This window comes from Sphingomonas sp. CFBP 13720 (genome assembly GCF_014842075.1).
GTDB lineage: Bacteria > Pseudomonadota > Alphaproteobacteria > Sphingomonadales > Sphingomonadaceae > Sphingomonas.
In genome coordinates, this window is the sequence record NZ_JACYVA010000006.1 from 57,672 (window position 1) to 114,751 (window position 57,080).

Consider the following 57,080-nt stretch of genomic DNA (forward strand, 5'->3'; position numbering starts at 1 on the left):
CACGCGCGTCTTCGCTTCCCCACCAAGGTTCGAAAGGTTGTCTAGGCGATGCGCGGGACGGAGACAAACGAAGACGCTGCGACGCTGGCACTGGGCGCGCTGGCATGGGTCGTCGGCGATCCGACGCGCGCCGAACGTTTCCTTGCGCTGACCGGGATCGATCCGGGGGAGTTGCGCGCGCGGGCGGCCGACCCGGCGTTTCTGGCGCAATTGCTGGGATATCTGGAGGCGCACGAACCCGATCTGATCGCCTGCGCCGACGCGCTGGGCGTCGCCCCGACCGCGCTGGTCGGTGCCCGCATGACACTGGAGTCCTGAATGAAGCCGCTGCTCATCACCGATTGCGACGAAGTGCTGCTGCACATGGTGCGTCATTTCGGCACATGGCTGGACGAGGCGCACGCGATCGATTTCCGCATGTCGGGCGGCGATTTCGCGTCGTCGATGGCCCGCGCCGATGGCACCGTGCTGGAACGCGACGAGATGTGGGCGCTGCTCGACGGATTCTTTCCGGCGCAGATGGGGCGGCAGACGCTGGTGCCGCATGCGCGGACGGCGCTGGCGACGCTGGCGGAACAGGCCGACATCGTCGTGCTGACCAATTTGCAGGATCATTGTCGGTCGCACCGCATCGAACAGCTCGCGGCGCATGGCATTGTGCACCGTGTCGAATGCAATCAGGGCGGCAAGGGGACGCCGGTCGCGCGGCTGGTCGCCGAATATGGCGCGTCGGTCGCGGTGTTCGTCGACGATCTGGCGGTGCATCATCAATCGGTCGCCGACGAGGCACCGGGCGTCCACCGGCTGCACATGGTGTCCGAACCGACCCTGGCCCCGCACGTCCCGCCCGCGCCCGCCGCGCATGCCCGGATCGACGACTGGACGGAGGCGCAGCGCTGGATCGAGGCACGCTTCGCCGAGCGTGCACCGGCACGGACTTGACGGCGCGGGCGCGTCGGTCGAGGAACACGACCATGGCATATGACATCCCCGCAAAGCTGGCCGAACTCGGCCTGACCCTTCCCGCCGCCGCCGCGCCGGTCGCCGCTTATGTCGCGGCGGTCGAGGGCGGTGGCCTGCTCCATCTGTCCGGGCAGTTGCCGTTCGACGACGGCGAACTGATGACCGGCCGGGCGGGCGAGGACCGCGACCTCGCCTTCGCCACCACCGCCGCGCAGAAATGCGGGCTGATGATCGTGGCGCAGGCCGAAAAGGCGCTGGGCAGCCTCGACCGGATCGAACGGGTCGTGAAGCTGGGCGTGTTCGTCAATTCGGCGGCGACGTTCACCGACCAGCCGAAGGTCGCGAACGGCGCGTCGGAACTGATGGTTGCGTTGTTCGGCGATGCCGGGCGTCACGCCCGCAGCGCGGTTGGCGTACCGGTGCTGCCGCTGGGCGCGGTGGTGGAGATCGACGCGATCCTCGCGATCCGCGACTGACCCGGCGAACGGGGCGGCGGCATCGCCGTCGTCCCGGTGTGTTGCGATGGCGCAACAGCATGCGCGTCATCGCAATCGTTTCGGCAATTTTCATTGTGCGGCGCGGAACGGTTGGGCAATAGCATGTCTCGACGGTCAGACCGCACGGGTCCTTTGAGGATCACGTAAACAGCGGCAACCGACGACGCAGGAGAATCATCCCGTAACCACAGAAAGGGTTTACGATGCGATTCTCGAAACTGATCCCGGCCGCGTTCCTCGCTTCCGCATTCGCCATGCCGGCCATGGCGCAGGACACCGCTCCCCCCGAACCGATCACGATCAGCGGCAGCGCAAGCGTCGCGTCCGACTATCGTTTCCGCGGCGTGTCGCAGACCGACAAGAACGTCGCGGTACAGGGCGGCATCACCATCGCGCACGAAAGCGGCGTCTATATCGGCACCTGGGGTTCGAACCTTGCCGGATGGGGCACGTTCGGCGGCGCCAATCTCGAACTCGACCTGATCGCTGGATACAAGAAGACGTTCGACACCGCGACGGTGGACGTCGGTGTGACGTGGTACACCTATCCGGGCGGCTTCGACGAAACCGACGTCGTCGAATTCTATGGCAAGCTGACGGGTACGGCCGGTCCCGCCACGCTGACCGCAGGCGTCTTCTATGCGCCCAAGCAGACTTCGCTCAGCTATGTCACCGCATCGGCCACGCCGTTCATCGCGGGTGACGGCGGCAAGGAAGATAATATCTACCTGTCGGGCGATGCCGCTGCGGGCGTGCCGAATACACCGGTGACCTTGAAGGCGCATATCGGATATTCGGACGGCAATCCGGGTCTCGGCCCCAACGGCACCAGCCTTGCCCCGACTGGAAAATACTGGGACTGGTCGCTGGGTGCGGACTTCACGTACAAGAACCTGACGCTGGGTGTCGCCTATGTCGACACCGACATTTCCAACAGCGAGGCGTTCTACCTGACGCCGAACTTCAGCAAGACCACGAACGGCAGCCCGATCGCGGCCGGCACCGGACTGGTTTCGCTGACCGCCGCATTCTAATCGTTCGATCGAGTTGCGGGGGCCGGAGCGACGGATGTCGTTCCGGCCTTCTGCGTTTCAAGAGCGGCGGTTCGATCGGCGGCGGACCGTCTGGTCGTAGGTGAGCCGGTCAGTCGCGGCATGCGCTACGGCATACGGGTCGTAGGTCGGGCAACCGGCTGCCGTCGATCGGCGATGCCGGGGTTGGTTGACCTGTTCTGGCATGACACCCGGAGCAGAGTGGAAGCCGGTTTTGCGGAGTGTCGGTCGACTCCGTCAGGGTCGGCGGGCGTGGGGGATGCCATAGTGCTTCCGCGACGACCGATGGGCATACCCGCACAGACCATTCCTTGACCCGCACGCCCTGCTGTCCGCCTTCGGGAGCGGCCTGCGGCGTCGCCTATCCGTTCCGCTGATCTATCAGCGTCCCGTCCCGAGTAGCAGCGCGGTGAGGACCGGATCGCCGCTGCGGCGCGGGTCGGCGCGGATTGCCGCTTCCTCGCGCCCGATCGCGCGGAAGATGGCGGCACCCGCTTGATCGGCGGCGGAACGGGCGATCGCGGTGTAGTCGATGCCGGTCTGCGCCGTGACGATCGCCGACAGGATTTCGGCGGCGTCGGATTGCAGGCCGCTGGCGAATTCCGGGAACAGCGCTTCCACCACCGCGCCGCGCGTCGATCGGGCGAGCAGATCGGTGGCTGCCGTCGGACCGCCGCGCAGGACCGCCAGCGCATCGTTCAGCGTCAGCCCCCGAATCGCGTCGAGCACGATCGGGGTCGCACGATCGGCGGCGTCGACCGCGACGTCGTTCATCGCCATCGCGATCCGCCCGCGTACGGCATTGGTGCGCAGCACCGCCGCCAGCACCCCGTTCTGCCCACCGGTCTCCGGCAGTGTCAGCCGGGTCAGCTGGTCGTCGTAAAAGCCGCCCGGTCGGATCAGCCGTTCGAACGCGCGCTGGCTCGACAGGGTCAACAGCCGGCGAACGCCTTCGTCGATCCCGTAGCTGCCAAGCGGCGTGGCGCAGCCGGCCAGCCCGGCAAGCGGCAGCAGCGAGGCCCAGCCGAGAATGCGGCGGCGGGAACAGGTTATGATCATTTGCACTCTTTCGATTGGGCGTCCGGGGTGACCGATGCCGTTCCGGGCGTGAACGATCGTTGAACCGGGGTTGGGGATGGCATCGTTTTGGGGCATCGGCGCGCGCAGGACCATTGCCGTTCCGCGCGGCTGGCCCTAGCTACGCGACATGGCAGACCCTTATGCAGTTCTGGGCGTCGCGCGCGACGCGAGCGAAGCGGATATCAAGAAAGCGTATCGCACGCTGGCCAAGGAACTGCATCCCGACCGCAACAAGGACAACAAGGCCGCGTCCGATCGTTTTTCGAAGGTGACGCAGGCGTATGACCTGCTGACCGACAAAGCGAAGCGCGCGCGTTTCGATCGTGGCGAGATTGACGGCGACGGCAATCCCGCCTCTCCGTTCGGCTATGGTCAGGCACCCGGCGGCTTCCGCCCCGGACCGGGCGGGCGCGGCGGGTTCGAACCGGGCCCGGATGGCGGGGCCGGTGACTTTTCGGATATATTCGAAGGGCTGTTCGGCGGTCGCGGCACCGCCGGCGGCGGTTTCTCCAGCGGTTTCGGCAAGCGGCAGCAGCAGCAGGTGAAGGGTGGCAACGTCGCCTATCGCCTGAAGGTGCCGTTCGAGGATGCGGCGACGCTGAGTCCGCAGCGTATCACGCTGGCCGACGGCAAGACGATCGACCTCAAGCTGCCGCCCGGCGTCGAGACGGGAACGCAGATGCGGCTGTCGGGCAAGGGCGATCCGGGACCAGGCGGCGCGGGCGATGCGATCGTGACAATCGAGGTGCAGCCGCATCGCTTCCTGACCCGCGACGGCGACGATGTGCGCATCGACCTGCCGGTCGGGCTGGCCGAGGCGGTACTCGGCGCGAAAGTGCGCGTGCCGACGGTCGAGGGCCCGGTGATGCTGAGCGTGCCCGCAGGATCGACGTCGGGCAAGACGCTGCGGCTCAAAGGGCGCGGGTTTCACCGAAAGGACGGTGCGCGCGGCGATCAACTGGTGACGTTGCTGGTCGACCTGCCCGCCGACGACGCCGCGCTGGCCGAATTCGTCGCGGGCTGGGAAGGGCGGACGATGGACCCGCGCGGGAAGTTCGGGGTTTGACCGGTTCCTGAACCGGCCGGAGCCGCGCGACCGTGAACCAGCCGTCCCCCGAAAGCCCCGAAGTCCGCCGCCGCGAAGGTCGGCCGGCGCTGTCGCGGCTGCATCTGCCCGCGCGGACGATCGAGGTCGTCAAGCGCGTCGCGATCGGCACGTATAACGACGGGTTCACCCATGCGGGCAACCTTGCCTATCTATCGCTGCTGACGCTGTTCCCGTTCTTCATCGTCGCGGCGGCGATCGCGCGGGCGTTCGGGCGGGGGCAGGACAGCATCCATGCGGTGACGGCGTTCCTGCAGACCGTGCCGCCCGAAGTCGCCACCGTGTTGCAGCAACCGATTCTGGACGTGTTGCAGGCGCGGTCGGGGTCGCTGCTATGGCTGGGTGCGCTGGTCGGGTTGTGGACGACGACCGGCTTCATCGAAACAGTGCGGTCGATCCTGCGACAGGCCTATGGCGTGCCGTTTTTCCGTCCGTTCTGGGAATATCGATTGGGATCGATCGGCCTGATCGTCGGGTCGGTAGTACTGTTGATGCTGGCATTCAGTTTCCAGGTGGTGCTGGTCGGCGTCGAACAGCTGATCTATCGCGCGCTGCCGTTCCTGGCGCCCTATGCTGGCTATCTCTCGGTCGCGAAGATCGCGCCCGCACTGGCGCTGTTCGGCGCGCTGTACATCCTGTTCTATTCGCTGGCGCCGAAGAAATATCGCTATTCGAAATGTCCGAAATGGCCCGGCGCGGCGTTGACCGCCGGGGTGTGGATCGGCACGACGCAGCTCTTGCCGCTCGCGATCGACGCGTTGGGCGGGTATGATCGCACCTATGGCAGTCTGGCCGGCGTGATGATCGCGCTGTTCTTCTTCTTCATCGTCGGTCTTGGCGTCGTGATCGGTGGAGAGTTGAACGCGGCGCTGGCGGAAACCCCCGGCCCCGCGCTAGAGGGTTCGGTGAACGACGAAAAAGGGATAGTTGCGTGAGCGGACTGATGCAGGGCAAGCGTGGGGTTATCATGGGCCTCGCCAATGATCGATCGCTGGCATGGGGCATCGCCAAGCAACTGGCCGCGCAGGGGGCCGAACTGGCCTTCACCTATCAGGGCGAGGCGCTGGAACGGCGGGTCCGTCCGCTGGCGGCGGAACTCGGCGCGGATTTCCTGATCGAATGCGACGTTGCCGACATGGGCGCGCTGGATACCGCGTTCGATACGGTCGCGGCGCGGTGGCCGACGATCGACTTCGTCGTCCATGCGATCGGATTTTCGGACAAGAACGAGCTGCGCGGACATTATTACGATACCAGCCTCGACAATTTTCTGATGACGATGAACATCAGCGTCTATTCGTTCACCGCGGTGGCGAAGCGGGCGCGGGCGTTGATGCCGAACGGCGGCAGCCTGTTGACGCTGACCTATTACGGGTCGGAAAAGGTCGTGCCGCATTACAACGTGATGGGCGTGGCGAAGGCCGCGCTGGACATGTCGGTCAAGTATCTGGCGATGGACATGGGGCCGGAAAACATCCGGGTGAACGCCATTTCGGCTGGGCCGATCAAGACGCTGGCCGCCAGCGGCATCGGCGATTTCCGCTATATCCTGAAATGGAACGAGCTGAACTCGCCGCTGCGCCGCAACGTCACGATCGACGATGTCGGCGGCGCGGGATTGTACCTGCTGTCCGATCTGGCGAGCGGCGTCACCGGCGAGATCCATCATGTCGATGCGGGCTACAACGTCATCGGCATGAAGGCCGAGGACGCACCCGACATCGCGCTGGCCTGAACCCGATGAGCATCATCCGTTCAGCGACCGCCGCCGATGCCCCGGCGGTCGATGCGGTGCTGCGCGCGTGTTTTCCGCGTGATGCGGAGGCGCAGCTGGTCCAGCGGCTGGCGATCGACGGCGATCTGGTGCTGGTGCTGGTCGCCGAGGATGCAGGCGCGGTGGTCGGGATGATCGCCGCCAGCCGCATGCACGTCACGGCGGACACGCGCGAAGTGCGCGGCGTCGCCATCGCGCCGCTGGCGGTGATGCGCGAGGCGCGCGGGGACGGCGTAGGCGAGGCGCTGCTGGCCGCCGCCATCGCGCATCTGCGCAGTGCGGGCGTCGAACTGGGCTTCGTGCTGGGCGATCCCGGCTATTATGGCCGGTTCGGGTTCGATGCGGCGACGGCGCGCGGGTTCGACAGTCCCTATGCCGGCGACCATCTGATGGGCATCCGGCTGAACGACGGCCCGTGCGTCCATGCGCCCGGCGTGGCGACGCACGCGCCCGCCTTTGCGGCATTGGGGGAGGGCGCATGAGCCACAACAGTTTCGGTCATCTGTTCCGTTTCACGACATGGGGCGAAAGCCATGGCCCGGCGCTGGGCGCGGTGGTCGACGGGTGTCCGCCTGGACTGACACTGAGCGAAGCGGATATCCAGCCATTCCTCGACGCACGACGGCCGGGGACGAGCCGGTTCACCACGCAGCGGCGTGAGCCGGACGCGGTGCGTATCCTGTCGGGCGTGTTCGACGGGCGGACCACGGGCACGCCGATCAGCCTGATGATCGAGAATGTCGATCAGCGGTCGAAGGACTATTCGGACGTGGCCAAGGCGTATCGTCCCGGTCATGCCGATTACGCCTACGACGCCAAATACGGCTTCCGCGACTATCGCGGCGGCGGGCGATCGTCGGCGCGTGAGACGGCGGCGCGGGTCGCGGCGGGTGGGGTGGCGCGACTGGTCATTCCCGAAGTGACGATCACCGCATGGGTCGAATCGATCGGCGGCGATGCGATCGATCCGGCGCGGTTCGATGCGGCGGAGATCGGTCGCAACCCGTTCTTCTGTCCCGACCCGGCGGCGGCGGCACGGTGGGAAGCGCTGGTCGATGGTGCGCGCAAGGCGGGGTCTTCGCTGGGCGCGGTCGTCGCCTGCCGTGCGGAGGGCGTTCCGGCGGGCTGGGGTGCGCCGCTCTATGCCAAGCTGGACGCCGAGCTGGCGAGCGCCGCCATGTCGATCAACGCGGTCAAGGGCGTCGAGATCGGCGATGGCTTCGCGGCGGCCGCACTGTCGGGCGAGGCGAATGCCGATCCGATGCGGCCGGGCGAAGGCGGACCGCAATTCATGGCGAACCATGCGGGCGGGATCGCGGGCGGCATTTCGACCGGACAGCCTGTGACGCTACGCGTTGCCTTCAAACCGACCAGTTCGATCCTGACGCCCGTCGACACGATCGGTCCCGATGGACAGGCGACGACGATCGCGACGAAGGGGCGCCACGACCCGTGCGTCGGTATCCGCGGGGTGCCGGTGGTCGAGGCGATGGTCGCACTGGTGCTGGCCGACCAGAAATTGCGTCATCGCGGGCAGATCGGATAAAGTTACCGCTGATCGGTCACGGTCTGCCGTGAAAATGAGTGAAACACAGGATAAGACGAGTAGGGGTTTCGGACCCTTTCGGCGTTTCGAGGCTTGTGTCTCCTGCTTGATGCAAGGAGAATTTCGATGCGCAAGACTATTTTCACGAGCCTGTTGATCCTTGGCGGAGCGACCGCCGCCGTTGCACAGGTGCCGACGACCCAGGGCCAGACCCCGCCGACCACCACGCAGGGAACGGTCGATCCGTCGCGGCCGACCCAGCCGCTGCCATCGACGACCGGCCCGACGAACCCCGTGCCGTCGGACCCGAGCCGTCCGAGCGAATCGACGGCGCCGACCGACGACACGACGACGTCGACGACCACCACAACGACGGACGATACGACGCCGCCGACCACCACTGGTGATGCGCCGACGACCACGACCGGGAATCCGTCCGGCACGACCACGCCGGGTACGACCGGCACGCCGCGCTGATCGATTGATAGCCGGCATGAAAAGGGCCCGCCCGGAGCGATCCGGGCGGGCCTTTCTTATGCGTCGATCTCGTCATGCCAGCGCCGGGTGGCGTCGTTCGTGGCTGTCGGTGCGCTCCGCCGCGGGCGACCCTAGCCTGCGCTGGAGCGACGTCAGTTCTGATCGGCCGATTCGATCAGTCGGCGAACGGATCGCGCACGAGGATCGTGTCGTCGCGCTCGGGGCTGGTCGATACCAGCGTCACCGGGCACTGGATCAGTTCCTCGATACGGCGGATGTACTTGATCGCCTGTGCCGGCAGTTCGGCCCAGCTACGTGCGCCCGCCGTGGATTCGGACCAGCCGGGAATGGTTTCGTACATTGGTTCGACCGCCATCTGGTCGGCGGCATGGGCGGGGAAATAATCGAGCGTCTCGCCGCGCAATTGGTAGCCGGTGCAGATGCGGATTTCGTCGAACCCGTCGAGCACGTCCAGCTTCGTCAGTGCGATGCCGGTGATGCCCGATACCGCCGCCGCCTGTCGCACCAGCACGCTGTCGAACCAGCCGCACCGACGCTTGCGCCCGGTCACCGTCCCGAATTCGTGACCGCGTTCGCCCAGCCGCTGGCCGGTGGCGTCCTCCAGTTCGGTCGGGAACGGACCCGATCCGACGCGCGTGGTATAGGCCTTGGCGATCCCCAGCACGAAACCGACCGCGCCCGGACCCATGCCCGACCCGCCGGCAGCGGTGCCTGCGATGGTGTTGGACGAGGTGACGAACGGATAGGTGCCGTGGTCGATGTCGAGCAGCACGCCCTGCGCGCCTTCGAACAGGATGCGCTTGCCGCGTGCGCGGGCGTCGGCCAGCACGCGCCACACCGGCTGGGCATAGGGCAGGACGAAGCCCGCGATCTCGCGCAGTTCCGCGACCAGCGCCGCACGGTCGATGGCGGGTTCGCCGAAGCCGGCGCGCAGCGCATCGTGATGCGCGGTCAGCCGGTCGAGTTGCGGTTCGAGCTGGTCGAGATGCGCGAGGTCGCACACACGGATCGCCCGGCGGCCGACCTTGTCCTCATAGGCCGGGCCGATGCCGCGCCGGGTGGTGCCGATCTTGCCCGCGCCGCTGGCGTCTTCGCGCAGCCCGTCGAGGTCGCGATGGAACGGCAGGATCAGGGCGCAGGTCTCCGCGATCATCAGCAGGTCGGGCGTGACCGAAACGCCCTGTTCACGCAGCCGTTCGATCTCCGCCTTCAGCGCCCATGGGTCGAGCACCACGCCGTTGCCGACGACCGACGGCGTGCCGCGCACGATGCCGGAGGGAAGCAGCGAAAGCTTGTACACATTGCCGCCGACGACCAGCGTGTGGCCGGCATTGTGCCCGCCCTGGAACCGGACGACCATGTCGGCCCGTTCGGCCAGCCAGTCGACGATCTTGCCCTTGCCCTCGTCGCCCCACTGGGCACCGACCACCGCTACGTTCGCCACGTCACCTATTCCCTATGCCTGCGCGTATCGCCGACGCACTAGGCCGGTCGCGCGCGCGCGTCCACACCGGCATGGGATGGATTGCAGGATTGTGACGACGGGACCGGCTCGACTTCGCGTAAACGGGCGCGCACAACGGGGGCCAACGATCGCGATCAGGAGAGCGCACCCATGAAACTCGCCAGCCTCAAGCAGGGCCGCGACGGCCGTCTGGTCGTCGTGTCGACCGATCTGGCATGGTATGCCGATGCCGGTTCGATCGTGCCGACGTTGCAGGCGGCGCTGGACGATTGGGACCGGGTGGAAGGCGACCTGCGCAACCTTGCCACCGATCTGGACCATGACGTCATTCCCAAGGAACGGTTCCACGAACGCGACGCCGCTGCGCCGTTGCCGCGTGCGTATCAATGGGCGGACGGATCGGCCTATGTGAACCATGTCGCGCTGGTGCGGCAGTCGCGCGGGGCGGAGATGCCCGACAGCTTCTGGCACGATCCGTTGATGTATCAGGGCGGGTCGGACGGGTTCCTGGGGCCGCGCGATCCGATCCCGGCGGGCGATCCGGCATGGGGATGCGATTTCGAAGGCGAGGTGGTCGTCGTGACCGGCGATGTGGCGGCAGGCGCGGACCGTGCGGAGGCGCTGGCGGCGGTGCGGCTGGTCGGGTTGACCAACGACGTTTCGCTGCGTGGGCTGATCCCCGGCGAACTGGCCAAGGGATTCGGTTTCTTCCAGTCCAAGCCGGCATCGGCATTCTCGCCGGTGTTCGTGACGCCCGACGCGCTGGGCGAATGGTGGAGCGACGGCAAGCTGCACCGGCGGCTGTGCGTCGACCTGAACGGCCAGCCGTTCGGGCGGGCGCAGGCGGGCGTGGACATGACGTTCGACTTCGGCACGCTGATCGCCCACGCCGCGAAGACGCGGGCATTGGGCGCGGGGACGATCATCGGATCGGGCACCGTGTCGAACCGCGACGCGGACGGTGGTCCCGGCACGCCGGTGGGCGAGGGCGGCGTCGGCTATTCCTGCCTTGCCGAAGTGCGTACGATCGAAACGATCCGGGGCGGGGCGGCGGTCACCCCGTTTCTGAAAGCCGGCGATACCGTGCGGATCTGGGCGGAGGACGATCGGCATCATCCGATCTTCGGGACGATCGAACAGTCGGTAATATAAGGACCGGGCGGTCGGTCGGAGCGCCAAAGGTCACGAAAGTCACACTCGTGCGCAGTTTCGCGCGGCGTCGTTCATGCTTCGCGATGCGCGTCCGGGCCGCCTTCTTCCAGCCGTCATTTCCGCCTGCGCGGGAAGACGGCTGCGGGCGGATAACGGCTGCAGTCGGTGCTAGCGCGCGATGATATCAGGTGGCGAAATAGCGTATCGAAGGACTGCCACGGTTGCTGCGATCCGCGCCTTCGACTGCGCTCGGTCGCTACTGAGCACGAACGGGCGACCCTAAACGCATCATGCTATGAGCCCGGCGATGCGAAAGAACGTGCGCCACCATGCCGGGCCGGGTGCGTGTAGGAAAGCGGGAACCACGTCCCGTCAGGCCAGCCACGCCGCCATGTCGTCCTGCTGCCCGATCAGTGCGAGGCCGTGCGCGACCGACGTCAGTTCGTTGCCGGATGCCAGCCGCGTCTCGCCGAAGCGTGCGGCGAACGCATTGCGGATCGCCGGGGTGAGCGAGGTGCCGCCGGTCAGGAACACGCGGTCGATCGCGTGCGCGTCGATCGCGGCGACTTCCAGCGCGCGGTCGACCGTGGCCATGATGCGCGCTAGGTCGTCGGCGATCCAGTGTTCGAACTGGGCGCGGGTCACGGGTGCCTCGATCGCGATCCCGCCGCCTTCGAAGCGGAATATCGTGTCGTCCTGTACGGACAGCGCCCGCTTCACCTGTCCGACGGCGTCGTAGAGCGGATAGCCCTGTTCGCCCTCGATCACGGCGATCATCCGTTCGATCGCGTCGGGATCGGTCGCGGCGCGGCGCAGCTTGTCCAGTTCGGCCATGGTCTTGCGGTTGCGCATCAGCGCAAGGCGTGACCAGTCGGAGAAATCGGTGAAGTGGCCGGCGGGAATCTCCAGCACCTTGTCGAACGATCGATAGGTGCCGCCCTTGCCCAGCAGCGGCAGGACCAGCCGGTCGAGGATACGGCGATCGAACTGGTCGCCCGCGATGCCGATGCCGGCATGGCCCAACGGGCGTGCGCGCCGGTCCGCGCCGGGCGATTCGAGCCGGACGACCGAGAAATCGCTGGTGCCGCCGCCGAAATCGGCGACGAGGATCGTGGCGGCGTGATCGAGCGCGGCGGCATGGCTGAACGCCGCGCCGAGCGGTTCGTAGACATAGGCGATCTGTGCACCCAACCCGGCGAACATCGCGTCATAGCGGGTGCGGGCCAGCGCCTCGTCGGGGCGATGGCCGGCATAGGTCACCGGTCGGCCCACGACGATCCGTTCGGCATCATCGAGCGCACCATGCGACCGCGCACGCATCCGTTCGAGGAAGCGCGCGCCCAGATCCTCGAACCGGTAGCGTTTGGTGAAGATGGGCGCAGTGTCGAAACTGGGGCTGGCCGCGACCGATTTGAACGACTGGAGGAAGCGGCATCCTTCGGGATAATGGAGATATTCGTCGATCGCCCATGGCCCCGCCTCGACCGCGATGCCGCCGGGCACCTCGTCCTGCCAGAAGCACAGCGCCGAGCGGAAGACGGCGTCCGTTCCCGAAGGCGCGTCGAGCGGAACCAGCGTCGCGCCGTCGCCGTCGGCGCGGGCAAGGACCGAGTTGGTCGTGCCGAAATCGAGACCGAGGATGGACATGCGCACGTGCTCCGGGGCGGGCGGCCGGCTTAGCCGGGATCGCGCGGGTGTGCCACCATGTGTTGGTGCACGCGATAGCGCGAAGAAGGAGGTTCTCGCGGAGGCTCGGGGGGTTGTGTCCGGTGGAGCGGTCGGGTCCGGGTTGTTCGTAATCCAGAGACTAAAGAATCAGAGGCGTGACGTTCTATCTTGAGTGCCATTGGACCTGTCGAAATAACGTATCGAAGGAGCCGGAGCAGTGCTTCGATACGCGCCTTCGACTTTGCTCAGTCGCTACTCTGCATGAACGGGCATACTGGGAATCCTCATGCTCTGGACAGCCTGCGCCAGTGGTGCGGCAAGTCTTTTAACTTCACTCGACAAGAAGGGGGCAGGCGATTAACTGGATCATGACAATCGTCGCCGCCGCAACGTCTTTGCGCCTCCGCGCCTTCGCGTAGAAAACCTTCGTCAATTCATGCGTCGATCATGCCAGCGTGCGGCGGACCGTTTCGTAGCAGTCGTCGATATGCGCATTGCCGACCAGCTTCATCGCACCGAAACTGATCCCCGCCGCCGCCACCTGTCCGGCGAAAGGGACGTAGCGGAGGAGGGATTTGGTGGCGTATCGTGCGCCTATACGCCGGATCAGCATCGTGACGATGCGGCGCGTGACCGAACGGCCGATGACGCCGTTGCCGAGATTGGCAGCGATCAGCAGGACTTGTTTGCCGCGCGCGGGTTCGAGCGCGGCGACCTGTGCCGCGTCCAGTCCGAACCGATGGTTGATGTCCGGCAGCAGTTTGGTGAGGATATTGGCATCGACGATCAGATCGGCACCCGGAATCGGCACCGCCGCTGCCCCGGCGGAAACGAGCGAGCGTTTGGTGACGAGGCGGCGCGCTTCGTCGCGGACGCGGTCGAGTTCGGCAAGGGTGGTGATCTGCATGTTGCCCCGTGATCGTTTCGTTCGCGCACCAACGCGCAACTTGCCAAGCGGCTCCCGATGGCTAGGCTCCGCACCATTCGACATTGAGAGAGTATTTCATGATCGCACGTATCGGCGCGCTGCTTGCCACCAGTGCCCTTGCCCTGCCTGCCGTTGGAGCCGCCATGCCGCAAGCGCCTGTCCCTGCTGCCCCCGCCGCCGCCCCGGCCCCTGCTCCTGCCGCCATCGACGCCACCCCGCTGACCGCGAAATGGACCGGACCCTATGAAGGGGTGCCGCCATGGGACAAGGTGACGGCGGCGATGTTCCCGGTCGCGTTCCCGGTGGCGATGGCGGACATGCGGCGCGAGATCCATGCGATCCGCGACGACCGCCGCCCCGCGACCTTCGCGACGGTGATCGAGCCGATGCAGCTGGCCGGGGACATGATGGACCGGGTCGGTTCGATGTGGGGCGTCTATACCAGCAATCTGGCGGACAAGGACGTGCAGGCGATCGATCGCGAATGGTCGCCGAAACTGTCGAAGTTCAACGACGAGCTGTTCCTCGACCCGAAGCTGTTCCAGCGTGTGAAGGCGGCGTACGACACCCGTGCCACGCAGCGGTTGAATGCGCAGCAGATGCGGTTGCTGGAGCGGACCTATCGCAGTTTCGTGCGGCGCGGCGCTTTGCTGAACGATGCGCAGCGGACGCAGGTGAGCGCGATCAACCAGCAATTGTCGGGCGTGTACAACGACTTCAGCCGCAAGGTACTGGCCGATGAGGAAACGTGGATCGTCGTCGACGATGCCCGGCAACTGGCGGGACTGCCCGAAAGCTTCGTCGCGTCGCTGAAGTCCGCCGCCGACGAGCGCGGGCTGGCCGGCAAATGGGCGATCGTCAACACGCGCTCGTCGGTCGCGCCGGTGCTGACCTATGCCGCCGATCGCAGTCTGCGGGAAAAGGTGTGGCGCGCCTTCACGATGCGTGGCGACAACGGCAACGCCAACGATACCAAGGCGACGATCGCGACGATCCTGAAGTTGCGGCAGGAGCGCGCGAAGCTGCTCGGCTTCCGCAACCATGCGTATCTGCGGATGGACGATACGATGGCGGAGACGCCGGCCAATGCGAAGGCGCTGATGATGCGCGTCTGGCCCGCCGCAGTGGCGCGGGTGCGCGAGGAAGTGGCGGACATGCAGGCGATCGCCGGGACGGGCATCACCATCGCGCCATGGGACTATCGGTTCTATGCCGAAAAGGTGCGCAAGGCGAAATACGACCTCGATGAAAGCGAGGTGAAGCCATATCTGCAACTCGACAATATCGTGCAGGCTGCGTTCTATGCGGCGGGACGGTTGTACGACCTGAAGTTCACGGAGAATACCGGGCAGATCCCGGTGTTCGAAAAGAACGTGCGGACGTTCGTCGTCACCGATGCGCGCGACGGGTCGAATGTCGGGGTATTCTATCTCGACAATTTCGCGCGGTCGGGCAAGCGGTCGGGGGCATGGGCGACGCGTTATCGCGGGCAGCAGAAGCTGGGCGGCGATACCAACGTGCTGGCGTCGAACAACAACAACTTCCTGAAGGGCGGGGCGGGCCAGCCGACGCTTATCAGCCTCGACGATGCGACCACGCTGTTCCACGAATTCGGCCATGCGATCCATTCGCTGGTGCAGGACGTGACCTATCCCGGATTGAGCGGCACGCCGCGCGACTTCGTCGAATATCCCAGCCAGGTGAACGAGAACTGGTTGCTGACGCGCGACGTGCTCGACCGGTTCGCGAAGCATTACCAGACCGGACAGGCGATGCCGCAGGCGCTGGTCGACAAGATCGACAAGTCGTCGACGTTCAACCAGGGGTTCGCGACGGTCGAATATCTGTCGTCGGCGATCGTCGATATGGAATTGCACGACCGCGCCGAACCGGTGGCCGACGTGGCGGCGTTCGAACGCGACACGCTGGCACGGATCGGGATGCCGAAGGAAATGGTGATGCGGCACCGGTTGCCGCAGTTCAATCACCTGTTTGCGTCGGATGCCTATTCGGCCGGCTATTACTCCTATCTGTGGTCGGAAACGATGGACGCCGATACCTGGGCCGCGTTCGAAGCGACCGGCAACGTGTGGGACAAGGCGACGGCGGACCGGTTCCGCACGACGCTGCTGGCGACCGGGAACGAGACCGACCGGAAGGAAGCGTATCGCGCGTTTCGCGGACGCGACCCCGACGTGACCGCATTGTTCCGGCGTCGGGGGTTTCCGGTGGAGTAACGTCCGCAGCCTGTCCGGTGCGGGAAGGAGCTACAGGCTTTCCGGCCAGTGGTCGGCTGCGATGGGCGGCAGGGCGCGGATGGCTTCGGCCTCCAGCGTTGTCGTCACGCCGTCCGCGCCGAACACCAGTTCCCGTGGCGACATGGCGTGCAACGTTTCGCCGACGCCGCCGATGCCGCCGGTGCTGATGACGACATAGGCGATGGCGTTGTCGGCACATCCCAGCATCGCATCGACGATCGTGCCGATCGTCGCGCCATCGGGGCCGGTCACGTTGCGGCCGACGATGCCGCCGGCGGGATAGAGCGTCGGCACGTCGCGACGGGCGCTGGCGGTGGCGGCGCGGGTGCTGCCCTTGTCATAGGTCGCCTGCCGCCCCAGCCAGCGCCAGATTCCGACGAGGTTCACCAGCGTCAGGAAAGCGTTGGACAAGACGAGGTTGGTCTGTCCGCTCGACAGGCCGACCGTGGTCCACGCGACCGAACCTACGGTAAACACGACGAAACCCCAGCCGGTCACGCGCGCGCCGAGATTGGCGGCGGTCATCATCGCCGCAATCATCGTCGCGGCGGGCGCGATCCATCCAGCCAGTTCCGCCACTTTAATCTCCCTTGTTTTGCAGTAGCATACGGGTCAGCTGGTCGCGGGTTCCGTTGAAACGGGCGGGAATGCGGCAACAGCCTCTCGCCAAGCGCGTTGAAATTATAGTACAAGCCTTTGTAACGAGTCTGCGCGACCGGTTCCTGGCGATGCGGACGAAATGGAGAGTGCATGACCGGCGACAGCCGCACCAATCTGCCGCGCCTTGCGCTGCATGTGCCCGAACCGAAATTCCGCCCCGGCGACACGGCGGACTTCGCAGCGGTGACCGTGCCGCCTGCCGGCGCGCAGTCCCGGCCCGATACCGCCGCCAGTCCGCACGACTTTCACGACCTATCCTATACGCTGATCCGCGTGCTGGCCGACGACGGCCGCGCGGTCGGTCCGTGGGACCCGCGCCTGTCGCCCGACACGCTGCGCCGGATGCTGCGCAACATGGCGCTGGTGCGCGCGTTCGACGAGCGGATGTTCCGCGCGCAGCGGCAGGGCAAGACCAGCTTCTATATGAAGTGCACCGGCGAGGAAGCGATCGCGGTGGCGGGCACGATGGCGCTCGACCGCGACGACATGACGTTCCCCAGTTACCGGCAGCAGGGCATCCTGATCGCGCGCGACTATCCGCTGGTCGAAATGATGAACCAGATCTATTCGAACCGTGGCGACAAGTTGCAGGGCAAGCAGTTGCCGATCATGTATTCGGCGAAGGATCACGGATTCTTCTCGATCTCCGGCAACCTGACCACCCAATATCCGCAGGCGGTCGGCTGGGCGATGGCGAGTGCGTCGAAGGGTGACACGCGGATCGCGGCGACGTGGTGCGGCGAAGGCAGCACGGCGGAGGGGGATTTCCATTCGGCGCTGACCTTCGCCACCGTCTATCGCGCGCCGGTGATCTTCAACGTCGTGAACAACCAGTGGGCGATCAGCAGCTTTTCGGGGTTTGCGGGGGCGGAGGCCACGACCTTTGCCGCGCGGGCGATCGGATATGGCATCGCCGGGCTGCGCGTCGACGGCAACGACGCGCTGGCAGTGTTCGCCGCGACGCAATGGGCGGCGGAGCGCGCGCGGACCAACCAGGGGCCGACGCTGATCGAACATTTCACCTATCGCGCCGAAGGCCATTCGACGTCCGACGATCCGACGCAATATCGGTCCGCTGGCGAGCCGACGGCATGGCCGCTGGGCGATCCGGTCGCACGGCTGAAGGCGCATCTGGTGGCGATCGGCGAATGGGACGACGACGCGCACACGACGATGGACCGCGAGGTCGCCGAACAGGTGCGCGCGGCGCAGAAGGCGGCGGAGGCGAACGGCATTCTGGGTCACGGACTGCACCAGCCGCTCGACACGCTGTTCGATGGGGTGTTCGAGGAGATGCCGTGGCATTTGCGCGAACAGCAGGCGCAGATGATGGCCGAGGAAACCGCATCGGGCCGCCCATGGGCGCGCAAGGACGATGCCGGCATGGACGGGGGCCACTGATATGGCGCGGATGAACATGATCCAGGCGATCAATTCCGCGATGGACGTGATGATGGCGCGCGACGACGCGGTCATCGTGATGGGCGAGGATGTCGGCTATTTCGGCGGCGTGTTCCGCGCGACGGCAGGGTTGCAGTCGAAATACGGCAAGACGCGCGTGTTCGACACGCCGATCACCGAATGCGGCATCATCGGCGTCGCGGTGGGGATGGGGGCTTACGGCCTGCGTCCCGTGCCGGAAATCCAGTTCGCGGATTACATCTATCCCGCGCTCGACCAGTTGGTCAGCGAGGCGGCGCGGCTGCGCTATCGCTCCGCCGGGGACTTCACCGCGCCGATCACGGTGCGATCGCCGTTCGGCGGCGGGATTTTCGGGGGGCAGACGCATTCGCAGTCGCCCGAAGGCATCTTCACGCATGTCAGCGGTATCAAGACCGTGATCCCGTCGACGCCGTACGATGCCAAGGGGCTGTTGATCGCGGCGATCGAGGATAACGATCCGGTTCTCTTCTTCGAACCCAAGCGGATCTATAACGGCCCGTTCGACGGCAATTGGGACAAGCCGGCACAGAACTGGTCGAAACATCCGGCGGGCGAAGTGCCTGAGGAATACTACCGGATCGAACTGGGCAAGGCCAATCTGGTGCGGGAGGGGAACGACCTGACCGTGCTGGCCTATGGCACGATGGTGCATGTCGCGCTGGCGACGGTCGAGGCGATGGGCATCGATGCCGACATCCTCGACCTGCGCACGCTGGTGCCGCTGGATATCGAGGCGATCGAGGCGTCGGTGAAGAAGACCGGGCGGTGCATGATCGTTCACGAAGCCACGCGCACCGGCGGGTTCGGCGCGGAACTGTCGGCGCAGGTGCAGGAGCGGTGCTTTCACCATCTGGAGGCACCGGTCGAACGCGTCACCGGGTTCGACACGCCATATCCCCACAGCCTCGAATGGGCGTATTTCCCGGGGCCGGTCCGCATCGGACAGGCGCTCAAGAAGATCATGCAGGACTAGATCGCCATGGCATTGTTTTCGTTTCGCCTGCCCGACATCGGCGAGGGTATTTCCGAGGCCGAGATCGTCAATTGGCATGTCGCGGTCGGCGACCGGGTCGAGGAAGACGGCCGGCTGGCCGACATGATGACCGACAAGGCGACGGTCGAGATGGAAAGCCCGGTCGCGGGGACGGTCGTCAAGCTGGCCGGGGAACCGGGCGATCAGGTCGCGATCGGCGCGACGCTGGTGGTGATCGAAACGGCGGAAGAGGTCGTGCAGCCGGTCGAGCCGGCGCGGGTGGCGGCCGAGAATCCGGGCGTGGACGAGGTTGAAGAAACCGCCGTGACGCCCCAGGATCGTCCGGCGCATGGGGAGCCTGACCGGCCCGTGGTGGCGGAACGGAATGTCTCCACGCCGGAGGCCGTTGCGGCGGAAGAGGTTCCGAAGGACCATCCCGCCGCGACCGACGCGGCATCGGCCCGCGAACGGAGTGGCGTACTGGCATCCCCGGCGGTCCGTGCCCGCGCGAAAGACCTTGGCATCGACCTGTCACAGGTGCGGCATGACGGCCCGCACGTCCGCCATGCCGATCTGGACGCGTTCCTGCGCTATGGCAGCGCGCAGGGCTATCACGCCCCGAACGTTTCCCGCGCCCGACCGGACGAGGCGGTGCGCGTGATCGGCATGCGGCGGCGGATCGCCGAGAATATGGCGGCGGCGAAGCGGCATATCCCGCACTTCACCTATGTCGACGAGATCGACGTGACCGCGCTGGATGCGATGCGCGCCGATCTGAACGGTGCGCGTGGCGCGCGGCCCAAGCTGACGCTGCTGCCGCTGCTGATCGTGGCGATCTGTCGCACGCTGCCCGATTTTCCGATGATGAACGCGCGCTACGACGACGAGGCCGGCGTGGTGACGCGGCATGGCAGCGTGCATATGGGCATGGCGACGCAGACCGATGCCGGGCTGATGGTGCCGGTGATCCGCGACGCGCAGGACATGAACGTCTGGCAATTGTCGACCGAGATCGCGCGGCTGGCGGATGCTGCGCGGACCGGCAAGGCGACGTCGGCCGAACTGTCGGGTGGCACGATCACCGTGACCTCGCTGGGGCCGCTGGGCGGGATCACGACGACTCCGGTCATCAACCGGCCGGAAGTCGCGATCATCGGCCCGAACCGGATCGTCGAGCGGCCGGTGTTCCGGGGCGACGACATCGTCCGTGCCAAGCTGATGAACCTGTCGATCAGTTGCGACCACCGCGTCGTCGACGGCTTCGATGCCGCGAGCTATGTCCAGGCGGTCAAGCGGTTGCTGGAAACGCCGGTGCTGCTGTTCGCCGACTGACGCACGGTCAGGTTTTGTACAGCCGCGCGGGGGCATGGCGGGCGGCGAGGGAGACGTGGGCGATGCGGATGCTGGTGATGCTCGGATCTTTGATCGCAGCGGCTCCGGTGGCGGGCGCGCAGACCGGACCGGGCTCGGCGGACTATGACTTCGCCTATCGTTATCCGGCGGAGGCGGGGCGGATCGCGCCGCTGCGGGCTTGGCTGGAGGCGGACAAGGCGAAACTACGCGCGATGATCGCGCGCGATGCGGCGGCGGCGAAGCGCGAAGCGACGCGCGACGGCTATCCATACCGGAAGTACGAGGCCCAGAAACAGTGGCAGCGCGTCGCCGATACGCCGCGGTTCCTGAGCCTGTCGGTCACCGACTACAGCTATAGCGGCGGGGCGCATGGCGGGACCGCATCGGGTGGCCTGTTGTGGGACCGGCGCGCGGGTCGGCGGGTGGCACCCAAGGCGGTGTTCGCATCGGCGGCGGCGTTGCAGGCGGCGGTGATGCCCGATTGGTGCCGATGGATGCGTGCCGAACGTGCGCGACGTATCGGCGAGGTGTCAGGAAACGACCCGGTGTTCGGAAAATGTCCGCCGATCAAGGATGTGACGGTACTGCTCGGATCGTCCAGCGGGCGTGCGATCGACCGGATCGGCATCATCGCGGACCAGTATCTGGTCGGTTCCTATGCCGAGGGGCCGTATGAATACACGCTGCCGGTGACGGCCGCCGTGCTGCGGACGGTGAAGCCCGAATATCGCGGGGCGTTCGCGGTCGGGAAATAGCGTGGGGCGGCTGGTTAGAACGGCCGGCCGGGTAGCGCGGCGTCCGTACGCGATAGCGTCTCTCTCTCTCTCTCTCTCTCTCTCTCTGCGCCTTCGTGGCTTCGCGTGAAAACCTGCTTTCTTTTGGGGCGGGAAGTGGACTGCGGCATTCTGGATGAGCGTGGTGCCTTCCCCATGGAGACCCCAGCCTTCGCTGGGGTGACGGAGCGCGGGGATACGGGGGACGTCTGGCGGCCTGTGCGTCAGGCGATCGGTTCCCCGAACATCAGCGCGCGGACGTAGCGGGTCGGGGGCGAGCCGTGCGACAGGACCGCGTCGTGATAGCGCATCAGGTCGAACTTCGTGCCGTCGCGGCGCTGGGCATCGCGGCGCAGGTCGGTATGTTCGCTGTACCCGACGAAATAGCTGGGCAACTGCGTCGATCCCAGCCGGGCACGGGTCCATTTGCCCGCCGCCTCGCGCTCCTGCTGGAACGCGCCCTGCATCATCATCTCCATCGCCTTCGCTTCGGTCAGCCCTTCGGTATGGATGCCGATGTCGAGCAGCGCGTTGGTGATCGACCGCATCCGCATCTTGAGCACGGTCAGCTTGAACAGCGGGTCGCCGTCGAGATAGTCGGCGTCGGCCATGACCCCTTCGGCGTAGACCGCCCAGCCTTCGACGAACGGCCCGGACGACAATACCGCGCGCAGGACCGAGCGGTTCTCGTTCGAATGCGCGATCTGGAGGTAATGGCCGGGCATCGCTTCGTGGATCGACAGGTCGTGGATCATATAGTCGTTATATTCGCGCAGGAACGACGTCGCCTGCGCGTCGGTCCAGTCGGCGGGGATCGGCGACACGGCGTAGAAGGTGCCGAGGTTCTTTTCGAGCGGGCCGGGGCTGTCGCAATAGGCGACGGCGACGCCCTGCTGGAATTTCGGCATCTCGATGATTTCGACCGGGGTCGCGGGCACGCGGACCAGCCGCTTTTCACGGACGAAGGCGGTGGCGTGCTGTAGCGTCGCGCGCGCCTTCGCCATCACCTGCGACCGTTGCGGGCGGCGGGCGTAGCTGAGTTCCAGCGCGGCCTCGATCGCCGCCTGTTGCTGCGCACGGCTGGGGGAGGCGGGGGTGGCAGGCGCGCCGGGGCGGCCGCGCAGGACCGTGCGGGCCAGCGCGTACATCGCCGTACGGGTCTCGGTCGCGGCGCGGGTGGCGCGGGCCTTGATCTCCGCGCGCGACAGCGGCGAGACGAGCGCATAGGCCAGCTTGGTATCGTACAGGTCCGCGCCGAGGCGGAAATCGCCCTTCGCCGCCGGGACCAGCACCGTGTCGAGCCAGCGTTGCTGATCGGCAACCGCTTTTTTCAGCGTCGCGACGGCACGGTCGAAGCGGGTTCGGTCGGCGCGGGGCAGGGTCGCCTTGTGCGGCGCGAGCATGGTCTCCACGATCTGGAGGATGCCGCCATTCTGTTTGGCGACGGTGGTCGCGTAGACGGGAGGCACGCGGGCGGGGACGATGCTGGCGCGCATCTGGGCGTACATCGCGGGCACCTGTTCGATCCGTCGGGTCGCGGCGCGCAGCCGGGTGCGCCACGGCGCGAAGTCGCGTGCCGCCAGCGCGTACAGCCCGCCCGAAATCGTGCCGCCGGCCCCCTGCGGGTCCCATTCGAACGGCTTGAGCACTTCCAGCGTCCACAATTGGTAGCGCAGGTCGTTGTCGAGCAGCGTGGCATCGACCTGATCGTCGCGTGACAGCGCGCCACGATCGATCGCTGTCAGTTCGGCCAGCGTCTGGCGCAGGAACGCCGCGTCGCGCGCCCGTCCGGCGTCGGACAGGTCCTCGACCTCGGCATCGTGCAGATGGTTGCCGAGCGCCGTCGCGCTGGCGGGGTGAAGCCGGGCGAACCCCGCCAGATACCGTTGCGACAGCCGCGCGAAATCGCCCGCCGCGCCGGGTTGCGCCAGCGCGGGCAGCGCATGGGCGAGCGGCGCGAGCGCCATCAGCGCGACGAAATGGCGGCGGTACATGGTATTCCCCCTTACTAACTGCTCCCCACGCTATCGCCGTGTGCGCCGCGTACAAGCGGATTCGGTGGTGTCGCGCGCCGTCGCACGATAGGCGCGGGCCGATGGACAGCTATGCGATCGCGATCGGATCGAACCGGCCGGGGCGCCACGGCGCGCCCGCCGACGAAGTGCGTGCGGCAATCGCCGCACTGGACGGCGTGTCCGCGGTCGCGCCGATCGTCGGCAGCGCGCCGTTGGGCCCGTCGCTGCGTCGCTATGCCAACAGCGTCGTGCTGGTCGACAGCGGTCTGTCGCCGCCCGGGATGCTGGCGCGATTGAAGGCGATCGAGCGGGCGTTCGGTCGGCGTCGCGGGCGGCGCTGGGGCAGCAGGGTGATCGATCTGGACATCGTGCTGTGGTCCGGGGGATGCTGGCACGACGCACGGCTGACCGTGCCGCATGTCGCGTTTCGCGAACGGGCGTTCGTGCTGGGGCCGCTGGCGCAGGTCGCGCCCGGCTGGCGCGATCCGGTGAGCGGACGCAGCGTGCGACAGTTGCGGCATTTGGTTGACCGCGCCCGTCCGCGTCCCTAGTGCGAGGCGCTTCGATGACCGGTGCGCCGGAATCGGGTGTGGGCCCGTAGCTCAGTTGGTAGAGCAACGGACTTTTAATCTGTAGGTCTCGGGTTCGAATCCCGACGGGCTCACCAAATACGCAAATCGTCGTCGTCATCGTAACCGGCAACGCCGGCGCCGTATCGCGCGCCGTACGTACGGTCATGGCGTTCGGGGCGCGAACCCTCCGCTTTGGAGGTTCGGCGCATCCGAAGCGGAGTTTGTTGCGCTGTCCGTTCGCGCCCCCGTCCGGCATCACCATCCCAGTGGGTGGAACGGGGCGGTCGGACATGTCGGGATTGGTGGATTCGGCGACTGCGGTAATGCGTATGGCGCAGATGCGGCTGGACGTCACTGCGCACAACGTCGCCAACATCGCGACCCCCGGATATAAACGGCGGATCGGCTTCGACGAGACCATCGCGGCGCGCACCGCCCCGGTCGGGGAACCGGTCGCGCTGTCGATCCATGTCGATCGGGCGCAGGCACCGCTGTCGCAGACCGGCAATCCATTCGACCTGGCGATCAGCGGCGACGGATATTTCCGGGTGCGCGACGGCGATCGCACGCTCTACACGCGGCAGGGACAGTTTCGGCGCGATGGCGAGGGGCTGCTGGTGACCCCGCAGGGCTATGTCCTGCAACAGGTGGGCGGCGGCGACGTGACGATCGACGGCGCGACGGCGACGATCATGGCCGACGGAACGATCGTCGATGCCGGGCGACCGGTCGGGCGCGTCGCGGTCGATCGCGGCGGCGATCCGGCGCGGATGACGGCCGTCGGCGAAAGCTTCTTCGCGAGCACCGATGCGGACATGGCGGAGGCGACCGACGCCGTGGTGCGACAGGGCATGCTGGAAGCATCCAACGTATCGCTGGGCGACGAGATGACGCACACGATGGTCGCGGTACGCCAGGCGGAAAGCGGCGCAAAGCTGATCCAGCTGTACGACGAGTTGATGGGCCGCGCGGCGAGCGTCTTCGGAGGCGGTCGGTGAGCGACGCGTATCAGATCGGCGCGATCGGACTGCGGACGCAGCAACAGGCGCTGGACGCCATCGCGAACAACATCGCCAACATCAACACGTCGGGTTTCAAACGGTCGGAGGTGCGCTTCGCCGATGTCGTCGCCAGCCGGCCGGACGCCGCGCTGTCGCCCGCCGACCTGCAATCCACCGCGCCGACCTTGTCGGGCGTCGCCATCGACCTGCAATTCATGCTGAACGATCAGGGGGAGTTGCAGCGCACCGGGGTCACGATGGACGTCGCGGTCGACGGTCCGGGCTTCATCGAACTGATGGGGCCGGATGGGCGGACGCTGTTGTGGCGCGGCGGGCGGCTGGCGATCGGGGACGACGGCGTGCTGGGCAGCGCGGCCGGGTTCGCGCTGAAGGCGAACATCACCGTCCCCGACGACACTACCAGCCTGTCGATCGGAACCGACGGCATGGTCCGGGCGCAGGGTGCGGACGGCACCGCGCCGATCGATCTGGGCCAGATCCGGCTGGTCCGGGTCGCCGATCCGGCGGGGATCGTGCGGCTGGACGGCGGACTGTACCAATTGGCCGACGATGCGCCGCCGGACGAACAGGCGCCGGGCGAGGATGGCGCGGGCCAATTGGTGCAGGGCGCGGTCGAGCGATCGAACGTGCAGCTGACCGAGGAAATGGTGCGCATGATGCTGATCCAGCGCGCCTATGCGGCGAATGCGCAGATCGTTCAGGCGGCCGACCAACTGATGGGGATCGCGAACACGCTGCGGCGCTGACACGTGATCGGGATGGGGAACAGGCAATGATGATGGCTTTGGCGGCCGGGCTGACGCTCGCGTCGACGGCGGTGGTGCATGTGCGCGAGGTGACGCTCGGCGATCTGCTGCGCGATACGCGGGACCGGCGGTTCACCGGGGCGCAGGCGCAGCGCGTGGTGTTGCGGATGCCCGCACGGCAACGGCGCGTGACCCTGACCGGACCGGCGGTCGCGGCGCTGGTGCGGCGTGCCACGGGGTTCGACGTGGCAGGCAACGGCGGCGTCACCATCGCGTTCGATCCGCCCGTATCCCAGCCCCCGCCATGCTGGCGCAGCACGAAGCCATTGGCGGCGGGCGCCGTGATATCGATCCGCGACGTCGCCATTGCGCCCTGTGCATCCGACCCGGCGCGGATCGCGATGCGCGGCGGCCTGCCGGTCGTGCGGTCGGCAGTGACGGCGGGCGCGATGCTGGGTCGCCTGACGCCCGCCACCGCCGACCGGGTGGCGGCGGGCACGACGCTGACGCTGCGTTCGGTGGCCGGTCCGGTCGCGATCGAACGTCCCGTGACGACGCTGCAACCCAGCCAGGCGGGGCGTTCGGTGTTCGTGACCGATGCGCAGGGGCAGGTGTTCGCCGTACCCGTCGCGGCGGGGATCGGGGCATGATGCCGCTGCTCGCACTGGCCGCCGCATTGCTGCCGGGCCCGGCGGACGACCTGTACCGGCCCGGCGGCTGGGGCGCCCTTGTCACCGACCAGCGCGCCACGCAGGCGGGCGATACGCTGACCATCATCGTCCAGCAGACGGCGGATGCCAGTCATTCGGCGCAGAACGATACGCGCAAGGCCACGGATCTTTCGACGGGGATCGATGTGGGATCGATCGCGGAAACCGGCCGTGCGACGATCGGCGGCGGTTTTACCGGGCGGGGCGAGGCGCGGCGGAGCGAACGGCTGGTCACGCGGCTGAGCGTAACGGTGAGCGCGGTGCTGCCGAACGGCGACCTGATCGTGACGGGCCGGCAACGCATGGCGATCAGCGGCGAACGGACCGAAGTCGGCGTGCGCGGCCGGGTGCGCGTCGCCGATATCGGTGCGGACAATACCGTCCTGTCGTCACGCATCGCCGATGCGGAGATCGATTATGGCGGCAAGGGATTCGTATCGCGCGGATCGAAGCCGGGGCTATTGAACCGGCTGTTCGGGCTGCTGGGGCTGGGATGATGCGCCGGCTGGCTGCTATCCTTTCGGTCGCGCTGGCGACCATGGTCGCGACACCGGCCATGGCGCAACCGGTGCCGATCGCGGCGCTGGGCCGGTTCGACGGCTGGCGCCAAAACGCGCTGGTCGGCTATGGGCTGGTCGTCGGCCTGTCGGGGTCGGGCGACAGCCGCCGCAGCGTCGTGACGCGGCAGGCGCTGCGCAACGTGCTCAACCGGTTGGGCACCAACGTCGCCGACGCGGAAATCAGCAGTCGTAACGTCGCGGTGGTGATGGTGACGGGCATGTTGCCGGCATCGGCCAATGTCGGCGACCGGATCGATGCGACGATCGCGTCGATCGGCGATGCACGCAGCCTCGCCGGGGGTACGCTGGTCATGACCCCGCTGCTTGGGCCGGACGGAAAATCCTATGCGCTGGCGCAGGGGCCGTTGCTGGTCGGCGGGCATCGCTTCGACAGCGACCTGAACCGCGAACAGCGCAATTATCCGACCTCCGCCATTCTGGAGGCCGGGGCGACGGTCGAGGCGGCGGTCGACAGCAACATCCTGAAGCCCGGCGGGGAATTGTCGTTCCTGCTCGCCGATCCCGGTTTCGAGACGGCCGAGCGGATCGCGGCGGAGATCGTCCGCCGGTTCGGCGCGGGGGTCGCATGGGCGCGCAACGCCGACGAGGTGCGGGTGCGCTATACCGGCGTGGCGACCGGTCTGACCGGGTTCCTCGCGGCGCTGGAATCGGTGGCGGTGGTCCCGGCGACCGCGCGGCGGGTGGTCATCAACGAACGCACCGGCACGGTGGTCGCGGGCGGCGACGTGACGCTGTCGCCGGTGGTCATCGCACAGGGCGACATCCGCGTGTCGGTGGTGGCGGAGAATATCGCGTCGCAGCCGGGGTTCTATGCGGGCTTCGCCAGCGACGTAGAACCGGATGCCGGGGTCCGCAGCCTGACCGTGACCAATACCCGGCTGGACGTGCGACAGGGGAGCGGCGATGCGGCCATCCGCTTCGGCAGCACGACCATCGCCGATCTGGTGCAGGGCCTGTCGCGGGCACGCGTCGATACGCAGCGGATGATCGGCATCCTGCAGGCCATCAAGGCTGCTGGCGCGCTGCACGCCGAACTGATCGTCAAATGAGGACCATGGACATGGATGCGCTGACCTCGCGCGTCGTCGCCACCGCGCTGGACGGCCTTGCCGCTCGTGCCGAGGCGACGGCCGCCAATATCGCCAACGCCGGCACGCGCGGATACCGGGCGGTGCGGGTCGATTTCGAAACCGAACTGCGCACCGCCGCCGGGCGCGGCGCGGCAGCGGTGGCGGCGGTGCGACCGCAGACGCACTGGGCGGACGTATCCGCCTATGGCGACGAACCCCGGCTCGACCTCGAACTGGCGACGGCGGCGCAGACGTCGTTGCGCTTCGCCGCGCTGATCGACGTGCTGGGCCGCGAAACGGCCCTGATGCGCACCGCGATCACGGGGGGACGCTGAGTTGGACGCCGCCCGGATCAGCCGTACCGGCCTCGATGTCGAATGGCAGCGATTGCAAGTGATCGCCGCGAACATCGCCAACGCCAACAGCAGTGGTGTCAACAACAACGGGGTGCCGCCCTATCATGCGATGCGCCTGGTGTCGGGGCCGGCGGGCGGGTTTCGCGCGATGGTCGGTGCGGGGCCGCAGGTCTCGGGCGTGACGGTGCTGGGCGTCGAGCCGGTCGCGGGCGGGGTGCGGCGGGTCCACGAACCCGGTCATCCGCATGCCGATGCGGAGGGGTTCGTGACATACCCCGGCATCGATCAGGCGGGCGAGATGGCGCTGATGATCCGCACCGCCCGCGCCTATGAAGCGAACCTGACCGCGATGGGCATCGCGCACCAGATGTATGCCCGCGCGCTCGAACTGGGCAAACAGGCATGACCGCCGCGATACCGCCGCTGGGCAGCGTGGAAGCGTCGCCGATCGCGCTGCAACCCGTCCCGGTCGCGGCGATGCCGCCGGTGGTGCCCGGGTTCGGCGCGCTGCTGCTCGACGGCATCCGGACGGTCGATACCAAGCTGGCGGAGGCCGACACGCTCGTGCGGCGACTTGCGGTCGACGACGGCGTGCCGATCCACCACGTCACCATGGCGCTGGAGGAAGCGCGGCTGTCGCTCGAACTCGCGATGCAGGTCCGCGCCCGGCTGGTCGAGGGATATCGCGAGCTGATGAACATGCAGCTATGAGCGATCCCGTTTCCTCTTCCCGGCGGCAGTGGCTGGTGATCGGCGGCGTGTTCGTCACGGTGATCGCGCTGCTGGGTGCGGCCTATTACGCGTTCGCGCGCGGCGGTTATGCGACGCTGGCCGATCATGTGCGGCCGGGGGAGGCGGCGGCGATCGTCGCCGAACTCGACAAGCGCGGCACGGCCTATGAATTGCGCGACGGCGGCACGACGGTGCTGGTGCCGACGGCGCAGGTCGATGCGACGCGGCTGGCGCTGGTGCGGATGGATGCGGGCGAGGTCGGGTTCGAACTGTTCGACAAGTCCGACATGGGGCTGACCGGCTTCGCGCAGAAGATCAATTACCAGCGCGCGTTGCAGGGCGAACTGGTGCGCACGATCGCGCGGATGGACGGCGTGGAGAGTGCGCGGGTGCATCTGGCGCTACCCGAACGGACGCTGTTCCGTGACGACCGGACCGAACCGGGCGCGGCGGTGAGCGTGCAGATGCGCGGGGGCGCGGTGCCCGATGCAGCACGCGTCGCGGGCATCCAGCGGCTGGTCGCGGCGGCGGTGCCGGACCTTCCGGTCGAGCGCGTGGTGGTGCTGGACGCCGAGGGGCGCGTGGTCAGTCCGGCGGCGGCGGAACCGTCGGCGGCAGTTGGGGACGAGCGATATTATGGCGCACTGGCGCGGGCGGCGGTTTCGTCTCTGCGTCCGGGGCTGGCGCATGAGCTGCGCGTGGTGGCGCTGCCACTGCCGCCCGGTGTGGCGGGGACGCCGGGGGTGGAGGCGCGCGATTTCGCCTTGCAGGTGACGCTGGTCACGCCCCGGCCGCTGGATGCGGCGGAGCAGGTGGCGCTGGCCGCCGCGATCCGACCGGCGGTGGGGCTGGACGATGCACGGGGCGATGGGCTGGCGTTCGAAGCCGGAGCGGTCGCGGGCATGGCTGCGGCGGTGCCGGTTGCTCCTCCGGCAGGGCGGGACGTGATCGCACCTACCGCGCCGCCGCCTGACGACGCGACACGGTGGTGGCCGTGGGCGGCGGTCGCGATGGTCGGCATCCTGCTGATCGTATTGCGCCGCCGGTCAGCCGCGCGGCTGTCGGATGCGGAGCAGGAGGCGTTCGCCGAGACGCTGCGCCGCCGGGTCGCGCAGGGCGACGGAGGCGATCATGTCGCAGGCTGACGATCCGATCGACCGGTTGGGGGCTTTGTCGCCGGGGGACCGGCGTGCGGTGCTGGCACGGCTGGCCCCGACCGAACGGCGACGCGTCGTGGCGGCGCTGGATGCGGCCGATCCTGACGCGGCATCACCGTTCGCGGCCGATATCGCGGCGCGGATCGCGGCACCCGGCGATGCGATGACACCCGCCGCGCGCGCGGTGCTGACGCGCATGGCGGGACAGTTCGCGCCGCCATCCCCGTCGCAGCCCGGCCCGTCGCTGTTCGGACGGTTGCGTGCCGCGTTGGGGGGAGGCTGACCGATGGTCGTCCTGAAACAGTCCGGGGCGGCCGATGGCGTCCGGCCATTGTCGGCGCGGTCGGGGGTAGTCGCGGACGACGCCGTCACGCGGCTGCTCGCCGAACGGGCGGCGCTGGCGGCGGAAGTGGCGGCCCTGCGCGAGGCGATGGATCGCGCGGCGGCGGCCGCGCGGGACGCGGTCGCCAGGGCGCATCGGGACGGGGTGGCGGAAGGACGGCGCGCAGGCATCGCATCGGTCGAACTGGACGAAACCGGGCGGGTCGAAGCGGTTCGCAAGGGTGTTTCAGACGAAGCGGGTCGGCTTGGCGAACGTCTTGCCACGCTCGACGGACTGGCGGCGGCACTGGCGCGTGCGTGTCTTGGCCGCGTGTTCGCCCGCCCCGAGGCGATGGCGGCGATGGTCGTCGATGCGCTGGCGCATCGGCTGGCGGTCCTGCGGGATCAGACAGTGCTGACGGTGCGCGTCAGCGGGGTGGATTTCGCCCAAGACACCGCGCTGACGACGGCGGTGCGGGGCACGGGCAGCGATGCGGTCGTGACGATCGATCCCGTCCTTCCGTCCGGCGCGTGCCGGATGACGGCGCGGCTGGGGCAGGTCGATCTGGACGTGCCCGGCCAATGGGATGTGATCGCGCACATGCTGGACGGACTGGCACAGGCATGACGCCGCACCCGTTCCTGACCCGCATCGCCGAACTGGAACCGGCCATTGCTTATGGCGTGGTCCGGCGGGTGACGCCCGGCCGGATCGAGGCGACCGGCCCGATGGCGACGATCGGCGATCTGTGCCGCGTCGACGGGCGGCTGGCGGAGGTCGCGGCGGTCGATGCCGATACGCTGGTGCTGGTTCCGGTCGAGGACGGGGAGCCGGTGCGGATCGGTGCGCGGGTCGAGGCCGTGGCGCAGGGCGGACGGATCGGGGTCGGCGACGGCTATGGCGGACGCGCGATCGACGCGCTGGGCCGGCCGATCGACGGCGGCGCGGCGATCCGGCCGGCGGGGCATGTTCCGGCGCGCGGCGTCCCGCTTCCCCCACTGGAGCGCACGGCGTCCGACCATGTGCTGGAAACTGGCATTCGTGCGATCGACGCGCTGCTGACACTGGGTCGGGGCCAGCGGATCGGCGTGTTCGCGGCCAGCGGCGTCGGCAAGACCGCGCTGCTGGAACAGATCGTCGCGCAGACCCCGGCCACCCGCCGCATCCTGTGTCTGGTCGGGGAGCGCGGGCGCGAGGTCGCCGGGTTCTGGCGCAGCGTGTCGGCTTGGCCCGATGCGGATCGCGCGACGCTGGTGGCGGCGACGTCGGACGAAAGCGCGGCAATGCGCGCGCGCTGCGTATCGACCGCACTGTGCCTTGCCGAACACTGGCGCGACCGGGGCGAGCATGTCCTGCTGGTCGTCGATTCGGTCACGCGGCTGGCGATGGCGCTGCGCGAGATCGGGTTGGCAGCAGGCGAACCGCCGACGGTGCGGGCCTATACGCCGGGTGTCTTCGCCGCGTTGCCGCGCATCGTCGAACGGTGCGGCGCGACGCGATCGGGCGGTGCGATCACAACGGTGATGAGCGTGTTGAGCGAAACCGACGAGGTCGATGATCCGATCGTGGAGACGATGAAGTCGCTGCTGGACGGGCATATCGTGTTGTCGCGTACGCTGGCCGATCGCGGGCATTTCCCGGCGATCGACCCGATCCGCAGCATCAGCCGACAGTCGGCAAGACTGATGACGCCGGACCATGCACAGGCGGCACGCGCCGCGATCGCGCATCTGGCGACGCATGACGAGGCGCGCGTGATGATCGAAAGCGGCCTGTACCAGCCGGGGGCCAGTGCCGCGATCGACGCGGCGGTGGCGGCACGCGAGCCGCTGGCCAAGATCCTGCGGCAGGGTCAGGCGATCCGCACGCCGTTCACCGAGACGATCCGGCAGTTGACCGCACTGCACCGGGGGACGCGTCATGGCTGACCGGATTCCGAAGGCGTTGCAGATGGTCGTCGCCGCACGCGTCGACCGGGCCCGGGCGGCGCATGCGCGGGCGATGCGTGCCGAAGCGGACGCCCGAGCCGATGCGGCGACGGCGGATGCAGCGCTGTCCGAAGCGGGCGACGCATGGCAGCGCCACCTCACGGAGCGTTTCGACCCGGCGCTGGGCACGGCGTACGCCCGTGCCCTGACGCTATGCGCGGCGAACAGCGCGACGGCCATTGCGCAGCGGCACGACGCGGCGGCGGCGACCGCGCTGTCGGCGCAGGCGTGGCAGCGCGAGGACGCACGCCGTCGGGCGATGGAAACGCATGCGAAGGCCGCCGCACGGCACGCGCGCCACCGCGCCGACGAACGGACGCTGGCCATGATCGCGGATCGGGAGACGTTCAAATGGCAGCGGTGACGATCCAGCCGCCGGTCGACCGGCTTCCCCATGCGAGCGGTATCCAGAGCGTTTCGGCACCGGCGGTCCGGTTCGCCGATCTGTTGACGGCTTCGTCGTCGGCCTCTGCGTTGTCGCCCCGCGACGAGGTGCGCGCCGAACGGTTCAATCAGGACGGGTTCTTCGGCAGCGCGGTCGCTGGCGCCGTGCCGGTTGTGTCGGCGATCCCGCCAGCGGCGGTCGAGCCGGTTGAAGGCCCGATCGAGGTGGTGGCGAGCCAAATCGCCGTGTCTGGGGCGGGGGCCGGTACGACCGGAACGGTCGTCGCGGGACGGATCGTGCAGGCGACGATGCCTGAAAGGCCGACCGCCGGGCGGTCCGCGCCAGTGTCGCTGATGCTGCGAGCGCCGGGCATCATCGCCGGTGCGACGCCGCGTCCTGCCGATCTTCGCGCTCCCGTACGTGCCGCGGCTTCGGCTCTCGCGCCGAAGTCGCCGGCCGTGCGGCAACCGCCGCTGCCCGCCGGGGCGTTCGTCGCGGTCGCGGTCCACGCCGCCGCGCGGGGCATCGAGGTCGCGGCGCAGGTCGACGGGCTGAGCGAGCAAGAGCGAAGCGTGCTGGCCGACGAGGTCGCGGGGATGCTGTCCGCGCATGGCTATCCACCCGCCTATGTCACGATCATCGCCGCGCCGCGCGGCCTGCAACGGGAACGACGTTGATGCAGACCGCCCCGATCACCCCGGTCGCTCCCGGCACGCCCGCCAGCGATCCGGTTGCGCCGGATACGGCGACGAGTGCGTTCGGCCTCGGCTTCGATGCGCTGCTCAAGATCATCCTGACGCAGCTGACCTATCAGGACCCGTTGAAGCCGATGGATAATTTCCAGTTCGTTTCGCAGCTCGCGCAATTTTCGCAGGTTCAGCAGGTCCAGACTACGAACGACCGGCTGGAATCGCTGATGGCGGTTCAGGCGACCAATCAGGCGACGGGGCTTCTGGGCCGCCGGGTCGACGTGGCCGCCGGGGCGGCGACGCTGTCGGGCGTGGTGACCGCCGTCGCGCTGTCCGGTGGCGTCGCCACCGTCACCATCGACACCGACGACGACCGCACCATCAGCGGGATCGCGATCGGGACCATCGTCCAGGTCAGGGAGAATAATTGATGTTCGGTGCCATCTATATCGGGCTTAGCGGCCTGAACGCCTATTCGCGGGGGCTGCAACAGGTCAGCAACAACGTCGCGAACCTGAACACCACGGGGTTCAAAGGATCGACGGTCAGTTTCCGCAACCTGTACGGCGCGTCGGATCGCGGCGGACTGTCGATGACCGGGAAGGGCGGCGGCGACGGCTATGGCGTCGCGGTGGCCGACAGCACGCTGAACTTCAAACAGGGCGAATTGCGGCCTACCGACCGCGATCTCGACCTGTCGGTCGACGGCAACGGTTTCCTGGTGCTGCTCGATGGCGACCGGACGCTCTATGCCCGTACCGGCAGTTTCGAGGTCGATCCGGCGGGCTTCATCGTGATGACCGGCACCGATTACCGGCTGGCGACGCTGGACGGCAACGGGCGTGCGGTCAGCCTGTCGATCGACGCGCAGCGCACCAGCGCGCCCAAGCCGACCAGCGCGATCCGCTTTGCCGACAATCTTTCATCGACCGCGCAGAGCTTTGCCGTCGGTGACCTGCGCGTGTTCGACGCGACCGGCGCGGCGCATGTGTGGACGGCGCAATTCACGCGCGACGCGAATGCCGCCGCAGGTAGCTGGTCGATCGCGGTCACCGACGACACGGGCGCGGCGATCGGGACGCAGACGCTGAAATTCATCGGCGGGATGGTAGATCCCGCGACCTCGAGGCTCGATTTCACCGATGCTGCGTCGGGGCTGACCGTCGCGTTCGATTTTTCCGGCGGCGTTTCATCCTTTTCGGGCGGCGAGGTGTCGACGCTGCGGGCGGCGAACATCGACGGCTATGGCGCGGGCACGGTTACCGGCATCGCCGCCGATGCCGAGGGCCGGCTGGAACTGTCCTATTCCAACGGACAGAGCGTCGATGGCGGGGCGATCGCGCTGGCCGATTTCCGCGATCCCACCGCGCTGGAACAGCGCAACGGCGTGTTCGCGGAGCAGGTGCCGGGGCAGCGGATGCTGCTGGCCAGCGACGACCCGCGCGTCGGGCTGGTGCGGTCGCAACGGCTGGAGGCGTCGAACGTCGACCTGTCGCAGCAATTCGGCGATCTGATCCTGATCCAGCGCGGCTTTCAGGCATCGTCGCAGATCGTCAGCGTGTCGAACGACATGATTCAGCAGCTGTTCGGCATCCGGGGGCAGGGTTGACCATGGTCGCGACACGATGGCTGCCGGCCGATACCCGGCCCCCCGCCGCGCTCAACGCGTTGTTCGCCGCGCCGGTCGCCGCATGGGCGGCGCACTGGTTCGCGGACGGGCAGGTTCGGACACCGCGCCTCGAACAGGGCGCGAGCGGCGCGCTGGCTTGGCGGGAAGACGATGCCGGGCTGGCGATCGGGTTCGCGCCCGATACCGCGCTGGCGATCGGCGCGCATATCCTTGGCCTGTCGGGGCAAGCACGCGACGGGGCGGATCGCGCGCTGATGGAAAGCATGGCCGAACCGTGCCTGATCGATCTTCGCGACCGGCTGGCCGCGCTGACCGGCGGCGGCGGCGGGGCGCGTCCGGTGACGCATGTACCACGCTGGAGCGCCACGCTTCGCGACGGGCTGGCGTTCGGACTGTCGGATGCGCTGTTCGCCGCGCTGTGCGTGCGGACGTTGCCACCGGTAACGCCGGAGCCGCTGGGATCGGGTGCGCAGGCGCTGGCGGCGATCGGGGTGTCGGTCAGCGCTACGGTCGGCCGGGCGGCGATGCGCGTGGCCGATCTGCGCGCGCTGGAGGTCGGCGACGTGGTGGTGCTCGACCACCCGCTCGCCGATCCGGTCCCGATTGCGGTGGATGGCCGTCCGCTGCCGCGCGGTCGCGTTCGCGTGGTCCCCGCCCACCCGGCCCCGGTTCTGGAGATCGTCGATGTCGCAGCGTGAAGGATCGACCATGAACGACGGCAGCCCATCGGTTCCTTGCGTCAGCCCGACGTTGATCGACAGCGTCGCGGTCGAACTGGACGCGATGCTGGGGAAGGCGCGGATGACCGTCGGCGCGCTGACCGCGCTGAAACCCGGCGCGGTCGTGCCGCTCGACGCGGCGCTCAATCGGCAGGTCGAGTTGCGGCTGGGCGAGGTGACGGTCGCGCGCGGCGAACTGGTCGCGGTCGATGACCGGTTCGGGGTCCGGTTGACGGAGATCGCGCAGTGGCCGGAATGACGGTCCTTGCCGCCGCACCGGTGCGGCTGGGCGGGGGCGCGGCGTTCGACGTGTCGTCGACGCGGATCGTCGGCGCGCTGCTGCTGTGCCTGATGCTCGCCGCGCTAGCGGCGGTGCTGCTGAAGCGCGGCGGCGGACGACTGGTCCCGACCGGACGCGCCGGACGTCGGATCGCCGTCGTCGAAAGCCGCCGGGTCAGTGCGCACGCCGACCTGTGCCTGTTGCGGTGCGACGACCGTGAATATTTAGTGCTGTCGTCCGCCGCTGGGCAACAGGTGCTGCGGTCCGAACCCGCGACGGAGCCGACGCCGTGAGCGCGCTGATCGCCGCAGCGCCGGTCGCCGGGGGCGTGATCGGCACCGACGTCGTGCGGACCGCGCTGATCCTGACGCTGCTCGCGGTGTTGCCCGCGATCGTTATCAGCATGACCAGTTTCGTGCGGACGGTGATCGTGCTGTCGATGGTGCGCCACGCATTCGGCATGCCGGAAACGCCGCCGACCCCGGTGCTGATCGCGCTGTCGCTGTTCCTGACCGCGTTCACGATGGGGCCGACGATGACCCGCATCAACGCCGACGCGCTGCAACCGCTGATGGCGGGGCGGATCGGGGTCGAGCAGGCGATGACCGCCGGGGCCGCGCCGTTGCGCCGTTTCATGCTGGCGCAGACGCGCGATTCCGATCTGGAATCGATCTATGCGATCAGCCGCACGCCGCTGCCGCGACGGGCGGAGGATGTCGAGACGCTGAAGCTGGCCCCCGCCTTCATCCTCAACGAACTGCGCGTGTCGTTCACGATCGGGTTCGTGATCCTGTTGCCGTTCCTGCTGATCGACCTGGTCGTGGCGAGCATCCTCCTTGCGCTGGGAATGATGATGGTCCCGCCGGCGACCATTTCCCTGCCGATCAAGATCCTGATGTTCGTGCTGATCGATGGGTGGGGGCTGGTGTTGCAAGGGGTGCTCGGCAGTTTCCGATGACGCGCAGGACCGGCCTATATCTCGTGCAGATGCCGCCGCGGGTCGAGGCGTCGCTGTGGCGGCGGCTGCGGTTCGAGCAAGAAGTACGGTGCCGCGAACAGATCTTCAGCCGCTATCGCACGCTGGCGCGCACGATCGCGCGACGGCAGCATGGGCGGCGACCGAAACATGGCGCCGATCTGGGCGATATGGAGCATTTCGCCTATGAGGGGCTGTTGCAGGCGATCGACCGCTACGATCCGCTGCGTGGCATCCCGTTCGGCGCCTATGCGCGGCGGCGGATCGTCGGCAGCATCGCCGACGGATCGGCGCGGATGAGCGAAAGCGACGCGACCTTTTCACAACGCCGCCGGATCGAAACCGATCGCGCCCGGTCGCTGTGCGATGTTCAGGACCGCGATCCGGTCGCGGCGCTGGCGGCGCTGGTATCGGGTCTGGCGATCGGCCTGATGCTGGAGGGGAGCACGCTGGTGGTCGGTGCGGACGGCGTCGATCCGCGCCCCAACGCGTATCAGAGCCTCGAATGGCGCGAGTTGCACATGGTGCTGGGACGCGGCATCGCGGAGTTGCCGGAGCGCGAGGCGACGATCATCCGCCAACATTACGAAGGCGGCGTCGGCTTCGTCCAGATCGCGGACCTGCTGGGCCTGTCGAAAGGGCGGGTGTCACAGCTTCATGCCGCAGCGCTGGGCCGGTTGCGCCGGCGACTGCACGGATATCGGAGATAGGTGATGTGCGACGACGACGATATCCGCCGGGTGCTTGCGGCCGCCGAAGAAGGCCCGGACAAGGCGGTGCCGATCGCCGACCGGTTGATCGCGGCGCATCCGGACGATGCCCGGCTGCATTTCCTGCGCGGATCGATGCTGGCGGGCAGCGGCCGTCCGATCGAGGCGCATGCATCGCTGTCGCGCGCGGTGGCGCTGGCCCCCGATTTCGCGCTCGCCCGGTTCCAGTTGGGGTTTTTCGAACTGACGTCGGCGGAACCGTTGCGGGCGCAGACGACATGGGAACCGCTCAACGCCCTGCCCACCGAACATCCGCTTCGCCGGTTCGTCGTTGGCCTGACGCACCTGATCCACGACCGGTTCGCGGATGCGATCGTCGAACTGGAAGCGGGGATCGCGGCGAACGTGGAGACCCAGCCGCTCAATCACGACATGCGCCTGATCATCGACCAGTGCGCGGCGCTGATCGATCCGGCGGTGCCGGATGTCGCGGAGGCATCGGCGACCTCGTTCCTGTTGGGGCAGCCGGGCGGGCGGGGCGGGGCGCATTGAGGGTCGCCGGGACCGACCATGTCCTGCTGCTGCTGCGCGACAAGCTGTCGCGTCTGGCGCGCGAGGGGGCGGGGGGTACGCGGCGGGCGGCGACCCCTGATGCCGCGCCACGTCCGGTCGACCGGCTGCGCGCGATGGCGAGGTTCGACGCGCTGGGCGAGGACGAACGGCGACGCGCCGTGGTCCACGGGTTGCTGACCGAGGAACTGGGCGAGGCGATCGCCAATGATGCGGCATTCGGTGCGGTGCTGGACGACGTGTTGCGGATCGTGGGAGCGATGCCGGGCGGTCCCGCGATGATCGATCGCGCCGCCGATGCGATGCGCGGGCGATGAACGCAGGGTAAGGCCGTAGCCGTCGCGGATATTGTGTCCGTCCCGCTATCCCGGTCCGCCCATGCGCGCCAATGCCTGCGCGATCGTCGTTCCGCCATCGTCGATCGGCGTGGTGAGCGCCAGCCCGACGATCCGCTCCACAGCTGCCGCGTCGCCATCGCCCGCCGCCAGCATCGCCGCCGCCAGTGCGGCCGAAAAGGATGCAGGGTCGAGCCGCCGCGCGATCACCGCACGGCGCCGGCCACCAACGACATCTCCCGCAAGGATATCCAGTACCGCCAGCGAACCCTGCGCCTCCGCGAATCGATCGTCGATCGCCAGTGCCCGGTCGAACCGGACCCGCGCGTCTGCCGCATTCCCGGCCAACAGATGTGCCCATCCGGCGGCAATCCACGAACCGGGATGCGATCCGAACGCTTCCGCCCCGCGATCCAGCCACGATGCCGCCGCCGGGTCCTGCGCATTCAGTGCCAGCAGCCCCCGGCCGACCAGCGCGCGGGGATGATCGGCCCGTACCGCCAGCGCGGCGTCGAACAGTGCGGATGCCGCTTGTGGATCGCTATCGTCCATCGCCAGCGTCCCGCGCGTGACCAGCGCGTCCGGGTGGTCGCCCGCGCGCGACGCGGCGGCACCGGCGAGGTCCAGATCCTCTATATCGATCGCCAGCGTCGATATGACGGCGTTCACGCCGACATGGTCCGGGAACCGATCGAATGCCGCACGCGCGACCGCCTCCGCCCGGTCGATGTCGCCGCGATCGTGGAGCAGCCCGATCAGCAGTTGCGCCGCCTGTGGCAGGTCGGCGACGACATCGTCGTTCAGCAGCGCGATCGCGTCGTCATGCTGGCCCAGCATCGCGTGCGACCAGGCAAGGTTATAGCCGATTCCGGTAGCGGCGATCCCGGCGGCGTTTAGCGCGCCGAATGCGGCGACGGCTCCGGTCCAGTCCCCGGCCGCCATCGCCGCCAGACCGATTACATGATCCATCGCCGGGGACGGGCCGTCGAGCGCGCGGTGCCGCGCCGCCAGCACCGCCGCCTCCGTCGGGCGTCCGGCGTCCAGCGCCGCGCGGGCGGTATCGGCGATCAGCGCCGCATTGTCGGGATCGGTCGCCAGAAACGCGGCGAGCTGTTCATAGTCGGCCATGGTCAACCCTGTGGTTCGAGACGGACGATATCGAAGGATTTGAGCGTGATCCGCATCGGGATTTCGGCGACCGACAGCACCGCCATCGTCGGCAGGCTACGCCGGGTCAACGCCTTGAGGTGCCGGCGCAGTTCCGCACCGCACAGCAATACCGGCGCGCGCCCCTGTCCGAACATCGCTTCGCTCAACGGCATCAGGCGGCGGATCAACTGTTCCGCCAGCCGTGGTTCCACCGCCATCGACCCCCCGGCGGTCGCGGCACCGATGCTGGCGGTCAACTGGTTCTCGACGCGTGGATCGAGGCTCAGCACCGCCAGATCGGGATGCCGTCCACGCAACTGGTGGCAGATCGCATAGCTCATGCGCTGACGGATCAGTTCGGTCAGTTCGACCGGATCTTTCTGTGACCGCGCCAGATCGACCAGATGTTCGACGATCAGGTCCAGATTGGCGATCGACACGCCTTCCGCCAGCAACGCCTGCAACACACGCTGTACGTCGGACACCGACAGCGTCTGCGGCAACAGTTCCTCGACCAGCCCGGGCTGTCGCCGCCGTACGCCGTCGAGCAGCGCGACGACGGTGGCGCGGGTCAGCAGCGTGCCGATCTCGCCGCGCACGATCTCCGCGAAATGCGTGACGAGCACGGTCAGCGGGTCGATGATGCTGCAGCCCGCCGCCCTTGCCGCATCGCCTTGATCGGGGTCGATCCACCATGCCGGCAGGCCGAAGGCGGGTTCGACCGTCGCGATGCCCGACAGCGCGGGCTGCTGCCCCTGACCCGCTACCGCCAGAACCCGGTCGACATGAATGTCGCCCGCGCCGTACCGCGCGCCGAACAGCCGGACTTCATATTCATGGCTGCCCAACCCCGCGCCGTCCTCCATCCGCACGGCGGGGAAGGGCAGGCCGAACTGTTCCTCGTGCACGCGGCGCAGGCCGGCGATACGATCCATCAGCAGCGCGCCATCGGCGGACCATGCGGCGGACAGCCGCTCGCCCAGCCGGATTTCGAGCGGCGGCGAGGCGGTGGATTCGGGCGCGACATCCTCGTCCACCGGCGCGTCCGCCGCCTGCGCCGCCGCCTTGCGGATGCGCCGCCATGCGACGAAGGCGAGCGTGCCGATCACGACGATCGGCCATTTCGGCATTCCGGGCAGCAACAGCAACGCGCCCAGCACGACGGCGACGATCAACGGGATGCGCGGCACCGATCCCAGCTGGCGAAAAATCTCGGTCGACAGTTCGCGGTCGGACGCGGAGCGGGTGACGATGATGCCCGTCGCGATCGAGATGATGAGCGCGGGCAATTGCGTCGCGATGCCGTCCCCGATGGTCAGCAGCGTGAAATGGCCGAGGGCGTCGCTCCATTCCATCCCCATCTGCGTCACGCCGACGATCCAGCCGGCAATGATGTTGATGAGCAGGATGATGATCCCCGCGACCGCGTCGCCCTTCACGAATTTCGACGCGCCGTCCATCGCGCCGTAGAAGGATGCTTCCTTTTCCAGTCCCTTGCGCCGCGCCATCGCTTCGTCCCGGTCGATCAGGCCCATGTTCAGGTCGGCGTCGATGCTCATCTGTTGCCCCGGCATCGAATCGAGCGTGAAGCGCGCGGCGACTTCCGACACCCGCTGTGCGCCGCTGGTGATGACGACGAACTGCACGACGACGAGGATCGCAAAGACGACCAGTCCGACGACATAGTTGCCGCGCACCGCGAACGCGCCGATCGATCCGATCACCGCCCCGGCATCGCCGCCGGTCAGGATCAGCCGCGTCGCGGCGATGTTCAGCGACAGGCGGTACAGCGTCGCGACCAGCAGCAGCGACGGAAAGGTCGAGAATTCCACCGGCTTGCCGACATAGAAGGTCAGCAGCATGATCGTCAGCGCCAGCCCGAAATTGGCGATGATCGCAAGGTCGAGCAGCGCGGGCGGGATCGGCGCGAACAGGATGACCAGAATGCCGATCGTCGCTGCGACGAGGACGAGGTCGCGGTTGCCGGCGGGCAGGGCGGGAAGGCGCGGGAGGATGCTGGTCGACATGCGGGATCAGGCCTGTTCGCTGTCCGCGCGGGCGCGGTGAAGATCGATGTAGAGGTCGGCGACCGCGGCGTAGCGGTCGGGCGGAACGGCGCTGCCGATCGTGCAGGCGCGAAACAGTGCGCGGGCGAGCGGCGGGTCGGGGATCACCGGCAACCCGCGTCGAAAGGCGTCCTCACGCAGGCGCAGCGCATGGATGCCGCGCCCGCGCGCGACCACTTCGGGCGCGATCATCGCGGGGTCGTCATAGCGTAGCGCGACGGCGAAATGTTCGGGATTGACGACCAGCAGGTCGGCCCCGCTCAGACTGCCCTTGCCTTGCGCGACCATTTCCCGGTGCAGTTCCTTGCGACGGCGTTTCAGCCGTGGCTCGCCTTCGCGCTCACTGCTTTCGCGCGTCACTTCGCGGCGGCTCATCCGCATCCGGCGGACGAATTCGCCGCGCACAAGGATCTGGTCGAGGATCGCGATCCCCACCGCGACGGCCATGAACGCGAATATCAGCCGCAGGCCCGCCGCCCTCAGCGTCGGGGCAAGGCGTTCGGCGTCGAGCGTCGTTTCCGCCAGATGCGCCACCGCCCAGCGCGCGACGGCCCATGTCGCGGCGGCATAGAGCGCGAATTTGACGATGCTCTTCGCCGTTTCCCGGACCATCCGCAGCGTGAACAGGCGTCGAAGCCCCTTGGCCGGGTTGAGGCGGCTCCAGTCGGGTTTTAGCGGGTGGAACGTCAGGATGAACCCGCGCAACTGGATCAGTTCCAGCAGGATCACGATCGCCGCCATCGTACCGCCGAGCAACGCGACCGGCACGATCATCCGCCGTCCCAGATCGCCGGGCAGTCCCGCCGCGCTTTCCGGTTCCACCGCGCCCGCGAAGCCAGCCGACAGCGCGATGCGCATCGCCTGCGCCAAGGTCGCCATCAGCGCTTCGCCCGCGATCAGCGTATAGCTAGCGATCGTCAGCAGGCTGGCGAGGAAGCCCAGTTCGATGCTGCGCGCGACATTGCCGCGTTCGCGTGCCTTTTGCAGCTTGAACGGGGTCGGTGCCTCGCTGCGGTTCTGATCGGGCGGTTCGGCCATGGCGTCAGCCGATCCGCGCCATGGTGTCGAGTGCCGAGGATATCAGCGTCGCGAACAGCGACCCCGACAGGGCCAGCGCGATCGGAAGGACGATCATCGTCGCCAGCGTCTTCACCTGAAATCCGAACAGCAGGACGTTCATTTGCGGCAGCGTGCGCGACATCAGCGCGATGGCGAGGTCGAGGATCAGCAGCACAACCAGCAACAGCCCGACCAACCCCATCGCCATCAGGAATACGCCCGAGACATAACCGATCAGCACGTTCGGATCGGTTGCGGCAAGCGCGCTGCCCATCGGCGCATGGCGCAGCGACGCCGCCCAGATGGCGAGCAGGCGTGCCGGTCCGTCGGTGGCGAAGAACACCGCGCCGGCGGCATAGGCGAACACCGTGCCGACCAGTGGCAACTGCGTCCGCGTCGACGGATCGACCAGTACGGCAAGGCCATAGCCCGCCTGGATATCGATCGTCCGCCCCGCCACCAGCAAGGCGGCGAAGGCGAGCTGCAACGCCAGCGCCAGCGCGATGCCGAGCAACAATTCGCCCGCCGCGACGACAATCGGTCCGCCGCCCGATGCGGCCGCGCGCCATGTCGCGTCGGGGTTCCCGGCCACCAGCCATGCCGCCAGCGCGATAGAGAGCGCGACCCGCACCGGCGCGGGAATGCGGATCAGCGTGAACGGCTGTGCGAAGGCGAGCGTGGGCACGATCCGAAGCGACAGCAGCAACGTCGCCACCGCCTGTCCCACCCATGGTTCCGCCGCGCCGTGCATCCGCCGTCAGTTCACGATGGCAGGAATGGCGAGGTAGAGGCCGCGTGCGAAGTCGGTCATCCGCGTCATCATCCACGGTCCCAGCACGATCAGCAGCCCGGCGGCGACCAGCAGCTTCGGGACGTAGCTCAGCGTCGCTTCCTGAATCTGCGTCGCGACCTGCAGCACGCTGATGACGACCCCGATCGTCAGCGTGGCGAGCAGGATCGGCGCGGCGATCATCGCCGATTGCCACAGCATGTCGTCCAGCAGGTTCAGCGCCCGGTCGGCGTCCATTCGCATCTCCGCCCTTGCGGAAGCCCCCCGGCTCCGGCCCTGCCGGCCCGATCGGCCGGTACGCCGTACCTACTATGCCGGGCGGGTCGGAGAGAAGATCGCGGCGCCGCCAACTTAATCCTAAACGAACGCAAATCCTCCCCGACAGGCTTTGGGACAGCGGACGACGAACGCGCCTTCGCTGCAGATTGCCGGGGGGGTTCGTACGACATGGTTGCCATTTTCACGGGGGCGGGAACGGGGTTCGAACGCGGTTCGGGCAACGTCCTCGGCGGTGCGGGACTGCTGGGTCAGGCGGGGATCGGCCGTTCGGGCGAGCAGGTGATGCTCAACGCCGCCAATGGCAACGTCCTGATCATGCAGCAGGACGAGTTGCTGCTGGGTCGCGGTCCCGACGCCGCCGTCAGCCGGACGTACAACAGCCAGGGCGACCTGTCGGACGAGAATGGCGACAACTGGCGGCAGAGCACCGACCGGCGGATCTTCGGGCTGACCGGCACCGTCAACAGCGTCGGCTCGACCGTCCGGCGCACCTCGGCCGACGGGTCGGTCGTCACCTACCGCTATGACGGGACCGCGTACGAAACCACCGACGGTGCGGGTGCACACGATGTGGTCGCCTATACCACTACTGCCGGCTGGACATGGACCGATGGCGACACGCAGGTCGTCGAAACCTATGGCTACGACTATCGCGGCCAGTCCTACATCACCGAACAGCGCGACCCGAGCGGCAACGCGCTGACGTTCGTCTATGCCGACGGCAAATTGTCGGAGCTGCGCACCGCGAACGGCGAACGCATCCAATATGGATGGAGCGGCGATGCGATTACCGAAATCCGCACCTTCACCGCGCAGGCGGGCGGCGAGCGGATGCAGACCCGGACGCGCTATGGCTATGACGCGCTGGGTCGCCTTGCATGGGCGACGGTCGACCTCACGCCCGAAGACAACAGCATCGCCGACGGGCGAACCTATGGCAGCGCCTATACCTATATCGGTGACACCCGGCTGATCGCATCGGTCGCGCAGACCGACGGCACGCGGGTCGATTTCGAATATGACGTGCATCGGCGGGTCACCGCCGTCACCCAGACCGTCGACGCATCGACCACGCGCGTCACCCGGCTGGAATACGGCACCGGGCATACCATCGTCACCGACCCGGCGGGGCAGGCAACGCGGCTGGACTTCGCCGCAGGCGATTTTGCCGTCCCGGGGCAGGCATGGGGCAGCGCCAACCTGACGGAACAGGTAGCGTCGATCAACGGCGCGACGGCGACGCGGTACACGGTCCAGACGGCCGGTGTGTCGTCCCACGCCATGCAGAGCTTTGCCGTGGACGCCGGAGAGACGGTGGGCTTCGGCATCAGCCTGCAGGCGGTCGGCGACATTACCAGTCATGAGCTCGGCCTATATTCCGACCAGTCGGGATGGGGCGCCACCGGCAGTTCGACCGCGCGGATCGTGTCGGGGCCGGGCACGATCGAAATGCTTGGCGGCGGACGATGGCGGGTCGTCGGCCTGTCGACCACGGAGGGGACGCGGGTCGAGATCACCCGGACCTACGAGCGGGCCGGCACTGGTACGGCCTTCTTCTACGTGGATGCGGCCGGCGGCAATCGCGCCGGGGCATCGCTGATCGCGGGCGGGGAGACGCTGGTCCGCAGCGGCAGCGCGTCCTCGCTGGACCGGATGGATGCGACCAAATGGACGGGCGGCAACCTGACGCGCACGGTCGACAGTCCGATCGACGGCGCACCGGCGTACCGGTTCGCGGTGAAAACGGCGGGCAGCGCCGCCAACGTCCAACGCAGCTTCAGCGCCAAGGCAGGCGAAACCTACAGTTTCCTCATTACGCTGAAGGCGGTCGGCGGCACGCGTGCCCACCATCTCGGGGTGGGCGGCGCCAGCAGTTCGTGGGGAGCGGACACGCTGTCGACCGCGCGCATCCTGTCGGGGCCGGGTGCCGTCGTTCAGCAGGCCGGCGGCTTCTATGCGGTTTCGGGACTGTCGACGACCGAAGCGACGACCATCGTCGTCACCCGTACGTTCACCCGCGACGAGAGCGCCTATGCCCGGTTGTTCGTTGCGCTGCCCTATAACGAGCCGGCGGGCGCGTCGGTCGTGGTGTCCGGACTGAACATCGTCGGACCGGTGGACGAGCCGGCAACGTCGCAGATGCTGACGAAGATCACCGCCCCCGCGGCGGTCGCGGGCGCGATGCGACAGGTCACGCAATTCGCGTACAACGCCAACGGCGATCTGGTGTCGGTGACCGACGATGCCGGCGGCACCGTCGCCATGACGTATGATTCGTCGGGCAATCTGCTGACCACGACCGATCGGCTCGGCAACGTCTTGACCCGTAGCTACGATGCGCGGAACCAGTTGCTGCGCACGGTCGGCAGGGCGGTGTCGGCCGACGCCGAGGCAAGCGTTGCCGCCGTGAATGTCTACGATGCGTCCGGCCGCCTGCGCTACGCTATTTCGGCCGAAGGACGGGTGACGCGCAACCAATATGGTCCGGCCGGCCAATTGCTGCGCACCGATGCTTTTACCGGGAAATTCTGGACCGGCACGGGGACGCCGACCGAAGCGACGATGAACGACTGGGTCGCGCAACTGACCGACCGGTCGGCCGCGATGATCGTCCGGTACGAATATGATGCGCGGGGCGAAGTCACGCGGATCATGCGCGACGGCGCGCTGGACGCCAATGGCCAACCCGTCGCGACGCAAGGCTATAGCGAAACCGTCCTGATCCGCGATCCGTCGGGTCGGTTGCTGGAGCGGGTGACCGCAGGACAGCGTGAGATCTTCGTCTATGATGGCCTGGGCCGGATGATCGGGTCGACCGACGTTCGCGGCGCGACGACCTCGTTCGCGTTCGACGACCCCGGACAGAAGACCATCGTCACGCTGGCCAGCGGTGCCGTACGGACGTCGACCTACAACCGCGCGGGCGAACTGGTCGCCAGCAGTGAGGCGGGACAGCATAGCGGCACCGGAAGTGCCAGCTATCGCTACGACCGGCTGGGGCAGGTGCGGATCGTTACCGACGCGTTCGGCTGGAGCCGCTATGTCGTCTACGATCTGATCGGGCGGAAAGTCGGCGAAGTCGATCCGCAGGGTCGCCTGATCGAATACCGATATGATCGCAACGACCGGCTGATTGCGTCGATCGGCTGGAGCAACGCGCTGTCCTCCAGCCAGATGGCGTTGCTCGGCGACCCGCAGGTCGATGTCGATATCGCCGCGATCCGCCCCGGTGCGGGCGCGAACGATAGCTGGAACTGGACGGTGCATGACCGCGAAGGCCGGGTCGTCCAGCAGATCGACGCGACCGGGGCGACAATAGTCTACGACTATGACGCGGCCGGGCGGCTGCTGAAGGAAACCAGCTATGCCAACCGGCTGACGATCGATGCGCTCAAGGCGACACCGCCCGTCGCGGTGACGCGGCCGGTTGCGGATGCCGACCGCGATGTCGTCACGCGCACCTTCTACGACCGGGACGGCAACGTCACCGGAGTGCTGGACGGCGAAGGGTATCTGAGCCGCAGCCGGTACGACGCCGCCGGCAACCGGATCGAGACGACGAGCTTTGCCCGGCGTACGACCGCGACGTTGCGGGCATCGGGCAGTCTCAACCGGTTGCTCACCGATGTCGGCACCAGCACAACCGACCGGACGGTGCGCTATGCCTATGACGGGCAGGGGCTGCTGCGCTACAGCGTCGACACCGTCAATCGCGTTACCGAATATCTCTATTCCGGCCCGGTTGCAGGCGATGCGACCGGCGTCGTGCGGCAGACGGTCGCCTATGCCCATCCGCTCGCGTCGCTCGCCACCTATAGCGTCGCCACGATCCGGCAGGAACTGGACCGGGCCGGTGCGACGGGCGATCCGGCCAACCGACGTGGCTTCGTGGTCCATGACGATCGCGGCAACCTGACCTTCGCCATCGATCCGGCCGGGTCGGTCACCGGCTATGCCTATGACGTCAGCGGGAACGTCGTGCGGACCACCCGCTATGCGACGGCCTATGCCACCACCGTCCTGCCGACGCACGATGGCATGACAGGCTGGGCTGCGATGGCGATCGGCAGCGCCGACGACCGGGTGACGCGCAGCTATTATGCCGCACGCGGCGAATTGCGCTTCACGGTCGATCCGCTCGGTTACGTCACCCGCTATGACTACGATGCGGCTGGGCGCAATGTCGCCGTCGTCCGGTTCGACACCGCGATGGTCGGCGCGGACGATGCGACGACGATCGATGGCGTCGCCGGATGGCAGACGGGCAGCAGTGTCGTCACCACCATGCGCTACGACGAAGCCGGGCGCGTGTTGGAAACGCACGACGCCGCCGGGACGATCACCCGGTATGTCTACAACGTCGACGGGACGGTGCAGTCGACGCTTGCCGCCCATGGCACGGAAGAGCAGGTCCGCACGCAGTTCGACTATGACGCCGCCGGGCGCGTGGTGTCGCGGACCGACGATGCCGACGGCATCCGGTCCGTCACGCAATACGAATATGACGGCTTCGGCAATCTGCTGACGCAGGTCGCGCCCGATGGGACCAGCCGCACCAGCTATACCTATGACCGCGAAGGCCGCATGCTGACGCGTACCGACGCGATGGGCCAGGTCCAGTCGTACGCGTATGATTCGTTCGGACAGCGGGTGTGCATCGTCGACGAACGCGGGCGGGCTACCTTCACCTATTACGACGCCGCCGGGCGGATCGCCGCCGTGCGCGACGCCGAGAATTACGTCACGGAGACGACCTACACGCCCTTTGGCGAGATCGCGACCGTCACGCGGCGGGCGAACGTCGCGACCAACGCGGCCTTGGCCGGAACGCCGCCAGCCGTCACCGCCGATGCGAAGGATGCCGTCACCAGCTTCGTCTATGACAAGCTGGGTCGAACCGTGCGCATCGTCGATGCACAGGGCTATCTGGAGGCGACCCGCTACAACAGCTTCGGCGAGGTGGCGCAGGCGACGAACAAGCTGGGCGCACTGACGACGCGGCGCTACGACCGGCGTGGGCAGGTGATCGCCGAAACCGTCGCCAAGTCGGTGTCCAACGCCGCGGGCGACCGTATCGTGGCCCCGATTTCGATCGGCACGCTCGATACCGTCTATTATGCGTCGGTCCATCCCGACCTTGCCTACAAGGCAGGCGACGACACGTGGCTGTATTCGCACTGGGCAAATTACGGCTGGCGCGAACGCCGCAATCCCAACGCGGTGTTCGATACCGGTTTCTACCTTTCGACCTATTCGGACATCGCCGCAGCGAACGTCGATCCGCTGAACCATTATGCGATTTGGGGTGCCGGCGAGGCGCGTTCCCCGAGCGCGCAGATAGTGGGCGGTGCGCTGGAGGCGGGCGGGACGACCACCCGCTACGAATATGACGCGCGCGGCAACCGCACGCGCCTGATCGAGGCGGCCGACCTGCCCGAACAGCGTGTTACCGAATATTCGTACGACGTGCTCGACCGGCTGGTCGAGAAGCGCGGTAGCGACGTCCTGTTCGGGTTGCCCGGCAGCCGCGAATGGACGAAGCCGACCGAAGCCTATCTGTACGATCGGCACGGCAATCTGACCCGCCACACCGATGCCAATGGCCAGAACAGCTTCTACTATTATGATGCACTCGGTCGGAAGGCGGTCGAGGTCGATGCGACCGGCGCTTATGTCACCTATACGTATGATGTGAACGGCGCGCTGGCGGCGACCCTCGCCTATGCCACCCGGCTCGACGTCACCACCCTCGATCCGGCGATCCTGCCGCCTGCGTCCGGCGAGTATCGCAAGACATCGTATATCAGCGACGCGATCGGCCGCCGTGTGTCCAGCAGCATTGCCGACATCCGCACCGGGGCATGGGACGGTAGCGTCTATACGCAGTCTATCGGCACGCTGACCGAACGTATCGGGTATGACGCGGCGGGCAATATCGTACGCACGACCGACGCGACCGGCACGTCCGTCCTTTCCTATTATGAAGGGCTCGGTCGAAAGATCGCGCAGGTCGATCAGGAAAACTACCTGACCGAATGGACGCTCGATGCCGAAGGCAACGTGCTGACCGAACGGCGCTATGCCGTGGCGGTCGCCGGTGCGAGCGAAACCGCGCGGCCGGCGGGCGTCGCGAACGACGCGGATCGCGTGACCCGCTTCACCTATGACCGCAACGGCCGCCGCCTGACCGAAACGCGTGAGGGTGTGATCGCATGGACGGTCGATCCGGCGACAGGGGCACTCGTCGCGGCGACGGGCGATGCCACGATCACCTATGCGTACAACGGTCTGGGACTGGTCACCTCGAAGACGGAGGCGACCGGCGATACCGTCCTGTACACCTATGACCGGGTGGGCCGGCTGGTCGAAGAGCAGCGCCCCGATCTGATCAGCAACGCCGATGATGAGGCCATTCCACGGGTCGCGTATTTTTACGATGGCGTCGACAATCTCGTGCGCGTGGTGGAAGGCTATGACCGCGTCACGACCAACCGCTACGACGCCATGGGGCGCAAGACCGCGACCGTCGACGCCATGGGGTCCGAGCGGAGCTTTCATTACGACCGCGCGGGCAACCTGATCGGGGAAGCCTATTCGCGGCGGAACTCCGCCGGGACGCTGCTGCGCGAGGGCGTTACCTATCGCTACGATGCGGTCGGGCGGCTGCGGTATCAGAACCTCGCCATCTGGACCGCGCAGAACGGCGTTGCGACGAACTGGGTCAATGTCGGCGACTATGCGGACATCACCTACAACGCCTTTGGCGAAGTCGCATCGCGCGCCGTCAACGGCAAGGTGCAGGAACGTCACGACTACGACGCCGCCGGGCGGGTATGGCGCAGCACCGGCGGCGACGGGGTATCGCGATATTTCGTCCATGACGGTGCGGGTCGTCAGACGCTGGTACTTGAAAGCGACGGCGGGGTCGATCTGCAAAACCGGACGCTCGGGGACGTCCTGACGCTTGCTGCGGTGAACGGCACGCTGGCGGGCGGGCCTGAAACCGGCATCGTCGCGACGATCAGCCAGTATGACCGCCGTGGGCAGGCGATCGCCACCCGCAGTCCCCGGCGCGAACTGAACGGCGGTGCTTCCGGGGTAACCGATCTGCTGACCACGCGCAGCTATACCGCATTCGGCGAAGTCGCGTCTGAAACCGACGCCCGTGGCGCAAGCATCCACTATGCGTACAACCGGATGGGCAGGGTGGTGGCGATCACCCGACCGACCGTGGTGGTCGTCGGCGAGGACGGGCAGTCGGTATTGAGGGCCCCCGTCGAGGAACGATACTATGATATCTCGGGACGCCTCGTCGGCGCGAGGGACGCCAACGGCAACCTTTCGACCCGAATACTCGCTGCAGGCACCGGCTATGAAGGTGCTGCCGAACTAGTCACCGGCGAATACCATGCCGACGGCGGCCGCGTCTGGCTGCGGTACGACGATGCCGGCAACCTCGTCCGCCGGAACGACGAACTGAACCGCGCGACCCTGATGGAGTATGACAAGCTGGGGCGGTTGCTGACGACCAGCAACCTGAACGCCCGCGATGTCGCGCACAGCTATACCTATGATTCGCTGGGACGCCGCCTGACGCATAGCCAGACCGGGCGGGGCGCGGACGATATCGAAAAGACCGATTACGACATCGGCGGTCGGGTCGTTTCGACCCGCGCCTTCGGTGGGGACGTGACCACGACCAGCTACAGCTGGGACTCGTCGATCACCAGCGAGCTGGGGGCGGCCGGCGGCTGGCGCCAAACGACGACCTACGCGAACGGCAAGACGACAGTGGAATATAAGGACACGTTCGGCCGCATGACGCGCCGCACCGACATGGGCGGCAACAGCGCGACGACCAGTTTCGACCAGGCGGGGCGGGTGGCCCGGATCACGGGGCTGGAGGAACAGACCTTCGTGTGGTTCAATACCGGGCAACTCGCGTCTCAGACGAGTGACATGGGAACTGGCGAAGTCCGTTCCGCCGCGACGTTCGGCTACGAACCCGGCGGCAACATCGTCGCGGAAACCTTCACCCGCGACGGCGTGCTGTATCGTAACACGACGGCGGCATTCGATCTTCAGGGTCGCATGACGTCATGGGCGGAAGTCGGGAACGGGAGCGTCCCGGCAGCATCGACGCAATGGTTGTACGACGCCAATGGCAATATTCGCAGCACCGCCTCGAAACGGTCGTTGCTGGATCAGCAAGGCGCCGTGATCGCCTCGGGCAGTTCGGAAACGGCCTGGTTTCGCTATGATTCGATGAGCCGGATGACGCTCGATGGTGGCCAGATGGTTGCCGGCGTCCTTCAACGTGCGAACGGCACCGAGATAACGTACCGGGTCGATGGAAGTCGGGCGACGTCGACCAGCAGCGTGTACCTCACCGGAACGGCCTATTTCTGGGAACCCACTCCCGGTCAGGATCCGCTAATGCCGGTCCTGACCGGCCCGGATGAGGGCGGGTATCAAGCCCATACGGTCTCCTATCTGGGTGAGCGCCGGGAAACCTACAGCTGGCGCGACGACGGTCAGTTGCAGAGCGTTGCCGTCGCGGACACCGGTTATATCGACAACGGGGACGGCACCCTGACCTCGACCGGGGATTTCACGCGCTCCGGCGGATCGGCGACCTACGACTATGACGCGCTGGGTCGCCAGACGCGGCAAGTCGATCGCAACGAGGCGGGCTCGGCGGTGTATGATCGTCAGGTCGCCTATGACACCGGCGGCCGGGGGCTGATCGCGTCCGAAACGGTGGTGACGATCCAGCAGGGCGGCGGTACGGTCACGACGTCGACGACGAACGATTACGGCGTGGGTGCGGACTATGCGCTGGGCGCGGTCCGGCAGGCGACCGTGGGCAGCACGGTGCGGAGCGGCGGGACCACGACGACCACGTCGACGACCACCACGAACAGCTATCAGTGGCGCGACGGTGCGGTGCTGCTGCGATCGGTGACGAGCAAGGCGGGGTCGCCGACAGCATATCGAACTATGGCTATAGCGGCGTGGGCCAGCTGGAGACGGTGTCGATCGGCGGCACGCGTCCGCGCACGGTGACGTTCGTGACCGACCTGGCCGGTCAGGTGATCCGCCGGGACGAAGCGGACGCGACGTACAGCACCGGCGACCCGCACGAAATCTGGTATCGCCACGGTGGCCGCGAGATGGGGCACATTGGCAATCAGGGCGTCGCGGCGGAAACGTATGGCGAGTCGATCGTGCGACGCGGTCTGCCGCCTTCCGAAAATGCGTTCCCGTCTCCGGGCGGTTCGCCGCGGGGGTCCGCGTTCGCGGAGACGATCGACCGGATCAACAGCTACGAGACGGGGGGGGTCGGCTCGCAGCTACACCGTGCAGGGCGGCGAGACGCTGGCGGGGATCGCGGCGCAGCTGTGGGGCGACGCGTCGCTGTGGTACAAGCTGGCGAGCGCCAACGGGCTGACCGCCGACAGCGCGATGACGACGGGGCAGGTGCTGGCCGTGCCGGCGGGCGTGGTGCGCTCGACCTACAACGCCGACAGCTATCGCCCGTACGACCCGGCGGACATGCTGGGCGATCTCAGTCCGGTGACCCCCACGCCCGCCGCCAAACGCGGCAACAAATGCGGCGCGTTCGGCAAGATCCTGCTGGTGGTCGTGGCGGTGGCGGTGACGATCGTAAGCTCGGGCACGGCGCTCGCGCTGAGCGGCGCGGTCGGCTCGGTCACGCAAGGTATCACCACGGTCCTGTCGCTAAGCGGCGCGGCCACGGTCGGAACGAGCACGCTGATCGCGGCAGGCGTGGCGGGCGCGATGGTCGGCAGCGCGGTCAGCCAAGGTGTCGGCATCGCGACGGGGATGCAGGACCGGTTCGACTGGACCGGGGTGGCGATGGCGGGTCTTGCCGCCGGGGTGTCCGGGGGACTTGCGGCCGCGGGGATCGGCAGCGGCGTCGCGGGGGCGGCGTTGCGCGGCGCATTGGGCAACACGATCACGCAGGGCGTCGCAATGGCGACGGGACTGCAGAAGCGGTTCGACTGGGTCGGGCTTGCGGTGGCGGGGGTCACTGCCACGGTCGGGCAGGCGGTAGCAGGCGACAGGCCGTCCTTCTGGCGTCAGACCGCGGCGGGCGCGGCGTCGGGCATCGCCGGTGCCGCGACGCGCAGCGTCCTGACGCGCACCAGCTTCGGCGACAATATTCTGGCGGTGCTGCCCGACGTGATCGGTTCGACCGTCGGGCGACTGGCGGCGCGGCAGATTGCCGGGGGCGGGCGCGTGTCTACGAGCGCTGGGAAGGCTGCAACGCTATCAGCCTCCAGTACGGAATCCGGTTCCGGTGCGCAGGATGCTCCCGGAAACCCGGTAAGTACGGCGCGCAATATCAACGCGGGAACAGCCATCGACGAACTATCGATCGCACGAGAAGCGGCGCCGATTTACGGACCCGCCGAGCCGGGTGTTTCCTATGCGGTTCAGACCGATGACGAACTCATTGTCACCGGTGATCTGAGCAAGCGCACAATCGCTATCGATTACAGCCTAATAAGCTGGCTGGCACCGTCTCCCAGCATGCTTTTCCCTTCCGGTAGCATCACACCATATAGTAACCCGCTTGGGCAGTATTTTACCCAGCTACCGAACGCGTGGCAGGGATTTCATTATGCCGGCCGGGATTATCGTTCGGCTGCCGAAGCGCAAGCCTTCGGCATGCCTGTGCTGGTCGACGCGTTAAGCCCGAGACGCGAGTACGAGGCCCGTCGCGATGCTGCATTCCTCGCGTCGATCGGGTCCGGACCTCTCGGCCTTGGTCCGATAGCGTATGTCTTGGGCAGTGGCCCCGAAAGGATAAACGCAAGCGGTAGCTTGGACGTTGCCCTAGGAGGGTTGATGCAAGGTGTTGCCTTGCGGCCTGTGGGACGAACGACACAACTTTCTACGTCCCGCCCTGAACTGGAGCCACTTTCAAGAAGTTCGGTCGGAACGGACGGTATCAGTTCCGCAAGCAGAACAACTACTGGTGTTCGTGCCGACCTTCCGGCAGGAAGCTTCTCTATCTCGGATTGGTCGGGCTATCCCGCAGGCGTGCCGAAACCGCAGGGACCCTTTAGGATCGTCGAGGGTACCGAATATGACTTGGCACGCGCTGCTGCGAATAAGGCGAATGGGGCCATCCGGAAGGAGCAAGGACTTGTTGGGCAACCCGTCGATGTGCATGATATCCAACCGGTTAAGTTCGGTGGTAGCCCTACGGATCCGGCCAATAAGGTCATCCTGCCACGGGGTTTTCATCGGCAGCAAGTGACACCTTGGTGGAATCGGCTGCAAAGTCAGTTAGGGTATTAGAGCGAGGAATGGGAATCGATGGTCTACCGATTATCAGACGGAGAACTCCTACCGCCAGCTAAGTCAGGCGTTATAGAGGAAGTCATATCTAATATAGGAGTGAATCTCCCGGGAGATTATTGGGAATTTATTAGAATTCATAACGGCGGAGAAGGTTTTATTGGAACTAATTATATAGTTTTCTGGAAAGCTGAAGAGCTTGTCGAATTTAATCATGAGTACGAGGTGATGAAATATGCACCGGGAATTCTTTTGTTTGGGTCGGATGGCGGAGGTGAAGGGTACGGTTTCGACCTGCAAGCGGTAGCAACGCCTATAATCCGCGTTCCGTTCATCGGAATGGATCGTCGTTACGCAATACCGATCGCGAATAGTTTCCCCGACCTATTTGCGAAATTGCGGGCCCCGGAATGAAGAATAGGAAAGATATTCGTCGAAAAGGTATGCGGTTAGCGGAAATTAAACCTTCCATTATTGGAGGGGATCCCGCGGACCTAGATAATAAAACGTGGGTAACAAAGGAAGAGCATTTTGAGTTGGTGCGTTATTGGAATGCAGTAATTTATAGAATGACTAATACATCTTGAATTATTTTTATTGCTTTGGTAAGTTTCGCAATTGTTTACATTTTACAAAGGCGAATGTAGTATATTGGATGCTCGTGCGACGTTTTGAATTCTGCAACTTACAGTCGACAACCTATCCCGCGAACTGCAGTCTGGCAATGCCGAGTTCCAGTCCGCGCAGTTCCGCGAGGCCGCGCAGGCGGCCGATCGCGGAGTAGCCGGGGTTGCCGGTCTTGCGCAGGTCGTCGAGGATCTGGTGCCCATGGTCCGGTCGCATCGGGATGGAGCGGCGCTCTCGCTTGGACAGGGTGTGGATTGCCGATATTACGGCGAACATGTCGACCGAGCCGGTGAGATGGTCGGATTCGTGGAAGACGCCGGGGGCATCGCTGGCGGTATTGCGCAGATGCAGGAAGCCGATCCGGTCGCCCAGCCGTTCGACCATGCCGGGCAGATCGTTGTCGGGCCGCACGCCCAGCGATCCGGTGCACAGGCACAGGCCGTTCGACCGGTTGGGCACGCGGGCGAACACGGCCGCCAGATGTGCTTCGGTGCTGACCACGCGAGGGAGGCCGAACAGTGGGAACGGCGGGTCGTCGGGGTGGACGACCAGACGGATGCCGACTTCGTCCGCGACCGGGCAGACGGCGTCGAGAAACGCGACGAGGTTCGCGGTCAACCTGTCCTCGTCGACATCGGCATAGGGTTCGAGCGCGCGGGCGAAATCGGCGGTGGTGAAGCTTTCCTCGCTGCCCGGCAGTCCGGCGATGATCGTGCGTTCGAGGACGTGCGCGGCGGTCGCGTCCATCGTGGCGAATTGCCGGGCGGCGCGGTCGAGCGTGTCGTCGTCGTAGCTGCGCGCCGCCCCCGGCCGTTGCAGGATATGGAGGTCATAGGCGGCAACAGCGGCCAGATCGAACCGTAACGCGCGCGCGCCGTCGGGCAGTTCCCACGCCAGATCGGTCCGGGTCCAGTCGAGAACCGGCATGAAATTATAGGTGACGACATCGATCCCGCAGGCCGCAAGGTTGCGCAGGCTGTCACGATACAGGTCGATGTAGCGTTCATGCCCCGGCGCGGCGGTCTT

Annotated in this window: 56 protein-coding genes and 1 tRNA gene (2 of these 57 cut by a window edge); 44 read left to right on the plus strand and 13 right to left on the minus strand. The window is 67.2% G+C overall.

Annotated features, from left to right (window positions below):
- Positions 1–3, minus strand: the beginning of a protein-coding gene (locus tag IFT55_RS12775) for a response regulator (RefSeq protein WP_192092644.1). Its footprint begins 390 nt before the window's first position; the window shows 3 of its 393 coding nt (coding positions 1–3); the start codon lies at positions 1–3; its stop codon lies off the left edge, out of view.
- A gap of 45 nt (positions 4–48) precedes the next feature.
- Between IFT55_RS12775 and IFT55_RS12780 the strand changes: the two genes are divergently transcribed.
- From IFT55_RS12780 to IFT55_RS12795, 4 genes are all read left to right on the plus strand, one after another.
- Positions 49–318 (plus strand): DUF3572 domain-containing protein, encoded by a 270-nt coding sequence (locus IFT55_RS12780; RefSeq protein ID WP_192092646.1) that lies wholly within the window; start codon positions 49–51, stop codon positions 316–318.
- On the plus strand, positions 319–942 hold the full coding sequence (locus IFT55_RS12785; protein WP_192092647.1) for an HAD family hydrolase: 624 nt from the start codon (positions 319–321) through the stop codon (positions 940–942).
- Between the two features lie 32 nt (positions 943–974).
- Complete coding sequence (locus IFT55_RS12790; protein ID WP_192092649.1) at positions 975–1,439, plus strand: RidA family protein; 465 nt, start codon at positions 975–977, stop codon at positions 1,437–1,439.
- A gap of 224 nt (positions 1,440–1,663) precedes the next feature.
- Complete coding sequence (locus tag IFT55_RS12795) at positions 1,664–2,494, plus strand: TorF family putative porin (RefSeq protein WP_192092651.1); 831 nt, start codon at positions 1,664–1,666, stop codon at positions 2,492–2,494.
- Positions 2,495–2,893: 399 nt separating this feature from the next.
- Here IFT55_RS12795 and IFT55_RS12800 read toward each other — a convergent pair whose 3' ends face one another.
- Entirely contained in the window at positions 2,894–3,571 is a 678-nt protein-coding gene (locus IFT55_RS12800; RefSeq protein ID WP_192092653.1) for a DUF4197 domain-containing protein, read from the minus strand.
- A gap of 148 nt (positions 3,572–3,719) precedes the next feature.
- On the opposite strand from IFT55_RS12800, the gene IFT55_RS12805 reads away from it, so the two are divergent.
- From IFT55_RS12805 to IFT55_RS12830, 6 genes are all read left to right on the plus strand, one after another.
- Positions 3,720–4,658 (plus strand): DnaJ C-terminal domain-containing protein, encoded by a 939-nt coding sequence (locus IFT55_RS12805; protein ID WP_192092654.1) that lies wholly within the window; start codon positions 3,720–3,722, stop codon positions 4,656–4,658.
- A gap of 32 nt (positions 4,659–4,690) precedes the next feature.
- Complete coding sequence (locus tag IFT55_RS12810; RefSeq protein WP_192092656.1) at positions 4,691–5,632, plus strand: YhjD/YihY/BrkB family envelope integrity protein; 942 nt, start codon at positions 4,691–4,693, stop codon at positions 5,630–5,632.
- Positions 5,629–6,432 carry an enoyl-ACP reductase FabI gene (fabI, locus tag IFT55_RS12815; protein WP_342029309.1) on the plus strand — a complete coding sequence of 268 codons (804 nt, stop codon included), beginning with the start codon at positions 5,629–5,631 and terminating at the stop codon, positions 6,430–6,432. The genes IFT55_RS12810 and fabI overlap by 4 nt, the downstream gene beginning before the upstream one ends.
- A 5-nt stretch (positions 6,433–6,437) precedes the next feature.
- On the plus strand, positions 6,438–6,953 hold the full coding sequence (locus tag IFT55_RS12820) for a GNAT family N-acetyltransferase (protein WP_192092658.1): 516 nt from the start codon (positions 6,438–6,440) through the stop codon (positions 6,951–6,953).
- Positions 6,950–8,017, plus strand: coding sequence for a chorismate synthase (aroC, locus tag IFT55_RS12825; RefSeq protein WP_192092662.1), 1,068 nt, complete (start codon positions 6,950–6,952; stop codon positions 8,015–8,017). Before IFT55_RS12820 ends, aroC begins: the two co-directional genes overlap by 4 nt.
- 126 nt (positions 8,018–8,143) lie before the next feature.
- A complete protein-coding gene (locus tag IFT55_RS12830) occupies positions 8,144–8,494 on the plus strand; it encodes a hypothetical protein (RefSeq protein ID WP_192092664.1) in 351 nt (116 codons plus the stop codon).
- Positions 8,495–8,669: 175 nt separating this feature from the next.
- On the opposite strand, the gene IFT55_RS12835 is transcribed toward IFT55_RS12830, so the two are convergent.
- Positions 8,670–9,959 (minus strand): adenylosuccinate synthase, encoded by a 1,290-nt coding sequence (locus IFT55_RS12835; protein WP_192092666.1) that lies wholly within the window; start codon positions 9,957–9,959, stop codon positions 8,670–8,672.
- Between the two features lie 171 nt (positions 9,960–10,130).
- Between IFT55_RS12835 and IFT55_RS12840 the strand changes: the two genes are divergently transcribed.
- The gene (locus tag IFT55_RS12840; RefSeq protein WP_192092668.1) at positions 10,131–11,132 is read left to right on the plus strand and encodes a fumarylacetoacetate hydrolase family protein; all 1,002 of its coding nucleotides are present in this window, start codon (positions 10,131–10,133) and stop codon (positions 11,130–11,132) included.
- 372 nt (positions 11,133–11,504) lie between these two features.
- Here IFT55_RS12840 and IFT55_RS12845 read toward each other — a convergent pair whose 3' ends face one another.
- Entirely contained in the window at positions 11,505–12,779 is a 1,275-nt protein-coding gene (locus tag IFT55_RS12845) for an Hsp70 family protein (RefSeq protein ID WP_192092670.1), read from the minus strand.
- Between the two features lie 466 nt (positions 12,780–13,245).
- Positions 13,246–13,707, minus strand: coding sequence for a hypothetical protein (locus IFT55_RS12850; protein WP_192092672.1), 462 nt, complete (start codon positions 13,705–13,707; stop codon positions 13,246–13,248).
- 98 nt (positions 13,708–13,805) lie between these two features.
- Between IFT55_RS12850 and IFT55_RS12855 the strand changes: the two genes are divergently transcribed.
- Complete coding sequence (locus IFT55_RS12855; RefSeq protein WP_192092674.1) at positions 13,806–15,965, plus strand: M3 family metallopeptidase; 2,160 nt, start codon at positions 13,806–13,808, stop codon at positions 15,963–15,965.
- A gap of 30 nt (positions 15,966–15,995) precedes the next feature.
- Here the strand turns inward: IFT55_RS12855 and IFT55_RS12860 are convergent, their stop codons facing one another.
- Positions 15,996–16,565, minus strand: coding sequence for a PRC-barrel domain-containing protein (locus tag IFT55_RS12860; protein ID WP_192092676.1), 570 nt, complete (start codon positions 16,563–16,565; stop codon positions 15,996–15,998).
- 171 nt (positions 16,566–16,736) lie between these two features.
- Here IFT55_RS12860 and IFT55_RS12865 point away from each other — a divergent pair, with 171 nt between their 5' ends.
- The 4 genes from IFT55_RS12865 (at position 16,737) to IFT55_RS12880 (ending at position 21,170) form a co-directional block, all read left to right on the plus strand.
- Positions 16,737–18,047 (plus strand): thiamine pyrophosphate-dependent enzyme, encoded by a 1,311-nt coding sequence (locus IFT55_RS12865; protein ID WP_192092678.1) that lies wholly within the window; start codon positions 16,737–16,739, stop codon positions 18,045–18,047.
- Between the two features lie 10 nt (positions 18,048–18,057).
- Positions 18,058–19,062, plus strand: a complete 1,005-nt coding sequence (locus tag IFT55_RS12870) for an alpha-ketoacid dehydrogenase subunit beta (protein WP_274604046.1) — start codon at positions 18,058–18,060, stop codon at positions 19,060–19,062.
- 6 nt (positions 19,063–19,068) lie between these two features.
- On the plus strand, positions 19,069–20,394 hold the full coding sequence (locus IFT55_RS12875; protein WP_192092682.1) for a dihydrolipoamide acetyltransferase family protein: 1,326 nt from the start codon (positions 19,069–19,071) through the stop codon (positions 20,392–20,394).
- Between the two features lie 62 nt (positions 20,395–20,456).
- Positions 20,457–21,170 carry a DUF4163 domain-containing protein gene (locus tag IFT55_RS12880; RefSeq protein ID WP_249403810.1) on the plus strand — a complete coding sequence of 238 codons (714 nt, stop codon included), beginning with the start codon at positions 20,457–20,459 and terminating at the stop codon, positions 21,168–21,170.
- A 242-nt stretch (positions 21,171–21,412) separates the two neighbouring features.
- Here IFT55_RS12880 and IFT55_RS12885 read toward each other — a convergent pair whose 3' ends face one another.
- On the minus strand, positions 21,413–23,182 hold the full coding sequence (locus IFT55_RS12885) for a DUF885 domain-containing protein (RefSeq protein ID WP_192092684.1): 1,770 nt from the start codon (positions 23,180–23,182) through the stop codon (positions 21,413–21,415).
- Between the two features lie 101 nt (positions 23,183–23,283).
- On the opposite strand from IFT55_RS12885, the gene folK reads away from it, so the two are divergent.
- The 25 genes from folK to IFT55_RS13010 all read left to right on the plus strand — a co-directional run bounded on the left by folK (position 23,284) and on the right by IFT55_RS13010 (position 38,735).
- Entirely contained in the window at positions 23,284–23,754 is a 471-nt protein-coding gene (gene folK, locus IFT55_RS12890) for a 2-amino-4-hydroxy-6-hydroxymethyldihydropteridine diphosphokinase (RefSeq protein ID WP_192092686.1), read from the plus strand.
- A gap of 40 nt (positions 23,755–23,794) precedes the next feature.
- Positions 23,795–23,870 (plus strand) — tRNA-Lys (locus tag IFT55_RS12895).
- 195 nt (positions 23,871–24,065) lie between these two features.
- A complete protein-coding gene (locus tag IFT55_RS12900) occupies positions 24,066–24,773 on the plus strand; it encodes a flagellar hook-basal body protein (protein WP_192092688.1) in 708 nt (235 codons plus the stop codon).
- Complete coding sequence (locus IFT55_RS17705; RefSeq protein ID WP_192092690.1) at positions 24,770–25,543, plus strand: flagellar hook-basal body complex protein; 774 nt, start codon at positions 24,770–24,772, stop codon at positions 25,541–25,543. The genes IFT55_RS12900 and IFT55_RS17705 overlap by 4 nt, the downstream gene beginning before the upstream one ends.
- A gap of 26 nt (positions 25,544–25,569) precedes the next feature.
- On the plus strand, positions 25,570–26,193 hold the full coding sequence (locus IFT55_RS12910) for a hypothetical protein (RefSeq protein ID WP_192092692.1): 624 nt from the start codon (positions 25,570–25,572) through the stop codon (positions 26,191–26,193).
- The gene (locus IFT55_RS12915; protein ID WP_192092694.1) at positions 26,190–26,750 is read left to right on the plus strand and encodes a flagellar basal body L-ring protein FlgH; all 561 of its coding nucleotides are present in this window, start codon (positions 26,190–26,192) and stop codon (positions 26,748–26,750) included. The genes IFT55_RS12910 and IFT55_RS12915 overlap by 4 nt, the downstream gene beginning before the upstream one ends.
- The gene (gene flgI, locus IFT55_RS12920) at positions 26,747–27,883 is read left to right on the plus strand and encodes a flagellar basal body P-ring protein FlgI (RefSeq protein WP_192092696.1); all 1,137 of its coding nucleotides are present in this window, start codon (positions 26,747–26,749) and stop codon (positions 27,881–27,883) included. Before IFT55_RS12915 ends, flgI begins: the two co-directional genes overlap by 4 nt.
- Positions 27,880–28,239, plus strand: a complete 360-nt coding sequence (locus tag IFT55_RS12925; RefSeq protein ID WP_197976451.1) for a flagellar basal body rod protein FlgB — start codon at positions 27,880–27,882, stop codon at positions 28,237–28,239. Before flgI ends, IFT55_RS12925 begins: the two co-directional genes overlap by 4 nt.
- Before the next feature lies 1 nt (position 28,240).
- A complete protein-coding gene (locus IFT55_RS12930; protein ID WP_192092698.1) occupies positions 28,241–28,666 on the plus strand; it encodes a flagellar basal body rod protein FlgC in 426 nt (141 codons plus the stop codon).
- The gene (locus tag IFT55_RS12935; RefSeq protein WP_192092700.1) at positions 28,663–28,971 is read left to right on the plus strand and encodes a flagellar hook-basal body complex protein FliE; all 309 of its coding nucleotides are present in this window, start codon (positions 28,663–28,665) and stop codon (positions 28,969–28,971) included. The genes IFT55_RS12930 and IFT55_RS12935 overlap by 4 nt, the downstream gene beginning before the upstream one ends.
- Complete coding sequence (gene fliF / locus IFT55_RS12940) at positions 28,968–30,137, plus strand: flagellar basal-body MS-ring/collar protein FliF (protein ID WP_192092702.1); 1,170 nt, start codon at positions 28,968–28,970, stop codon at positions 30,135–30,137. Before IFT55_RS12935 ends, fliF begins: the two co-directional genes overlap by 4 nt.
- The gene (locus tag IFT55_RS12945; protein ID WP_192092703.1) at positions 30,124–30,432 is read left to right on the plus strand and encodes a hypothetical protein; all 309 of its coding nucleotides are present in this window, start codon (positions 30,124–30,126) and stop codon (positions 30,430–30,432) included. Before fliF ends, IFT55_RS12945 begins: the two co-directional genes overlap by 14 nt.
- A 3-nt stretch (positions 30,433–30,435) precedes the next feature.
- Positions 30,436–31,098: a hypothetical protein gene (locus IFT55_RS12950; RefSeq protein ID WP_192092705.1), complete on the plus strand. Its 663-nt coding sequence runs from the start codon at positions 30,436–30,438 to the stop codon at positions 31,096–31,098.
- On the plus strand, positions 31,095–32,399 hold the full coding sequence (locus IFT55_RS12955) for a FliI/YscN family ATPase (protein WP_192092707.1): 1,305 nt from the start codon (positions 31,095–31,097) through the stop codon (positions 32,397–32,399). Before IFT55_RS12950 ends, IFT55_RS12955 begins: the two co-directional genes overlap by 4 nt.
- The gene (locus tag IFT55_RS12960) at positions 32,392–32,823 is read left to right on the plus strand and encodes a hypothetical protein (RefSeq protein ID WP_192092709.1); all 432 of its coding nucleotides are present in this window, start codon (positions 32,392–32,394) and stop codon (positions 32,821–32,823) included. The genes IFT55_RS12955 and IFT55_RS12960 overlap by 8 nt, the downstream gene beginning before the upstream one ends.
- Positions 32,811–33,521 (plus strand): hypothetical protein, encoded by a 711-nt coding sequence (locus tag IFT55_RS12965; RefSeq protein ID WP_192092711.1) that lies wholly within the window; start codon positions 32,811–32,813, stop codon positions 33,519–33,521. The genes IFT55_RS12960 and IFT55_RS12965 overlap by 13 nt, the downstream gene beginning before the upstream one ends.
- A complete protein-coding gene (locus IFT55_RS12970; RefSeq protein WP_192092713.1) occupies positions 33,521–33,964 on the plus strand; it encodes a flagellar hook assembly protein FlgD in 444 nt (147 codons plus the stop codon). Before IFT55_RS12965 ends, IFT55_RS12970 begins: the two co-directional genes overlap by 1 nt.
- Positions 33,964–35,142 (plus strand): flagellar hook-basal body complex protein, encoded by a 1,179-nt coding sequence (locus IFT55_RS12975; protein WP_192092715.1) that lies wholly within the window; start codon positions 33,964–33,966, stop codon positions 35,140–35,142. The genes IFT55_RS12970 and IFT55_RS12975 overlap by 1 nt, the downstream gene beginning before the upstream one ends.
- Positions 35,143–35,144: 2 nt before the next feature.
- The gene (locus tag IFT55_RS12980) at positions 35,145–35,861 is read left to right on the plus strand and encodes a FliM/FliN family flagellar motor switch protein (protein WP_192092717.1); all 717 of its coding nucleotides are present in this window, start codon (positions 35,145–35,147) and stop codon (positions 35,859–35,861) included.
- 10 nt (positions 35,862–35,871) lie between these two features.
- Entirely contained in the window at positions 35,872–36,141 is a 270-nt protein-coding gene (locus IFT55_RS12985) for a FliM/FliN family flagellar motor switch protein (RefSeq protein ID WP_192092719.1), read from the plus strand.
- Positions 36,129–36,455 (plus strand): hypothetical protein, encoded by a 327-nt coding sequence (locus tag IFT55_RS12990; RefSeq protein WP_192092721.1) that lies wholly within the window; start codon positions 36,129–36,131, stop codon positions 36,453–36,455. The genes IFT55_RS12985 and IFT55_RS12990 overlap by 13 nt, the downstream gene beginning before the upstream one ends.
- Positions 36,452–37,120, plus strand: coding sequence for a flagellar type III secretion system pore protein FliP (fliP, locus tag IFT55_RS12995; protein ID WP_342029311.1), 669 nt, complete (start codon positions 36,452–36,454; stop codon positions 37,118–37,120). Before IFT55_RS12990 ends, fliP begins: the two co-directional genes overlap by 4 nt.
- Positions 37,117–37,848 carry a sigma-70 family RNA polymerase sigma factor gene (locus IFT55_RS13000; RefSeq protein ID WP_192092723.1) on the plus strand — a complete coding sequence of 244 codons (732 nt, stop codon included), beginning with the start codon at positions 37,117–37,119 and terminating at the stop codon, positions 37,846–37,848. The genes fliP and IFT55_RS13000 overlap by 4 nt, the downstream gene beginning before the upstream one ends.
- 3 nt (positions 37,849–37,851) lie before the next feature.
- On the plus strand, positions 37,852–38,400 hold the full coding sequence (locus IFT55_RS13005; RefSeq protein ID WP_192092726.1) for a tetratricopeptide repeat protein: 549 nt from the start codon (positions 37,852–37,854) through the stop codon (positions 38,398–38,400).
- Positions 38,397–38,735, plus strand: coding sequence for a hypothetical protein (locus tag IFT55_RS13010; protein WP_192092728.1), 339 nt, complete (start codon positions 38,397–38,399; stop codon positions 38,733–38,735). The genes IFT55_RS13005 and IFT55_RS13010 overlap by 4 nt, the downstream gene beginning before the upstream one ends.
- A gap of 45 nt (positions 38,736–38,780) precedes the next feature.
- Here the strand turns inward: IFT55_RS13010 and IFT55_RS13015 are convergent, their stop codons facing one another.
- The 5 genes from IFT55_RS13015 to IFT55_RS13035 are packed head-to-tail and all read right to left on the minus strand — an operon-like array spanning position 38,781 to position 44,054.
- The gene (locus IFT55_RS13015; RefSeq protein ID WP_192092730.1) at positions 38,781–39,881 is read right to left on the minus strand and encodes a tetratricopeptide repeat protein; all 1,101 of its coding nucleotides are present in this window, start codon (positions 39,879–39,881) and stop codon (positions 38,781–38,783) included.
- Between the two features lie 2 nt (positions 39,882–39,883).
- Positions 39,884–41,929 carry a flagellar biosynthesis protein FlhA gene (locus IFT55_RS13020; protein ID WP_192092732.1) on the minus strand — a complete coding sequence of 682 codons (2,046 nt, stop codon included), beginning with the start codon at positions 41,927–41,929 and terminating at the stop codon, positions 39,884–39,886.
- Positions 41,930–41,935: 6 nt separating this feature from the next.
- The gene (locus tag IFT55_RS13025) at positions 41,936–43,006 is read right to left on the minus strand and encodes an EscU/YscU/HrcU family type III secretion system export apparatus switch protein (protein ID WP_192092734.1); all 1,071 of its coding nucleotides are present in this window, start codon (positions 43,004–43,006) and stop codon (positions 41,936–41,938) included.
- Between the two features lie 4 nt (positions 43,007–43,010).
- Positions 43,011–43,778, minus strand: coding sequence for a flagellar biosynthetic protein FliR (locus IFT55_RS13030; RefSeq protein ID WP_192092736.1), 768 nt, complete (start codon positions 43,776–43,778; stop codon positions 43,011–43,013).
- A 6-nt stretch (positions 43,779–43,784) separates the two neighbouring features.
- Entirely contained in the window at positions 43,785–44,054 is a 270-nt protein-coding gene (locus IFT55_RS13035) for a flagellar biosynthetic protein FliQ (protein WP_192092737.1), read from the minus strand.
- A 210-nt stretch (positions 44,055–44,264) separates the two neighbouring features.
- Between IFT55_RS13035 and IFT55_RS13040 the strand changes: the two genes are divergently transcribed.
- The 3 genes from IFT55_RS13040 to IFT55_RS13050 all read left to right on the plus strand — a co-directional run bounded on the left by IFT55_RS13040 (position 44,265) and on the right by IFT55_RS13050 (position 55,841).
- Entirely contained in the window at positions 44,265–53,162 is an 8,898-nt protein-coding gene (locus IFT55_RS13040; RefSeq protein ID WP_192092738.1) for an RHS repeat domain-containing protein, read from the plus strand.
- A 294-nt stretch (positions 53,163–53,456) separates the two neighbouring features.
- On the plus strand, positions 53,457–55,427 hold the full coding sequence (locus tag IFT55_RS13045; protein ID WP_192092740.1) for a hypothetical protein: 1,971 nt from the start codon (positions 53,457–53,459) through the stop codon (positions 55,425–55,427).
- 18 nt (positions 55,428–55,445) lie between these two features.
- Positions 55,446–55,841 (plus strand): SMI1/KNR4 family protein, encoded by a 396-nt coding sequence (locus IFT55_RS13050; RefSeq protein WP_192092742.1) that lies wholly within the window; start codon positions 55,446–55,448, stop codon positions 55,839–55,841.
- A gap of 285 nt (positions 55,842–56,126) precedes the next feature.
- Here IFT55_RS13050 and uxuA read toward each other — a convergent pair whose 3' ends face one another.
- Positions 56,127–57,080, minus strand: the 3' portion of a protein-coding gene (gene uxuA / locus IFT55_RS13055) for a mannonate dehydratase (protein WP_192092744.1). It continues 228 nt past the right edge of the window; only the last 954 of its 1,182 coding nucleotides appear in the window; its start codon lies off the right edge, out of view; the stop codon is at positions 56,127–56,129.

Coding starts and splice junctions, on each gene's coding strand:
- IFT55_RS12780 (WP_192092646.1), top strand. CDS start 49: ATGCGCGGGACGGAGACAAACGAAGACGCTGCGACGCTGGCACTGGGC.
- IFT55_RS12785 (WP_192092647.1), top strand. CDS start 319: ATGAAGCCGCTGCTCATCACCGATTGCGACGAAGTGCTGCTGCACATG.
- IFT55_RS12790 (WP_192092649.1), top strand. CDS start 975: ATGGCATATGACATCCCCGCAAAGCTGGCCGAACTCGGCCTGACCCTT.
- IFT55_RS12795 (WP_192092651.1), top strand. CDS start 1,664: ATGCGATTCTCGAAACTGATCCCGGCCGCGTTCCTCGCTTCCGCATTC.
- IFT55_RS12800 (WP_192092653.1), bottom strand. CDS start 3,571: ATGATCATAACCTGTTCCCGCCGCCGCATTCTCGGCTGGGCCTCGCTG.
- IFT55_RS12805 (WP_192092654.1), top strand. CDS start 3,720: ATGGCAGACCCTTATGCAGTTCTGGGCGTCGCGCGCGACGCGAGCGAA.
- IFT55_RS12820 (WP_192092658.1), top strand. CDS start 6,438: ATGAGCATCATCCGTTCAGCGACCGCCGCCGATGCCCCGGCGGTCGAT.
- aroC (WP_192092662.1), top strand. CDS start 6,950: ATGAGCCACAACAGTTTCGGTCATCTGTTCCGTTTCACGACATGGGGC.
- IFT55_RS12830 (WP_192092664.1), top strand. CDS start 8,144: ATGCGCAAGACTATTTTCACGAGCCTGTTGATCCTTGGCGGAGCGACC.
- IFT55_RS12840 (WP_192092668.1), top strand. CDS start 10,131: ATGAAACTCGCCAGCCTCAAGCAGGGCCGCGACGGCCGTCTGGTCGTC.
- IFT55_RS12845 (WP_192092670.1), bottom strand. CDS start 12,779: ATGTCCATCCTCGGTCTCGATTTCGGCACGACCAACTCGGTCCTTGCC.
- IFT55_RS12850 (WP_192092672.1), bottom strand. CDS start 13,707: ATGCAGATCACCACCCTTGCCGAACTCGACCGCGTCCGCGACGAAGCG.
- IFT55_RS12855 (WP_192092674.1), top strand. CDS start 13,806: ATGATCGCACGTATCGGCGCGCTGCTTGCCACCAGTGCCCTTGCCCTG.
- IFT55_RS12865 (WP_192092678.1), top strand. CDS start 16,737: ATGACCGGCGACAGCCGCACCAATCTGCCGCGCCTTGCGCTGCATGTG.
- IFT55_RS12870 (WP_274604046.1), top strand. CDS start 18,058: ATGAACATGATCCAGGCGATCAATTCCGCGATGGACGTGATGATGGCG.
- IFT55_RS12875 (WP_192092682.1), top strand. CDS start 19,069: ATGGCATTGTTTTCGTTTCGCCTGCCCGACATCGGCGAGGGTATTTCC.
- IFT55_RS12880 (WP_249403810.1), top strand. CDS start 20,457: ATGCGGATGCTGGTGATGCTCGGATCTTTGATCGCAGCGGCTCCGGTG.
- IFT55_RS12885 (WP_192092684.1), bottom strand. CDS start 23,182: ATGTACCGCCGCCATTTCGTCGCGCTGATGGCGCTCGCGCCGCTCGCC.
- folK (WP_192092686.1), top strand. CDS start 23,284: ATGGACAGCTATGCGATCGCGATCGGATCGAACCGGCCGGGGCGCCAC.
- IFT55_RS12900 (WP_192092688.1), top strand. CDS start 24,066: ATGTCGGGATTGGTGGATTCGGCGACTGCGGTAATGCGTATGGCGCAG.
- IFT55_RS12910 (WP_192092692.1), top strand. CDS start 25,570: ATGATGATGGCTTTGGCGGCCGGGCTGACGCTCGCGTCGACGGCGGTG.
- IFT55_RS12915 (WP_192092694.1), top strand. CDS start 26,190: ATGATGCCGCTGCTCGCACTGGCCGCCGCATTGCTGCCGGGCCCGGCG.
- flgI (WP_192092696.1), top strand. CDS start 26,747: ATGATGCGCCGGCTGGCTGCTATCCTTTCGGTCGCGCTGGCGACCATG.
- IFT55_RS12925 (WP_197976451.1), top strand. CDS start 27,880: ATGAGGACCATGGACATGGATGCGCTGACCTCGCGCGTCGTCGCCACC.
- IFT55_RS12935 (WP_192092700.1), top strand. CDS start 28,663: ATGACCGCCGCGATACCGCCGCTGGGCAGCGTGGAAGCGTCGCCGATC.
- fliF (WP_192092702.1), top strand. CDS start 28,968: ATGAGCGATCCCGTTTCCTCTTCCCGGCGGCAGTGGCTGGTGATCGGC.
- IFT55_RS12945 (WP_192092703.1), top strand. CDS start 30,124: ATGTCGCAGGCTGACGATCCGATCGACCGGTTGGGGGCTTTGTCGCCG.
- IFT55_RS12950 (WP_192092705.1), top strand. CDS start 30,436: ATGGTCGTCCTGAAACAGTCCGGGGCGGCCGATGGCGTCCGGCCATTG.
- IFT55_RS12955 (WP_192092707.1), top strand. CDS start 31,095: ATGACGCCGCACCCGTTCCTGACCCGCATCGCCGAACTGGAACCGGCC.
- IFT55_RS12960 (WP_192092709.1), top strand. CDS start 32,392: ATGGCTGACCGGATTCCGAAGGCGTTGCAGATGGTCGTCGCCGCACGC.
- IFT55_RS12965 (WP_192092711.1), top strand. CDS start 32,811: ATGGCAGCGGTGACGATCCAGCCGCCGGTCGACCGGCTTCCCCATGCG.
- IFT55_RS12970 (WP_192092713.1), top strand. CDS start 33,521: ATGCAGACCGCCCCGATCACCCCGGTCGCTCCCGGCACGCCCGCCAGC.
- IFT55_RS12975 (WP_192092715.1), top strand. CDS start 33,964: ATGTTCGGTGCCATCTATATCGGGCTTAGCGGCCTGAACGCCTATTCG.
- IFT55_RS12980 (WP_192092717.1), top strand. CDS start 35,145: ATGGTCGCGACACGATGGCTGCCGGCCGATACCCGGCCCCCCGCCGCG.
- IFT55_RS12985 (WP_192092719.1), top strand. CDS start 35,872: ATGAACGACGGCAGCCCATCGGTTCCTTGCGTCAGCCCGACGTTGATC.
- IFT55_RS13000 (WP_192092723.1), top strand. CDS start 37,117: ATGACGCGCAGGACCGGCCTATATCTCGTGCAGATGCCGCCGCGGGTC.
- IFT55_RS13005 (WP_192092726.1), top strand. CDS start 37,852: ATGTGCGACGACGACGATATCCGCCGGGTGCTTGCGGCCGCCGAAGAA.
- IFT55_RS13015 (WP_192092730.1), bottom strand. CDS start 39,881: ATGGCCGACTATGAACAGCTCGCCGCGTTTCTGGCGACCGATCCCGAC.
- IFT55_RS13020 (WP_192092732.1), bottom strand. CDS start 41,929: ATGTCGACCAGCATCCTCCCGCGCCTTCCCGCCCTGCCCGCCGGCAAC.
- IFT55_RS13025 (WP_192092734.1), bottom strand. CDS start 43,006: ATGGCCGAACCGCCCGATCAGAACCGCAGCGAGGCACCGACCCCGTTC.
- IFT55_RS13030 (WP_192092736.1), bottom strand. CDS start 43,778: ATGCACGGCGCGGCGGAACCATGGGTGGGACAGGCGGTGGCGACGTTG.
- IFT55_RS13035 (WP_192092737.1), bottom strand. CDS start 44,054: ATGGACGCCGACCGGGCGCTGAACCTGCTGGACGACATGCTGTGGCAA.
- IFT55_RS13040 (WP_192092738.1), top strand. CDS start 44,265: ATGGTTGCCATTTTCACGGGGGCGGGAACGGGGTTCGAACGCGGTTCG.
- IFT55_RS13050 (WP_192092742.1), top strand. CDS start 55,446: ATGGTCTACCGATTATCAGACGGAGAACTCCTACCGCCAGCTAAGTCA.